This window comes from Synechococcus sp. BDU 130192, assembly GCF_963876085.1.
GTDB lineage: Bacteria > Cyanobacteriota > Cyanobacteriia > Cyanobacteriales > MRBY01 > MRBY01.
In genome coordinates this window covers 1-56,558 of sequence record NZ_CAWNNO010000060.1, presented here as the reverse complement: position 1 = coordinate 56,558, position 56,558 = coordinate 1, and the positions used below count along the sequence as shown (strand labels likewise).

Below are 56,558 nucleotides of genomic sequence, written 5' to 3'. Positions count from 1 at the left end.
CGTATTTTTCGCAGACCTGATCGCCGATAAATTGTACCCAGGGTTTGAAGACGGGAATTAGTTCTGCCCGACTCGCTGTTAAACAAGGAAAAGGGCGATCGCCATAATTTTTGCCGATTTCTAAAGGAAACATCGGGTTTGGTTCTAGGGATTCAATGGCTCCTCCAGCCGCCTGGATAATCGCCCACACCGCCGCAATATCCCAAATTTTCGACGTCGCTTCCACGCCCCCTAGGGCCGCCCCCGAAGCCACGATTAAAACGTTATAGCTGGCAACCCCCATCAAGCGGATCTTACAGGGAAAATTCGGTTGGGCTGCCACCGCCGTACTGCGGGCACAGAGGTTAAAAATATGGTTTAGGCTCGGCTCGTCGTCGCTGGTCTGGAGCGGTTCGCCATTACAAAATGCCCCGGTCGGCCCCGTTAAACCGGAGTCTCCGTACCAATAGCCATGGAAGGATTGACGCAACCAAGGGAAATGCACATAGCCAAAAACAGGGGTGCCTTTGTAGAGTAGCCCCAGGGAAATGCCCCAGATCGGAATGCCCCGCGTAAAATTCGTTGTGCCGTCAATGGGATCAATCACCCAACACCAATCATTTCCAGGCAAAATATGCGTTTTTTCTTCGCTGAGAATGCCATGGTCAGGGAAGGCTGTGGCGATCGCCTGACAAATTTCTCGATCAGACCACCGATCTGCTTCCGTCACCAAGCTACCATCGGCCTTGCGAACTGCCGTGAGCTTCCCAAATTTTTCCGTTAATTCTGCGCCAATCCGGTGACTTGTGTCCGCCGCAAAGGTCAAAATGTCCGTCCAAAATAATGCATCAACCATCGGTGTGCTAGATCCAGAAACGTTATCCCAGTCCAAAAAAGGCGATCGCCACTGAGTCAATCAATACCTCGTCTGGCTAAACAACCATAGCCCAAAACCCTGCAATCTCGCTATCTCTAGACAAAAAAATCCTCCCTCTAAAAAAGAAGGAGGCCAATGATTTTCCCCTTGAGGGGAGTTAGAGGGGTGTCTCCTTGAGGGAGGTGCCGAAGGCGGAGGGAGGGTATTCTCCAAAAGGGTGTTAGCGGACAGTACCAGCCAGTTGATCAACGCGGATCGGCTTCATCAGATAAAGACTAATGAATTGGGTTGCGTTAGAGAGATAAGCAGGTAACTTCTTCAACAGCTTCACAGGCGCAGGCGCATCGCTGGCATCAATTTCCCGCAGTTTTTCGCCGTTCTTGACGCAGGTTTCTAAACGCTCGTAGAACTCAGGCTTTTCGACATCGAGAATGATCGGGAAAACCCGGCCAGCAGTGTTATTGGTTTCCCAAATCACTTCCTTGTCAAATTCCCGCGCATTCAAACCAATGGATTCGTAGAAACCATGGCGCTGGGTATCATTGAGGTACATCGTCGCAAAGACAGAGAGCAAGAAGAAACGGCACCACAACCGCGCTTTCCAGTCATTAAGGATATTGGGCTGGGTTTTCATCAGGGCATCAAAGAAATCCCCGTGGCGGTTTTCATCTTGGCACCAGTTTTCAAAAAACTTGAAGATCGGATAAATGCGGTCTTCGGGATTCTTTTCGAGGTGACGATAAATCTTGATGTAACGCCAGTACCCAATTTTTTCCGAAAGGTAGGTGGCGTAGAAAATAAACTTCGGCTTAAAGAAAGTATAGCTGCGGCTCTTGGTGAGGAAACCGAGGTCAAGGGACAGGTTAAAGTCCGTCATCGCCTTGTTGAGGAAACCAGCGTGGCGCGCTTCGTCCCGGGACATGAGGTTAAACCCTTCAGCCAACAGGGGATTCTTGTCCTTGAGGCGACGGCCTAATTCTTTGTAGAGCAAGAAGCCGGAAAATTCAGCCGTACAGGAGCGCTCCAGGAACTCGATGAAGAGTTGCCGGGTTTCCCCTTGGATATGGTCGAAGGAGATATCAAAAGACTCATCCCGAACAAAGTGGTGACGGTTGTAGTCCACGCGGAATTCTTCGATGATCGCTTCCATCTCTTCTTCGTTGACAGAAAGATCCATCTTCGCCATTTCATCGAAGTCGGTGGTGTAAAAGCGGGGAGTCAGGATAGTTTCCTTCGCCGGAACTTTCACGCCGGGGCGCAATTCCTCTACGCCAGCAGATTTGTTAACAGTGCTTACCATATCTGTAATGTTTATTGCTTCCGTTTTTTATGGGGATCAGTCTCTTTTTTGCCAAATATAACCGCGTGAGACTTGGGGTTTTGATTAGGTTACAGTCTAACAAGCTCTACACCAGGGTTTAAACCCTTTTTTGTGAATAGTTGATACACATTGTTACAAAATATTGCAAGATGAATCGCAAAATAAAGGCGATCGCCTTCTGGGATCGATGACCCAATGAGTACAATTAAATTGTAGAATTTGCGCCCTTAAAAGTTGTGATAAAGCCAAAATCACAGGATATCTGCCAAGTCCGCTGTGTTAATACGGATTTGGTGGCCCAAGCCAGTGAACAATTACCAGAGGGTGATTTACTCGAAGAAGCTCAGATTCTCTTTAACGCTTTAGCCGACAAATCCCGTCTCAAGATCCTGGCCGCTCTCAGTACAAGTGAAGAACTCTGCGTGTGTGACATTGCGGCTTTACTCAACATCAAAATTGCCACGACTTCCCATCACTTACGAAAATTACGCGATCTCAAAATCCTGAAATATCGGAATGAAGGGAAACTAGCCTATTACTCCCTCCGAGATCAACGGGTTGCTGAAATCCTGAGCCACGCCCTTAACAAACTTGCACAATAAAACAAATCAACTTCAACTCGATCTGCACTTATCGGCAAAAACATTCTAATATTAATTTGAATATCGAAATGTAAAACCAAGTCATGGATGATAATTGCTGTCAAGCTAAAGCTTGTGCGTTGTCGAAACTAAAGCAACAACAAGCAAAAGTACTTTGGGTCGTGTTGTTTATCAACGCAGCAATGTTTCTGGTCGAGTTTGGGGCTGGGATTCGAGCGGGTTCCCTCTCTTTAACTGGAGATTCTTTGGATATGTTGGGAGATGCCTTGGTCTATGCCAGCAGCTTGTATGTCATTAACAAGAGTGTGCAGGCCCAGGCTGGAGCCGCATTCCTTAAGGGAGTCATTATGTTTTTGTTTGCGGTTGCAGTGTTTGCAAGGGCAAGCTACCAATTGTTCGCAGGCGTTAGCCCGGAAGCTTCCATCATGGGCATGATTGGTATTGTCGCGTTATTCGCGAATTTACTCTGTCTACTGCTTTTGACACGTCATCGCAACGATAATCTCAATATGTCTTCTGTTTGGTTGTGTTCCCGCAATGACATCATTGCCAATACATCTGTGTTAATTGCTGCCGGATTTGTCTTTCTCACAAATTCCAAGCTGCCGGATTTGTTGGTGGGTTTTCTCCTGACCTTTGTCTTTGCCAAATCAGCCAGTAAAATTTTGTCGCAATCGTGGCGAGAAATGCAACAACAATAACTAGAAACAAAAAACTGATCCCATTTGTGCATAGGATCAGTCGTTCTATTAAAAGCTCGAATAGTTCAGTCGGTCAGCGAAAATTTAGCGTTTTGCCATTTTCTTCGTTTCCACTTTACGAAGACGAATCGATTCGGGCGTAACCTCTACGAGTTCTCCAGGGCCAATGTATTCGAGGGCGCGCTCTAGGTTCATTTCCATGGGGGCTTGTAGCTGAACTAGTTCATCACCACTGGCAGCCCGATGGTTCGTGAGCTGCTTCGCCTTACAAACGTTTAGCTCTAGATCTTGGGGACGGTTGTGCTCCCCGACAATCATGCCTTTGTAAACCTTAGTGCCTGGGGTAATGAAAAATTGACCGCGATCCTCAGCGTTCTTGAGGGCATAGAAGGTTGCTGTGCCTTCTTCAAAGGCAGTGATGACGCCGTTATAGCGAGTGTCGAAGTCGCCACAGAGGGGCCGATATTCCAGGAAACTATGGTTCATAATGCCAGCACCGCGCGTGATCCGGATAAATTCACCCCGGAAACCAATCAAACCACGGGCGGGTACCACAAATTCGAGTTGAGTCCGTCCACCTGCGCCAGCTTGCATATCTTGCATTTCCCCTTTGCGCTGACCGAGTCGTTCGATACAGCTACCCACCGCTTCTTCCGGGACATCGAGCACGAGGTATTCAAAGGGTTCACAGGGTTTGCCATTCACTTCGCGGTAAATCACCTTGGGCTGAGCCACTTGGAATTCATAACCTTCCCGACGCATGGTTTCAATCAAAATACCCAGGTGCAGTTCACCCCGACCGGACACAGCAAAGCTATCGGCGGACTCGCCATCTTCGACCCGCAGGGCCACATTGGTTTCGAGTTCTCTTTCGAGGCGATCGCGGATTTGGCGTGAGGTCACAAAAGAACCTTCCTGGCCCGCAAAGGGGGAATTATTCACAGAGAAGGTCATCTGTAATGTAGGCTCATCCACCTTGATCAGCGGTAAAGCTTGGGGATCTTCAGGAGACGTTACTGTTTCCCCAATATTGGCATCGGCAAACCCAGCAACAGCGACGATCATCCCGGCGGTTGCTTCCTCGAGTTCAACGCGATTTAAGCCTTCAAAGCCCATCAGCTTGGCCACTTTTGCCTTGGCAATGGTGCCATCTTCCTTGACCAGGGCTGCCTGTTGTCCCGCTTTAATCGTGCCGTTGTGGAGACGACCGATGACAATCCGGCCCAGGTAATCGGAGTAATCAAGGGTCGTAACCTGCAACTGGAGGGGCTTGTTAACATCTCCGGCTGGCGGGGGAACGTGCTGCAGAATCGCTTGGAAGAGGGGTTCCATATCCTCGTTGGTATCGTCGAGGGATTCCCGGGCGAAACCAGATAAACCAGAGGCATAGAGAGTGGTGAAGTCACATTGATCGTCATCGGCACCGAGTTCAACGAACAGATCAAAGACTTTATCAACGGCAGTTTCAGGATTGACGTTGGGGCGGTCGATTTTATTAACGACAACGATCGGGCGTAGACCTTTTTCGAGGGCTTTTTTCAAGACGAAACGGGTCTGGGGCATTGGACCTTCGTTGGCATCGACGATCAAAATGCAACCGTCTACCATGCCGAGGACACGCTCTACCTCACCACCAAAGTCAGCGTGGCCAGGGGTATCAACAATATTGATCAGAATGTCGTTGTAACGGACGGCGGTATTTTTGGAAAGAATCGTAATACCCCGTTCCCGTTCGAGGTCATTGGAGTCCATCACGCAATCGGGGATGTCTTCGCCTTCTCGGAAAATGCCGGATTGATGTAAGAGAGCATCAACAAGGGTCGTTTTACCGTGGTCAACGTGGGCAATAATCGCGACGTTACGAATGGGAAGAGACATAAATTTTACGGATGGTTCCTAAGACCTGTAAATTTTTTTGACAATTTCTGCCCAATTGTAGCCTAATTATCATCTTTCTTAATATTTAAGTTGTGAAGTTTCGGCTACTAGGCGGGCGAGAAATCCAGGGTAGCACCGTCACGGCCAAGATTTACGAGATAAATGTGCGGAAATGTTGAAGGGCGCCAGGCAATACTGGCCAACAGAGATAAAACTTTACCGCTGCCGTAATTCTTGGGGAACTTTGCTACCGTGAAATCAGCTTTTTGTCACGGTTATGGAAAATAGTCTGTTTTTTAAGGCTCCCTGGAGTCAAACTTTAATCACCATTACAACTCTTGTTTGCGTAGTGTTGTTGGCCATGGTGCTGCTGTTTTTGATTTTAGGACTCCAACAACAGAATCCTTATTTTTTGCTGTGGATTATTTTGCCCATCGGCATTGTGGTAATGACGGCGTTATTTATGGTGCGAGGCTATCATCTGGACGGCGATCGCCTTTATGTTGAACGCTTGGGGTGGCGCACAGAGATCGCTTTAGAAAATCTAGAAAGTGCCACCTACGATCCCACCGCCATGGATGGTTCGTTACGGCTGTTTGGTAATGGTGGTCTATTTGCCTTTACCGGAAAATTTTGGAATAAAAAGTTGGGTCACTACAATGCCTATGCCACAGCGGTTCGTTTAGCGGTCGTTTTGAAATGGCCTAACCAGACCATTGTCGTCACCCCAGAGAAGCCTGAACAGTTTGTCGCAGCAATTCTTCGTCGTTAAATGCCGCCCACAAAACGCTGGGGACTTAGGATATTTTGGGGATCGAATTGCTGTTTAATGTTGCGCATCAATGGCAGGGCGTTACCTGGATAGCCCCAGGGTTCAAATTGCTGCTTGAGGCGATAGGGGGCATCTAAAATTGTGAAAAAACCGTGGTGAGCCTGACAAAAATCCCGGATGGCTCGGAATTGCCGGAGAAATTGGTCATGGGGAAACGCAATGATACCTAGACCACTTTTGCAATGGATCCGGGCGATCGCCTGACCATTGGTTAGGGTCTCAATGTGTTGCAGCAAAGCCATACTTTGATGGGATAGAATGCCGACCTTGGCGACGACCATTTCCCCAAATAAAGCTTCCCGTAGCTGTGCCCACAGATCCAGGTGCTCCGGTTGGCTGACTAAATCCAGGTGCTGCCTGATAGCCTCTAACTCCTGCAGTTGTGCCGTAATACTCTCACGGATCGCCTCAAAACGCAGCAGCAAACCCCAGTCTTCTCCAGTTCCCCTTTGTAACCGTTGTAATAGTCGAGGTGAAAGCAGATCTGCCGCTGCTGGCGTGAGGACAGAATTTAAAATTTGGCTCTGGGCCTGGCGTATTTGCGCGGACGACCCAAGCATTAAGATCGTTTGGGACTGCTCTTGAATCGGATAGAGGCGAAACGTTAATTCGGTAATCGTCGCCAAACTGCCATGGGAACCTGTGAGGAGCTTCATCAAATCATAGCCCGCCACATTTTTAACCACTTTTCCCCCGGCTTTTGCCAAGGTGCCATCGGCCCGGATCATGGTGATCCCCAGGAGTAAATCCCGCACACCACCGTAGCGTTGACGCAAGCTGCCGGTATCTGCCGTGGCTACAATCCCCCCTAGGGTTGCTTGGTTGGGGAAACTAGGATCGAGGGGGAGATACTGTTTATGGGGCCTGAGATGGTTTTGTAGTTCAGCAAAGGTGATCCCTGCTTCCACCGTAATAGTTAGATCATTAACGGCGTGATCCACGATGCGATTTAACTGCCGGGTGCTCACCAACCAATCTACTTTCGGAGTGAGTCCACCCCAGGCGAGCTTTGTGCCGTTACCGCAGGGGATAATCGTAATTTTTTCCCGGTGGGCTGTGCGGAGGATTTCCGTTAGGGCTGCGCGGGAGTGGGGCACAAGCAGAGCTTCGGGGCTTTGACGGCTGATCCGTTCCATCTGCCGATGCCAATGGGGATGACAATATTGCCACGCTTTTAGATCGATATTCTGGGTACCGGGATCAACCACCAAAGCCATGATTTTAGTCTTCTGGAGTTAAGGCGATCGCCTCAACTTTTGCCGTATTTTCTTCAACTTCAGTGATTGCCCACCGGAGCACATCACCCCGCTTTTCGAGCTCTGCTTCAATTTCCTTGGGCAAATCTGCTGGATTTTCCTGGAGATCAATTTCTGCGGTAATGAAGTGGGTTGTCATCGGCCCGTTCCTTAGTGAAAATTCTGTGTTCATTATCATACCAAGCAAAGGAAACGCCCCGTCTAGTCTCCCAACATATGCAAACGGTAGAGGCTGGCATACAACCCATTTTGGGCGAGGAGTTGATCGTGGTTCCCTGTTTCGAGGATTTCTCCTTGCTTTAGGACAATGATTTTATCCACATCCCGGATGGTCGAGAGACGGTGAGCAATGATAATTGCCGTGCGGTCTTCGAGGAGTTGTTCTAGGGCCGACTGAATTAGCGCCTCTGTGCCCACATCAAGACTTGCCGTAGCTTCATCGAGTACCAGAATTTTCGGATCCCGGATTGCAACCCGGGCAAAGGCCAACAGTTGTTTTTGGCCCCCAGAAAGATTTGTACCCCGCTCCCGGAGGGCTGTGCGATACCCCTGGGGCAGTTCCTCAATGAGTTGATCGACGTTGGTCAGTACTGCGGCCTGCTTTACCGCCTCAAAGGGATACTCTTCCCCCAGGGTAATGTTGCGCTGGACATCTCCAGCAAAAAGAAAGCTTTCTTGGAGGATGACGCCAATGTGCCGCCGCAGATCTTCTTGGGGCAGATCACGAATATCAATGCCATCGACGAGAATCCGTCCTTCACTCGGATCATACAGGCGACAGAGTAAACGGATGATCGAGCTTTTTCCGGCCCCCGTTGGCCCCACAAGGGCGATTTTTTCACCGGGTTTGATCTTAAAATTCAGGTTTTTCAGGACATATTCCCCAGGTTTATAGCCGAAGGAAACGTTGTCAAAAATAATTTCACCGGAGGCCGAATCCGAGAGATTTAAAGAAGTCGTTAAATGCTGTTGTTTATCTTGGATCTCGATGGGCTCCGACATCAATTCTGTCACCCGTTCGATGGCCGTTAGTCCCGATTGGAACATGGTGAATTTGTCGGCAAATTGGCGCAGGGGGTTAAATAACCGCTGGGAATAGAGAATAAAGGCAGACAGCACCCCAAAGCTCAGGGCATCCTGGAAAATCAGCCAGCCTCCCAACCAAAGTACTCCGGCGATCGCCACCAGGGAAATCCACTCTAGGGTGGCAGAAACAGCCGAGTCATGGAAGATTGTTTTGTTAACGGACAGACGATAGCGGTCATTAACCGTCCGGAATAACTCGGCATTCAAGGCCTCCCGACGGAATAATTGCACGATATTAATCCCCGCAACGTTTTCCTGGAGCATCGCGTTCAGTTGGGACAGTTCTTCCCGGGCTTGGTAGTTGGCCTTGCGGTATTGCCCCTGAAAATAAATGATCAAAAAGGTGACGGGCAACAACATCAAAATGAGGAGCGTCGCTAGCTGCCATTGCAACAGAAAAATCGAAACAATAATCACGGCCAGGGAAATGACATCATTAATGATGCCGATCGCCCCGCTGGCAAAAACATCCCCCAGGGCTTCCACGTCATTGGTTAAGCGGGTGACGAGTTTGCCGACGGGCATCCGGTCAAAGAAGCGAGAAGAAAGGGATGTGACGTGATCGAATAAATCCTGGCGGATGCCTGCGGTAATTTCCTGGCCTACTTTTTGGACGAGGTACCCTTGGATCGATGTGAAGGCCAAGCGAATCACAATGGTGGCTAACAGAATCCAGATTAAACGGTTAATCCCTTCTGGAATGCTGAGATCGGCGAGGATGCCCCACACGGTTTCGCCCCGCAATAGGGAAACTGCCTGACCGACAACTAGGGGCTGAACCGCACCGGCGATCGCCAAAGGAATTAGCAAAACAATCGACACAACAAGGGTAATGAGATTTTTCTTGGCGTAGGGAAGGAGCTTCCCGGCCAGTTGCCAATCATTTTTCGGAACAGAAGAGGATGCGATCGCCATGGAAATTTTTCAAGAAATGCAGACATCTAGTATATCGATTGCTCACCATAGAGGTGGTTGATTTGGGCCTCACTGACCATTGTGGTGGGCTGATCGAACAGAATTTTGCCGCCCTTGAGACCAATTAGGCGATCGCAGTGGCTCCGGGCAAATTCTAGGGAGTGGAGGCTAACAACGAGGGTTTTTCCTTGGGTTTCACAAAGCTGCACTAGCAAATCCATCATTTCCCGACTTAGTTGAGGATCAAGGCTAGAAATCGGTTCGTCTGCGAGGATCACCGCCGGATTTTGCACCAAGACCCGCGCCAAAGCGACCCGTTGCTTTTGTCCCCCCGATAGGTCACTGGTTTTGGCAAAGAGTTTTTCGGGAATGCCCACCTGTTTCAAAACAGCTTCGGCCAAGGGACGCTCCTGGGGAAAGATCAGGGAAAACATTGCTTGAAGGAACGACCAACGCCCCAGATGACCCGCGTTGACATTGTGAATGACGGCCAGACTTTCGACCAAATGAAGTTGTTGGTAAATGGTACCAAGCTGCCGTTGGATACGCCGCCGTCCCTTTGGGGAGAGGGTTGCGATCGCTTCCCCCCAGATGAGCAATTCCCCCTGGGTTGGTTGTTGTTGACCATTGAGGAGACTAAGGAGCGTACTTTTACCTGCGCCACTGGCCCCAATCAGACCCACCTTCTCGCCGGGATAAATTTCAAAGTTGAGTTCCGTCAGGGCCGCAACACCCCGGAAGTGACAAGAGAGCGATCGCCCCACAAAAATTGGTTCTGTCATCTGTTTTAATTACCCGTGGCAGAGGGCACGCTTGGTTTCGAGCCAGGTAATCCCCTGCTGGATCGTGGCCATTCCCACGGCGGCGAGGTTATGGTGGTCGGCCCCAGGCACAGCTTGAAATTGCTTGGGTTCATTGGCGATCGCCCACAGTTGCGCCCCCATGGTACTGGGGACTGTTTCATCCAATTCCCCGTGGCAAAAGAAAATCGGTAGCTGGAGTTGGGTGATTTTAGCTGCTGAATTAAACCGCTGGTGTAAAAGGAAAGAGACGGGAAAAATCCGATAGAGGGGTTTGGTGGTAGACATGGCGAACATCGAGGTAAAGGTGCCCTCCAGAAATAAGCCACCCACCGGGTACCGCTGGGCCAATTCAATGGCGATCGCCCCGCCGAGGGAATGACCATGGATCGTCAACTGCTGGGCTGGGATCCCCTTCGTTTCGGTGAGAAATCTATAGGCCGCCGCTGCATCTTCGTACACCTGGGATTCTTGGGGGAAGCCGGGACTGCTCTGGCCATAGCCCCGATAGTTAAAGGCCAAGATTGAATAGCCCGCTTGGTACCAGAGGGCGATCGCCTGGAAATTGTAAGCCGTTAACCCGCCATTCCCATGGAGAAATAGTAGCGTTTTGTCTCCCTTGTTCTGGGGTAGCCACCAGCCCGTTAATTGTTGCGTTGAAGTGACGGGGATCGTGATCGTTTCGTAGGGTAGAGCAAAATCCGATGGCACTGGATGCAAGGGTTGGGCTTGGGGTTCAAAAATAATCCGCCGCTGCCCAAAAAAGAGATAACCACAGCCCCCCAGATAGAGTAATACCAGTCCAATTAATAGCCAGCCAACCATTATTCTCCTTGCCATACGCCACCTTTAAATCATAGGCAGATTCCCTGGGGGAGCCAAGGATTTAAGGACAGTTTTTCAATTGTCTGGGCACCTTACCAGGAACCAACGGCCCCTATGCCACAATGGAAAAGGATTTTTTTAACTTTATCCCTTAACCCAATCACAGGCGATCGCCCCTTTCCCTCGTAACCCATGCCCCAAGACGTACTCCTCGGCAAAAGTCTCCCGGAACTGACCCACTGGATCGAAACCACTGGTCAACCCGCCTACCGTGGCAAACAGCTCTACAATTGGCTCTACCAAAAAGGGATCCATGACCTGAGTGAAATCACCGTCTTTCCGAAGGTTTGGCGCGAGCAAATGGGCACCTATCCCGTGGGGCGATCGCAGATCCACCACCAACGCACCGCCCTCGATGGCACCCGCAAATATCTCCTCCAACTCCACGATGGCTTAATTATTGAAACGGTCGGTATCCCCACCGAAAAACGCCTCACCGTCTGTGTTTCTTCCCAGGTGGGCTGTGCCATGGCCTGTGATTTTTGCGCCACTGGTAAAAGTGGTTTTACCCGGCATCTCCAGGCCCATGAAATCGTTGATCAAGTGCTCACTGTCCAAGAAGATTTCCAGCAACGGGTCAGCCATGTGGTGTTTATGGGGATGGGGGAACCCCTCGCCAACCTCGAACAGGTGCTTAAATCGATCCAAAGCCTGAACCAAGACATCGGCATTGGCCAGCGATCGCTGACAGTTTCTACCGTGGGGGTACCCGATCAGATCCGCACCCTGGCCCAGCAGAATCTGCAAATCACCCTAGCAGTAAGCCTCCACGCCCCGAACCAAGCCCTCCGGGAATCGATTATTCCCACCGCTGTCCACTATCCCATTGAGGATCTGTTGGACGAATGCCGCGAGTACGTCGCCATCACCCGTCGCCGCCTCAGTTTTGAATACATTTTGCTGGCGGGGGTGAATGATCTGCCCGACCATGCCGCTGAATTAGCCAAAAAACTGAAGGGGTTCCAAAGCCATGTGAATTTAATTCCTTACAATCCCATTACCGAAGTGCCTTTCCAGCGTCCGGGGAAAAAACGGATCAATGTTTTTAAGCAAATCCTCCAGGATCACAAGATCGCGGTGAGCGTGCGTTATTCTAAGGGCTTGGAGGCGGATGCGGCCTGCGGTCAACTGCGATCAAACCTCCGACGATCTGCCCCGGCAACGGTAAAATAAAACAGCAAAAATCCACCCTTAACCCCCAGAATCTATGAATATTTTCGGGATTGGCCTGCCAGAAATGGCCCTCATTTTTATTATTGCTCTGTTAATCTTTGGCCCGAAAAAGTTGCCAGAGATTGGCCGGAGCCTTGGGAAAACAATCCGCAGTTTCCAGGATGCCTCCAACGAGTTCCAGGAAGAATTTAAGAAAGAAGCCGAAAAAATTGAAAAAACTGTTTCGATGCAGGCCCGCCTAGAGGAAGGGAACGGCGAAAAAGTCGAGGCCACGGAAGCGAAACCGGAAACCTCTGATCAAGAAACAAAAGCTGATATCCCATCTAGTTAGGGATTAACCGGGTTTGTCCTTGGTATCTTGTTCAAGCCCACTGACTGCCTGGGGTTTGACGGGGGCGATCGCCTAATAATTGTTGTTGAACGGCCTGTTGCAGATCCTGGCGGCGAATTTCAAGGCTACCCTGGGCCTCAGTGAGGATCAAGCTATCAACGGCGGCCAGCGAAAATAGCTGAAACAATAGGTGGGTGACGGGCAGTGGCACAGCAATTAGGGACGGATCGGCATTGCTGCCCTGGTGCTGTTGGGCGAGGGCGAGGCTTGAGAAGCCGTAAATAACGGTTTTGGTCTGCTGGGGATCGCTCTGTTGGGCAAGGGTCGTGATGAGCCAGTCCCCCTCTAAAGATTGACAAACATAGTATTCGAGGGATTGTAATTTTTGGGCGAAGGCTTTGAGGACTGGGGCGATCGCCTGGGCCATCACCTGGGGCATCTTGCCATCCTGGGGGGCTTGGTCAATGAGGATTTGCAGTTGTTGGTCTAAATTCATAGAACAATATCAAGGTGATCGCCAAAAAATACATTGGTCTCCCCATGATAAACCTTGGCCAACAGTAAACCTTTTAGGGAAAACTTTGCACTGGAGCCGGATGGGGGGCAGATGCCGCCGTGGGACAGAGTTCTTGGTAAGTTTGTTCGAGCTGACTAATGTTGTTCTGCAAGGTGTAACGTTCTAACACCCGCTGCCTCGCTTTGTGACCCAGGATTGTAACTAATTCTGGTTGTTCGCGGAACAAGGGTAAAAGGGTTTTCAGTTGTCCGGTGACCCCCTGGGTATCGAGGACAACCCCGGCTCCTTGGTTGAGTACTTCCCCATCGGCGCCGGCATCCGTGGCAATGCAGGCCAAACCGCAGGCCATTGCTTCGAGGAGTGATAAAGACAATCCTTCCACCAAAGAGGGCAACACAAACACATCCGCCGCCCGGAGGAGATCAATCCGCTGGGTTTCATCGCCGACGAACCCAAGCCAGCGGACCCCTTGATCTTCGGTGTAAAGCAATTCTAGGGAAGCCTTGAGGGGGCCATCGCCGACCATTAACAGCACACAATCTTCTCCCATATTGGCCAGTCGCCAAGCCTTGAGGAGGGCTTCTACATTTTTTTCGGGGGCAATGCGGCCTTGGTAAATGAATACCCGTTTCGCTTGGAAGGTGTGGCGGTAGGCACTGAGGGCCGGGGCATATTTTTGTTCATCGACGCCATTGGGAATGATGCGCACCGTATCCCGTGGTACTCCCAGTTTGACGAGCATTTCCTTTTGGATTTCTGAGAAGACGATCACCCGGTCATAGTTGGCTAGACAGGGGGCATAGAGCTGGTAGGTGAGGTATTGGGTACTGGATTTGAGGTTGCGTAGTTTGCTGTCAAAGGGAGGGTGAAAGGTAGCCACTAGGGGCAAATCGAGTTCGCGGCAGATGTCGGGCAGCCGAAAATCTAGGGGCGAGAGGGTCAGGGAGGCATGGACGAGGTCTGGCTGAAATTTTTGAAGCGATCGCATCAGCACTTGACTCGATTTCGGACTGGGGATCGTGTAAATTTGTGACTTGTAGAGGAAGGGTAAAAAAACCTCTGGGCAGTCCCGCCATTTCTGATCGCATTCTTCCTGCTGGGCAAAGTGGAGAAAGCTCACTTGATAGCCCCGATCGAGGAGGTGATTGGTCACTTCACGGCCATAGGTGACATTGCCACAAAAAGGAGATTTTTTACCGAGCCAAGCAACATGCATTGAGGGGGATCCTGTGGTGTGCGTTAGGATTTGATTGAAATATACCAGTTCAATACCCCACCGGCGATCGCCAATCCCGAAAGACCTAGAAGCACTGGTTGCAGGCCAAAAAAGGTTTCTGCCACCCCAGCCAGGGCCAGAGGTAAAGATAGAGCAATATTAACAGCATTATTCTGTAAACCGAAAACCTTCCCCCGGAGGATCGCCGGGGTTTCGCGCTGGATCGTCGTCTGCATCGGCACTCCCACCAGGGCCGCAAAAAAGCCAAGACAGGTAGTACTTAAGAGGGCAAAAACCAAATTGTGGATCGAAAAAGAAAGGGCAATTAAGGCGATCGCCGTGCCGATAGAACCCCAAAGGCTGAGGGTACGGTAGGGCAACTGATTCCCCCAGTGCCCCAAAAAGAAAGCACCAATCCCCAAACCAACGCCGCCTGCGGCCAACAAAAAGCCAAACTGCTCCGCCTTTAACCCCGGAATTTGAGCCGCCAGACTCACCGCCAACACCGCCAGGGCCGCAAATACAGAAAACAAAATCACCAATTGGATCAGTGCATTGCGCACCCGGTGATTTTGATTCAAATAACTGAGGCCGTCTTTAATATCCTCCCAAACATGGGGCTGTTCCCGTTGGCGATCCGTTTCCGTTTCATTGGTCTTCAGGGCCAACAAAATCAAACCGGCGATCGCATAGCCTCCCCCAACCACGAATTCTTTCCCCCAAGTCCCCGTAATCCCGAAAGATTCAACTAGCTGATCCGCCAGGCCCAACAAGGGTTCTCCCACCGCAAAGCCCACAATTAACAGGGCCATCATCGTGGTGGTGTAGAGGGAATTGGCCGCCAATAAATGTTTATTCTTCACAATGAGCGGTAAAGTCGCCTGTTCCGCCGGCGCAAAAAATTGTGTCAAGGTAGAAACAGCAAAGGTGATCCCCAATAAAAAGACAAATCCAGGGGGAAGCTCCCACCAATTGGGTTGATCTTGCACGAGCCAGAGTAAGAGGGGGATGCAAAAAACAAAGACGCCCCGCAACAAATTCGAAATAATCAGCACCCCTTTTTTAGACCAGCGATCCACATAAACCCCCGCAACGGAACCAAACAAAATCGCAGGCACCGTAAAGGCAATCATGATCGCTGAGACCCAAGCACTAATGCTCTGATCCGCCGTTTGAAAGTGACTGGCAATCAAAGCAATCATTAGCACGAGATAAATCTTGTCGGCCAGTTGTGAAAAGATTTGACCAAGCCAAAGGACAAGGAATTTCGGGTTGCGCAACACAGGCCCAAAACCATCTACACTCTGGGACGGGGCCACGCCCATCTCGGTTGGGGAAGTATCTTTAGGGGAGAGGGTCGGTAGATCCGTTTCCGTTGACATGGGTGCTCGGCAACCAAAAAGTTGATAAGGGAATCACTCTTAAGTATAAATCCTGCGATCGCCTTATGTTGGGGAGTTACCGCCCAGGATTCGCCCGGATTATACGCTTAGTGATGATGGCCATAGGCTCCATCTTCCGGAAAAAAGGGCAACATTTCCTGTTTCAGTTGCAACCCCAGTCGGGTGAGCATATCTTCGAGCACATGGTCAGGGGAAAAGCGGAGATACTGGGGATGAACCTCTAGGGGTACATGGCGGTTACCAAGGTGATAGGCCGCCCTGAGTAGCTCCAAAGGGGTCGAGGCCGTGACCGTAACCACGGGTTCAGGTTTTGCCTTAACCTGTACGAGAGTAGAACCAGTCGCGTCTTGAAAGTAGTCATCGGGATGGATATGGCTGCCACGGGATAAGTTGAAGTGAATCGCTTGGCCATTGTCTAACTCTAGGCGTTGGCGGCTCTTTTGACGTTCGGCAGCAGTGAGGAACAACTCCAGATCTACTTGGATCGGTGCCTGGGGTTGATATTTTTGGGTCAAGATTAAGTCAGCGTTAGCCATCGTCTTTAGCGATATGGAAGTACAAGAAAACCGGCAATCCTCAAGGAATAAGCATTAGTTTAGTCTAAATCGCTTCATAAAGTTCTATGGGAAAGTAACAAAAAGAATGTTACGGGAAAAGTATTCGTATAATAGTCACAAAAAGGTAATCAATGAAAATTTGGGATCAAGATAAATATCAAAAAGCATGGAATTTCGCTTCAAATGCACACAATGGTCAGAAATTACCAGGCAGTGATATTCCTTACATCAATCATCTTGGACTGGTTGCCATGGAAGCAACAGCAACGGTGGCTCATGAGAGGATTGACAATCCAAACCTTCTTGTTTTGTGTGCATTGTTGCATGATGTCATTGAAGATACTTCTACTACATTTGAGGATGTAAAACGTGATTTTGGGATTGAAATCGCCGATGGGGTTTTAGCACTGACTAAAAATACAGAGCTGCCTTCAAAATTTGAGCAAATGAAAGATAGTATCAACAGAATTCAATTGCAACCTAAGGAAGTGTGGATGGTTAAATTGTGCGATCGCATTACTAACTTACAACCACCGCCAATGCATTGGGATAAAGTCAAAATAGCTGCATACCAGAGTGAAGCACGGTTTATCTTAGAACAACTCGGTGAGGCCAGTCCGTTTCTTACACAGCGATTAATCGTCAAAATATCCGATTACGATCAATATCTATAGGAAATATGCCTCAATTATTAATTTACGAAAACTTTGAGATTTTTAGCGATTTTTAGCGATCGCCAACCGGGAAGGTTAGCCTGGAGGGGTCTCGTCGTAAACCCGATCAAACCGATGAATACTAAGACCCTTACACCAGTCGCTCAACCGACTAAAAATGTAGGATTTTTATTTGGGCGGCTGCCTCGAAAAGATATTTCCCCAAACCACCCCGTAAACGGCAAAGGAAAATGCACCCATAGCGGTTGTAGTTGCCCCTCATTCGTTGATCCACCCGGAGGTTTTGACTGCGCCCGCTGCGGCCACCCAATGTCCGAACATTGGTAGAACGTCCATCACCGACAAAATCTGAGTTCCCAAAACTGTAAAGCTGATTTTGGTCAGTCCACTACCTTCACAACACCCGATTTCTGGTGGCTGTGGAGGTTTTGGTGTCAATTCCCCTTTGTCATTTCCGAGAATCCTGAAGCCTGTATAAAGATTAGAGTGTTGCCAAATCGAGGACGCAATAATGGGATCAGTATTCGGGGAGTCTCAAAAATGCCCAAGCGATTCAAGCCATGGCAGCCAAAGGAAGAAATTAACAAGGGGTGGACAATGGGGGCGATCGCCTTGCCAGTTGTGCTCTGGATGACGGGGTGGTTATGGTGGCTCCCTGGCCAAAGACAGCAAACCAATTATCCTCATGTATCCCAAAACGAAAACGTTACCTTAGTTGACTCCCATCGCGATCGCGAAATTTTAGCCAGCGACCGCCGGGCGATCGCCGCAATTGTTGGCGGCATTTTCCTATTCTTCAGTTTCCGCAGGGCCACAAAAAAGACGGAAACCACTGGCTTCTGCGGTGCGGATCTCAATGATGTTAATTTCTGTGGTGCTGATCTCAATGGTGTTGACTTTTGCGGTGCGAGCCTAATTGATGCCAACTTTAGTGGTGCCAATCTCAGCAATGCTAATTTTAACGGGGCGAACCTCAGCCGCGCCAATCTCAACGGGGCTAACCTCAGTGGTGCGGCGCTCCAGTATGCGAATCTCAGCCGCGTGAATCTTAGATACGCCAACCTCAGCGGCGCTGACTTCAGGTATGCCAATCTCAGTGATGCTGATCTCAACTGTACCCTCCTGAGTGATGCCAACCTCAGCGAGGCGAATCTCAGTGGTGCCCTGCTCTTTTTTATCAATTCACGGGACGTGCTTAACCTTGAACCCATTCAACTCAAGGCAGAGCCCTCGCCCTTTCTTTGTAACGTTGCTCTCCCTACCTATGCCCAGCATCCAAAAATGAATCCCAACCGTGACTGCAACCGTATTCCGCGATTATTGAGCGATCGCTATGATATTTCCCTTGAAGAAGCTCAGGGGATCGTCGAAGAAGCGCGACAACATCATTGGGATTAATTATCTAAGGATTTCTAACAGGCGATCGCCGACCCGGAGGGCGTTGGCAATGACCGTCAACATCGGGCTAGTGGCACTGCTAGACGGGAAAAAGCTACTGTCCACCACGTAGAGATTTTCCAGATCATGCATTTTGCAATGGAGATCAAGGACGGAAGTGGCGGGATCTTCCCCAAAGCGACAGGTGCCGCATTGATGGGCGACGACGGAGATGGGCATCCGGGCGTAGGGATGGGTGCCTTTAAATTCCTTATCCACTGCTTTAAGAATCTGTTGCCAACGGTACAACAGGCGATCGTGGGCTTCGAGGTTATTCTCGGTGTAGTTGAGGTGAACTTTATTATTTTTGAGCCACACGCGATTTTCGGGATTCGGTAAATCCTCCGTTTGTAGCCACCAACCCAGGGAGCGGGTCGCCAACTGTTTCAGCCCAAATTTTGGTAAGAACTTCGCTGCCACGGATATTAAAGGAGGCGACTCAGAGAAAATAACATCTTGCAAAATGCCGCCGGAATCCTGCACATGACCCATGGGATAGGGAAAATCCTTGTCCCCCCAATAGAAATCATTCACGTAGAGCGATCGCTGGAATAGCCCATCCTTAAGGGTGGGTTCCTGTTCAACGATGACGGTCATCAGTTGCTTCATGAGATTGCGACCGACCAGCCCGGAACTATTGCCTAAACCGTTTTCATGTTTGGCGTTCGCTGATTTGAGGAGTAATGCCGCTGAGTTAATCGCGCCGCACGCTAAAACCACGATGTCCCCCACAAACAAAAAGGCTTGGTTTTGGATGACCGCCTGCACCCCCTTCACGAGTTTACCGGAGGGGTCGGTGTGGATGGAGGTGACCTGCGCCCCTGTTTTCAAAGTCAGGCGATCGCCGGCGCGGATAGCGGGACTAATGCCTGTATCCTCCGAGTCCGTACGCCCTTCCTGCCCGATGCCGATGGGGAGATAGTTCGGGTGCAAACCATAATCTTTAAAACGCTGATTAATTGCATCGAGTTGGGGCAACCTTTCGACCGGGGGAAAGCCATAATCCTGACTCCGAGAGGGTTCCGTGGCATCATCCCCGACTTGCCCATGTACCTGATATAACTTTTCTGCTTCGGTGTAATAGGGTTCAAAATCGGCGTACTTTAACCCCCACTCTGGGGAAATTCCATCCTTATGTTCCACCGCTTCAAAATCCTTTTCCCGGAGCCGCATCAACACCCCGCTATAGATTTTGGTGTTGCCGCCAACGCAATAACTGGTTTGGGGATGAAATGGCTCACCGTGCTGGTCGTACCACTGTTCCAGGGCGTGGTATTGCTCTTTTTTAAAAACTTCGACTTCGGTTAATTCGGAGCTTTCCTTCTCGGAAAATTGCCCCTGCTCTAGCACCAAAACTTTTTTGCCTGCATTCGCCAATTTTCGGGCGATCGTGCCACCGCCTGCCCCAGTTCCAACAACGATTACGTCATAAATTTGGTCATCAATAATCATTACTTACACACCACTATGTCTAAATTTTATGTCTCAAATTTTCGTAGGGAAAAAAGAGCGGCGATCGCTCCAATTATTGCCAGAGATAAATCAGCCCGAAAAGAATAATCCAAATCACATCCACAAAGTGCCAAAACCATGACGTTGCCTCCACGCCATACTGTCCACCAGCATAGTTATTCGGCAGAAAAGAACGTCCCAGCATCACCCCTTGTAGCAAGACCCCCGTTAGGACATGCAACCCGTGAAACCCCGTCAACAGATAGAAAATTCCGCCATAGACCCCAGACGTAAACCCAAACTCTAAACTCTGCCATTCCACCGCCTGACCATAGAGAAAATAACTCCCCATTGCCATTGTGAGCAACCAGAAAAAACGGAAGCCCCAGAGATTTTCTTTGTGCAGAAACCGTTCCGCCAGATAAATCACGCCACTGCTCGAAACCAACACCACTGTATTAATCGCCGGATCATGGATTTCTAAACCCTCAACCCCCGGCGGTAACCAATCTGTTGCCGAGAATTTGTAGACGATATAGCCCACAAAAAAGCTGATAAAAATCACACTTTCTGAGAGCAAAAAGACAATAAATCCAAACAGACGATGATCCTCTTCTCCATGTCCGTGGCTTGTTGCCGAGATCGGGGTTTCATTGATGGCAGTCATAACAATAATCGCAGTGTTAAAAAAACTGAATTTCTAGGTAGGAGGGGTGCTCGGCGGGGACGGTAAGGGCAGTTCGCGAACTGCCCCTACGAATGGTGGTGGGGCAACAACAAAAAAATCATTTAACCCCCCAGATTTTCCGTGAGGGGTTCCGACTTTCCGTAGCCATAGGGTTCTGTGATGACGATGGGTAACTCCTCAAAATTTTCATGTTCCGGGGGAGAAGGAACCAGCCATTCCAAACCGATCGCCCGCCAGGGGTTTGCGGGAGCGCGATCGCCGTTAATCCAGGACGCAATCATATTGAGCAAAAAAGGAATCGTGGACATGCCGAGGATAAAACCGCCGATACTGGCAATCACATTCCAGAAGGCAAACTCCGGATCATAAGACGCAACCCGCCGGGGCATCCCCATCAACCCCACCGGGTGCATCGGCAGAAAGTTCAAGGTTGTGCCGATCATCGTTAACCAAAAATGCAGTTTCCCCAGACCCTCGTAGTACATCTTGCCCGTCATCTTCGGGAACCAGTGGTACACCGCCCCATAGATCCCAAAGACGATCGCCCCGTAGATCACATAGTGAAAATGCCCCACCACAAAATAGGTATTGTTCACATGGATATCCACCGGAACCGATGCCAACATAATCCCCGTGATCCCCGCGAAAACGAAGTTAATCAAACCCCCCATCGCAAAAAGCATCGGTGTATCCAGGCGCAATTTCCCCCCCCAGAGGGTCGCCACCCAGGCAAAGACCTTAATCCCTGTCGGCACAGAGATCAACATCGTTGAAAACATAAACAACATCCGCATCCAGGGGGGCGTCCCACTCGCAAACATATGGTGAACCCAGACCACCGCACTAAGGACAACAATAATCATCGAGGAAACGACGACCACCTTGTAGCCAAACAAGGGCTTACGGGCATAGACGGGGAACAGTTCCGAGAAAAAGCCAAACACCGGCAAAATCATCACATACACCGCCGGGTGGGAATAGAACCAGAAAAAGTGCTGGTACAGAACCGGGCTTCCCCCCTGGGAGGCATCGAAAAAGGTTGTGCCCACCGTGAGATCGAAGAGTAACATCACCGCCCCAGCAGTTAAAGCGGGTAACCCAAAAAGCTGAATAATTTGTGCCGCTAACACCGTCCAGACAAATGCCGGCGTTTTAAACCAGCCCATCCCTGGACAACGCATCCGCACAATGGTCGTAACAATATTCACCGCCCCCAGGATCGAGGAAATTCCCGATAGCGCCACGGAAACCAACCAAAGAAATTCGCCATTGAGCAACACTCCCGCTGGATTCTGGATACTCACCGGGGGATAAGACCACCAACCCGATTGGGCGGGTCCCCCCGGAGCCAGGAAACTCAGGATTAGCAACGACCCAAACACCGGAACCATCCAAAAGGCGATCGCATTTAGTCGGGGGAATGCCATATCTCGTGCCCCAATCATCAGGGGAACCAGATAATTTGCGAAGCCCGCCAACACCGGAAATGTCCAGCCAAACAGCATAATGCTGCCGTGCATCGTAAACAGGGCATTGTAAACGGTGCGATCCACGAGATCCGGTTCTGGGGTGATTAGTTCCCCCCGCATGATCATCGCGAAAATTCCGGCGACGAGGAAAAAGAAAAAGGACGTGACAATGTATTGCAGTCCGATGACTTTGTGGTCGGTACTAAAGGAAAAAAAGGTACGCCAATTGGGCAGGTTGGTGAGGGGTTGTCCCTCGTTGGTCAGGGCTTCTGGGGGAGCTTGGGTCATGGTTTGTGAGCGATTACGGAATTACAGAAAATTTATGGAAGACTGACAAAAAAATTCAGAGGAAAAAGGTCAATAAACAAAATCAGGGATGATAATTCACCACGGGCGGCGGCGCAGGGGGCACGGTTTTCCAGGCGGCGCGGTCTTCTTTCTGTTGACGGCGGGCGTATTCACTGACGGCTTGGTTAGGGGCAGGGGTGGGGGTTTGGCGGGCTGCTTGGTTTAACCAGGTTTGGTAGTCTTCCTGGGATTCCACCACCACATCGGCTTGCATCGCTGCGAAATAAGTGCCACTAAATTGGGAATCACGAATGCGATATTTCCCTGTTTTGATCGGTGTAAATTCAAAGTCCGTATCTTCAAAGGGGATCACGTCCTGCTTCACCCGGAAGGCGGGGATAAAAAAGCCATGGATCACATCGGGCGATCGCAGAATGAAGTGGGCGCGTTGGTTCACCGGGAGATGGAGTTCGGTGCTGGTGACATTTTTTTCGGGGTAATGGAAAATCCAGGCCCATTGCTTGGCGGTTACTTCCACGTTGGTGACGGGAATAGCCATGGTGGTTTTCCCTGTAGAAACATTGGTCACTAAAGCCTCTTGGTGCATATGTCCCGGAGCTTGGATATTCATCTCGCGGTAGGTTTGATAGCTGAAATAGGCCAGATAAACCACGATCAAGAAGGGGATCGTTGTCCAGATAATTTCTAATTTGACGTTGCCTTCGATGGGGGGGCCATCACTGGTGTCATAGCGTCCTGCCCGGTGGAAGAGGATCGAGTAGGTCATCGTGCCGGCAACGCCGAACAGGATAAATGTACCGATCGCCACTAGGGTGCTAAAGAGCCGATCCACCAGTTGGGATTCTACGGAAGCCTGGGGCGGTAGCCAACTGTAAGACCATTGCCCGACGTTGTAGCTAAATATCCCTAAAATTAGGGCGATCGCCGAAAGTGAAATAATCGTTTTTAACTTCATAGCCTAATGTTCCTCACCCCTACCGCAACAGCACATTGGGATCTTCACCGAGTCGGAGCAGATGACCCGCCGTATTGTGCGCGCCAAATTCCGCCGCTAACTGAGCGCCTAATGTGCCGTGGACATACATCACAAACATAATCACCAGTCCCGCCAACAGATACCACCACTGCACCTGGCGACTGCGATCACCGCGCCAGACATACCGCTGAAAGCCTCGCCAAACCGTCATGCCAACGATTAATGCCAGCAACAGCACGCCGCCAATGCCGTGCCAAATCATCGTATCTATCGCAGTAAAATTCCAGGCACTTTTTACCTCAGACGGGGCATCCATCAACAGCATTTCGTAGAAACCTGCCGCCACCGTAAAAAAGGTAATGATTGACGCCGCCACCATGTTGTACCAGCCCACATCAAAGAAATTAGAACGGGTAGCCGGGATCGCCAGATATTTAAAAATGGGACGCTCAAAAGTAAAAAATACACCGACAATATCGAAAGCAATGCCAATGATGAACAGCCCCAGGGTCAGATGCACCAGATTCGGGTGAATGGGAATGCTGTAGGGTAAGCCGTTTGCCCCCAAATCGAGTTGATGGATCAGATCAGAATACATCGCTTATAAAAGTCCCTCTTTCGCTGCTTGGACAATCTCTGTGGTGTGGAGCCCGTAAACCCAGACCAATTTATCGCCGAGATAAACCTGGAAAAAGACAATTCCCGTCAAAATTGCTCCCATACCCAGATAGGACATCGGCAAGGTTTCCGGGTTTTTAGAGCGAATCACGTAGCGCCAGCCCGTCAAGGCCGCGATAATCCCCGACAAAGACCAACCAATGATCGTGTGGAGATTCAGCACGGGTTCAACGGCATCGTAGGCGATCGCCAAACCTGCTTCGATTTGTCCAAAGATAATGGCAATAAAAATCGAAACCGTGGCGACGAACATATTCCACCAGCTCACTTCATAGAGTTTGCTGTTGCGGCTGAAATAGCCAAGCACATCACAGAAAAAAGCAAATAACACCATCGCAATCACAAAATGCACCACAATCGGGTGAATTGTGTCGGGATAGGGCAGATTATGCTCGTTGAGGGGGGGAAGAAGATTATCAAACATGAGAATTGCGTGGAGAGGATGCGACCCAGTCCCCAAGAATTCTGAAGCCTTAGCAACTTTTAAGTTACTAATTTTCCAAAAAGGGAGTCTTTTGGGTTTGGTAGGTTTGGGTCATAGTAGATCAACACCAGAACCAGAAAATAAACTAAAAATCTGAGTTGAGTGAGTCCGGCAACTAGAACACGAGACGGCAATGAAGAATACTGATACCCAAAATTTTTTAGGTATTTTGACTTGCAAACCATACTAGCTCAGATCAAAAAAGGAGGGGTGGCGATCGCCTCTAAATGTCAACTCTCCCGCATCGGAAAATGGGTCAAAAATCCACACCATCCCCGCAGAGTTAGAGTCACAGGGTTGCCACAGGTAAAGGCACAGAGGGATAAGGCGATCGCCGCAACAGACCATACTCAATACCCTCGACCACAGCCCGATAGGATGCCTCAAGAATATTGGCTGATACGCCCACCGTCGTCCACCGTTCCAGGCCATCACTTGATTCCACCAAAACCCTGGTTTTTGCACCAGTGCCCGCTGCCCCATCCAAAATTCGCACTTTATAATCCGTCAATTGAAACTCGGCAATTTCTGGGTAAAATTTCGTCAACACCTTCCGCAGAGCCTGATCCAAGGCCGAAACGGGGCCATTCCCCTCTGCTGCCTCGAGCAAATTTTTCCCGTTCACTTCTAACTTGATCGTGGCGATCGCCGTACTTTGAGTTTCTCCCACATCACAATTCACATGGAATCCCCGCAGCTTGAAAAATTCCTGCCGATGCCCCAATGCCGAGCGGATTAACAACTGAAAACTCGCCTCTGCCGCCTCAAATTGGTAGCCTTCATGTTCCAAATCCTTTAATTTTTGCAGGATCGTTCGACTAGCCAGATCCGTTTTCTCTAGGGCAATGCCGAAGCTTTTCGCTTTAGCCAAAATATTGCTTAATCCCGCCTGTTCTGACACAACAATACGCCGCTCATTTCCCACCGTTTGCGGATCGATGTGTTCATAGGTGAGGGCATTTTTTTGCACTGCTGAGACATGAATTCCTCCCTTATGGGCAAAAGCCGAACGGCCCACATAGGGCGCATGGTCATCGGGAGCTAGATTGACAATTTCGCTGATTAAGCGGCTTGTACTGGTGAGCTGTTGTAGTTTTTCCGGTGCGAGACAAGGCTGATTTAACTTCAGTTGCAGGGTGGGAATTAACGTGCATAAATTGGCATTACCACACCGTTCGCCATAGCCATTGATGGTGCCCTGGACCATGGTGGCCCCGGCTTGCACGGCCATTACTGCATTGGCCACCGCCATCCCCGAATCGTTGTGGGTGTGGATGCCGAGGGGAATCTTGAGATCCGGAAATGCCCGTTGAATATCCTGGAGACTGGTCATAATTCCTTGGGGCAATGTGCCGCCGTTGGTATCGCACAAAACTAGATATTCAGCTCCCCCTTGGATCGCTGCTTCGAGGGTCTTGAGGGCATATTCGGGGTTTTGTTGGTAGCCATCAAACCAATGTTCGGCATCATAGATTACCCGCCGATTTTGGGATTTTAGATAGGCGAGGCTCTCCCGGATCATCGCGCAATTTTCTGCCAAAGTAGTGCCTAAACCAAGGGTGACATGGAGATCCCAGGATTTGCCAAATAGAGTAATCCAGTGAGTTTGCGCCCGGAGGGATGCTTGGAGTAGAGAGTCCGTTTCGACGGCGGAATGGGGACGTCGTGTTGAACAAAAAGCAACAATTTTCGCTTGCTGGAGTGGATATTCCCGGAGATGTAGAAAAAATTGTTCATCTTTTGGATTTGCCCCTGGCCAGCCCCCTTCAATAAAGGGAATGCCGAGGCGGTCGAGGTGTTGGGCGATGCGGACTTTATCTTCGAGGGAGAGGGCAAGCCCTTCTCGCTGACAACCATCGCGGAGGGTGGTGTCGTAGATCTGAACTGGGTTTTGGGGAGAAACCATAGGGGAACCGTCGGCTAGAAATGCTGCTTTTGATCCTAGCAAGGGAGTTTCTGGCTAAGGCGGGCCTCGATACGATTCCACAAACTTAGACAATCTTGTTGATATTTCGGGGTCAGCACATCGCTAAATTTTCTAGACATTTCTTTGGAAACATTGATCACTGGCCCCAAGATTTTTGAAGCTTCTGGGGAATCGAGTACACTGGAGATACTTTTTTGATTTTGTGATGCGTTTATAAGCTTGTGTTGTCTATGGCGATCGCCTTCAAAGTTAGTCGGTGGTGTCTTAGCGGCTTCATCGCAGTAAATTTAATCGGCTGTACTCCTTGGACAGTCTTATCTCAACAGGAAAACCTGGGTACAACCAGGCAGCCCATCGCCAGTCTTGGGGCTGTGTCACCGGGGGCTGAGGTCTATGTCCAGGGAACTGTAACCCAGCGGGTGCCTCTCCTCGATCAAGGTGCTTACGAATTGCAGGACAGCACCGGGCGCATTTGGGTGATTACGGAAACTCCGCTGCCGGAGCCTGGGGCAGAATTGGCGATCGCCGGGCAATTACAATTCCATGAGTTGCAACTCCAGCAACAAAATTTTGGGGAATTTTTTATCCAAGAACAGGCGATTATCGACACCGTAGAAGAGGGAACGATTTCACCGCCACAATTACCCATTAAAGAACACCTTGATCTGCAGTTTTTGCCCCACAAAGGCAATCAAAAATCCTGAGGATCAAGGTGTTAGTAAATAACATTTAAGAATCAAGGTTGCGCACAAGTAATCCTAAGCATCGGAGCCGGATTCGCTGGTTTCTTTTTGTTCGTCGTTGGTTTCAGTCGCTACGGTGGCTTCTGCTGTTTTGGCATTCGCCTCTGCTTCCGCCTTTTCCCGACGTTGCCGTTCTACGGCGAGGGCATCTTCTAAAACCTCTAGGACTTGATTCATTTTTTCGAGATTGCTGCGATAAAGATCTAAGTCTTTTTTCATTTTCTCCTCAGGGAGATTCAGACCTGCGGTGACTGTAGTCAGCATTTCGTCGCGCTTCTCTGTGTCCTCAAGGAGTTGCGGCTCTGACTCACCCAAAAAAGTATAGACGCCAATGGCAAACAACCGACTATATTTGAAGTGATCATTTTTGGCGATCGCCTCAATTTTTTCCCATAATTCCTGGGCACCTTCGGGGGGAACATCTTGCCGGAAGCACTCAATCAGTTGTGTCCCAGAACAACGTTTTGCCAGTTCAACCAGGGCCATTGCATCTTCTTTGTAACGGTTGGCGTCGCCCCCAATCGCTTGGCACATGCTTTGGAAAATAGAAACTTTATCCGCCTCTGGGCGATAGCCTTGCATAAAGCGCTCAAAGGAAGTGACGACGCCCAACGCATAGAAAGGATCGTAGCGAAAATCGGCGTTCACCGACAGTAAATGCATTTCAACCAAAAGTTCTTCGACGACGCGCCGAAAAATCGAATTAATTGGCCGAGTATGATGTGTATAAAAATCACGCTTCGTATCGGAAACGGTGCGAACTTGACTCACAAATGGAACCCACAATTGACATTTCAATATTCTATTTTGACGTTTCCAGAGGCGTTTGCCAAGGTGATGGGTCTGGGGCGGATTCTTGACGGCTCAATATTTCAATTAAAATTCACCCCCAAAAATCTCCTTTGGTCAGTAAATTGATCCCCTCTAAAAACTCCTTAAAACTCTTTGGCGATCGCCTCCCTAGGCCACTATAAAAAAAGAGTGACATGGTTATGCCACCCTTTCATGTTATTAAAGCCGTCCTCAAGTAACCGTTAGCGTTAGTGACGGTAATGGGAATGACTTGTTCGTCTTTTAGAGTGCATTTGCACCGGCGACCACTTCCAATAGCTCCTGGGTAATCGCTGCCTGACGGGCCTTGTTATAGGACAACGTCAAGGTTTTCATCAGTTCAGAAGCATTGTCACTGGCATTGTTCATCGCCGTCATCCGCGCCGCCAACTCACTGGCTGCCCCTTCCTGGAGCGCCCGTAGTAGTTGGTTGCTGAGATATAGCGGCAACAAAGCATTCAAAATGTCCTTCGGATCCTGCTCGAAGATCATATCTGCGGGCAGTTCTTTAACTTCAGTTGCCACCTTTTCCCGTTCGACCTGGAACTTACCACCCCGGGTAATCAGGTTGAAAGTTTCGTCGTCGGGATTAGTGAGCGCTTCAGGCACCAAAGGCAACAGCGTTTGCACAACGGGCTGAGAACTAATCAAAGACACAAAGCGTGTGTAAATCAGTTCAATTTTGTCCACTTCTTCCGAGAGGAACAAAGAGAGCAGTTCATCGGCAATGTCCGACGCTTCTGCTGCCGAAGGAATTTGTTCTAAACCAGCATAGGTTTTAGCAACGGGAGCTTGGCGATTCTGGAAATATTGCACCGCTTTACGGCCCACCAGCACAAACTTGTAGCTGATACCAGCCGCTGCTAATTCTTTTGCTCTTTGTTCGGCTTTGCGGATGATGTTGGCGTTGTAGCCCCCACAAAGGCCGCGATCGCCAGTGATGACCAACAGACCGACGCACTTTACTTCCCGTTGCTTGAGGAGGGGCAAATCTGCTTCTTCAAGGCGGAGACGACTCTTGAGGCTATAGAGTACCTGCAAGAGGGTGTTAGCAAAGGGACGGGTGGAAGTCACCTGTTCTTGGGCGCGACGTACTTTGGCCGCGGCCACCAGACGCATCGCTTCGGTAATTTTCTTGGTATTTTTGACGGATTGAATCCGGTCACGAATCCCCTTTAGGTTTGGCATGAGTAATATCCCTTAGTTCGATTCTGGGTCGCCTGCAACCCCTGGTGATGCTAGCCATCGGCCACAGGCGACGTGATCATCTGCTTAGGCCGCAGCGGCGAAACTTTGCTTGTGCTCGGCGATCGCCTCTTTGAGCAGGTTCTCCGCTTCTTCAGAGAGCACTTTATCGTTGGCAATGATTTCACCATAACGGGCTTTGCTGGTGGCAAGGTACTGACGGAGACCAGCAGCAAACTCAACCACTTTATCTACAGGAACATCATCAAGATAGCCATTCAAGCCAGCGTAAACAATCGCCACCTGCTCAGCAACGGAGAGGGGAGAGTTTTGGGGCTGTTTGAGGATCTGACGCAGGCGCTGACCCCGGGCCAACTGGTTTTGGGTTGCTGCATCCAAGTCAGACGCAAACTGGGCAAAGGCTTCGAGTTCTGCGAACTGGGCCAATTCCAACTTCAGCTTACCGGCAACTTTTTTCATCGCTTTGGTTTGAGCCGCAGAACCAACCCGGGATACGGAAATACCCGCGTTGATCGCCGGACGGAAACCTGCGTTGAATAGGTCAGAGGACAAGAAGATCTGACCGTCGGTAATGGAAATAACGTTGGTGGGAATGTAAGCGGAAACGTCACCGGCTTGGGTTTCGATGATCGGTAGAGCGGTCATGCTACCGCCGCCGAGTTCATCACTAAGTTTCGCTGCCCGTTCTAACAGACGAGAGTGCAAGTAGAAAACGTCACCGGGATAAGCTTCACGTCCGGGGGGACGACGGAGCAGCAGGGACATTTGGCGATAGGCCTGGGCTTGCTTGGAAAGGTCATCGTAGACAACGAGGGTCGCCTTACCTTGGTACATGAAGTGCTCGGCGATCGCCGCACCAGTGTAGGGAGCAAGGTACTGAAGAGTTGCCGGATCGTTAGCATTCGCAGCAACAACGACGGTGTAATCTAAAGCGCCCTTAGATTCGAGGGTCGAAACAACTTGAGCAACGGTGGACGCCTTTTGACCAACGGCCACGTACACACAAATTACATCTTCACCCTTCTGGTTGATGATTGTGTCAACCGCAACGGCAGTTTTACCAGTTTGACGGTCACCAATGATCAATTCCCGCTGACCCCGACCGACGGGAATCATCGCGTCAATTGCGGTAATCCCAGTCTGCATCGGTTCATGGACAGAGCGACGGGCAATAATCCCAGGGGCCATGAATTCGATGAGGCGGGTATCGGTAGCGTCAATGTCGCCTTTCCCATCGATGGGACGGGCAAGGGCATCAACAACACGGCCAACGGTCGCGTCGCCAACGGGGATTTCTGCAATCCGGCCAGTGGACTTCACACTACTGCCTTCTTGGATGTCACGACCGTCGCCCATCAATACGGCACCGACGTTGTCTTCTTCAAGGTTGAGGGCGATCCCTACGGTGCCATCTTCAAACTCAAGCAATTCACCGGCCATGGCCTGCTCAAGACCATAGATCCGAGCAATCCCATCACCGACTTGAAGTACGGTGCCGACGTTATCGACTTGAACTTTTTGGTCGTAGGACTCAATTTGTTGACGAATAATGCTACTAATTTCGTCGGGTCTGATACTAATCATGTCTGTACTGTTAAATAAGGTTAATTCTAGGGACAGTCTATTGAGACACTTTTAAAGTTAAGTGGCCGGTGTTAAAACAGGTCCAAAAAATTGGCACCAGCTTAGTTTGAGCCTAATAGATCCATGCTGATCCGCCGGAGTTGGCCCCGCAAGCTAGCGTCAAAGACCTTGGAACCGACTTTGATCACGACACCACCAATCAAATCGGCATCGGTGCTAATGTTCAATTCGACGGCATCGGCCCCGGTCATTTGTTTGACTTGATCGGCGATCGCCGCTTCTTGGTCAGTGGTCAACGGTTGCGCACTCGTGACATCAGCGAGAACAATATTATTCAGTTTTCGCTGGAGGGCGACGAATTCCTGGCAAATGCCTTCGAGGAAAACAATACGCCGACGATCCACAAGCAAAAACAAAAAGTTGAGGAAGTAGGCATCTACATCCTGGCCACAAACCCCTTGCAGAACACCTTTTTTATCCTCTGCTTTGACCAAAGGATTCATCACAAAAGACCGGAACTCCGCAGACTCTTGGAAGAGTGACAGTAAAGCCCGACAATTTTCTGCAAATGCCTCGACTTTATTGGTCTCTTGCGCAAGGGTCATCAGGGCACCAGCATAGGGCTCAACGACCTGAGCAATCATTGTGTTGCCTTTCATGCGCCACCTCCCAGTTGTGCAATGCTGCGATCAACTAACTTGGCTTGAGCAGACTCATCCAAATCAGACCGCAATTGAGCTTCCACTTTTGCCAGAGCAAGTTCTGCAACCCGTCGCTTCAGCTCGGTGATTACTTTCGCTTGTTCTGTGCTTAATTCTTTAACCGCAGAGGCCTTGAGTTTTTCAACTTCATCGCGACCTTTGGCCAAGATGTCTTGTTTGGTTTTTTCTGCGGCAACCTTAGCGTCTTCCCGAATTTTGGCAGCCTGGGCCTGGGCCTGTTCGAGATCTTTCTGGGCTTTTGTCAGTGCTTCTTGGGCTTTTTTCGCGCGGTTTTCAGCGTCTTCTAGATCGGCGACAATTTTGCTTTTGCGCGTCTCTAAAATATTGCCAATAAACTTGCTCCCATAGACGTACAGAACCCCAATGATGATCGCAAGGTTGATAATGTTTGTTTCTAAAATGTCGAAGTTTAAATGAAAACCACCCTCCGATGCGGTGGCAAGGTAGGAAATAATTCCCATGATATCGATCTACCCCAGCGCTATTTGCTTATGGTGTATACATCTAAAAATGGATAACTCTTTTTCTTAAAGATATAAAAGCTTGAAATCTTCAAGAGTTCCCATCTAGGCAGCGAAAACCGCACTACCCTAAAGCTTTGCCCCAACTAATTTAGAGGCGATCGCCTGGCTCAGAGAATCAACTTGCTGTTCAAGGGATTTGAACGCAGATTCCCGTTGTGCCTCGATTTCCAGAGCTGCTTTTTCCCGCTCCGCCAAAGCTTCAGCCTGGGCAGACTTCACTTCATCTGCTACGACCTTTTGAGCTTCAGCCTGAGCTTTTGCAATTACATCCTGGGCTTCACGACGCACATCACGGAGTTCTTGCTCATATTGAGCGGCTAAGTCCTCCGCCTTTTGCTGACGTTCTTTCGCGTCCACTAAGTTGGTGCGAATGTAATCGGAACGGTCGTCAATCGCTTGACCAATAGGCTTATAAAAAAGCTTATTTAACAACGCCGCCAAGACCAAAAACTGAATGGCCATCACGGGGAGCGTTGCGTCAAAATCAAAAAGACCACCCTCAGCGGTTTTCTCGACTGCTTCAGTTGCTAAAACAATTGTCCAGTGTGTCATTTATCAATTGACCCCACCGTGTTTGGGTCTTATAGAGTTTATACATCTAGGGGGTTACCCCATTGTCCCATGGAAAAACGGGGCCTAGGTCATCCAGTTAAGCTGCCTTTAAATCAGCCTCGAATGACCTAAACCCAGTCCGGTATCTTTTTATGCAAAGGGGTTTGCAAACAAAAGAACGAGGGCAACAACAAGACCGTAGATGGTTAAAGCTTCCATAAAAGCCAAGCTGAGGAGGAGAGTACCGCGGATTTTGCCTTCCGCTTCGGGTTGACGGGCAATCCCTTCGGCTGCACTACCCGCAGCATTACCTTGACCAATACCAGGGCCGATCGCCGCAAGACCAACAGCAAGAGCAGCAGCAATAACAGAAGCAGCAGCAGTTAAAGAATCCATAATTTTTTCCTTTCGATGTTATTGAAGTGGGTATAAACAGGTCTCTAAAACAGATCCCCGTCAAAAAAATTAACAGAAAAAGTGACCAGAAACACAAATCAAGTTGAAATTTCTAGCTAGCCTTCGGGCTTTTATCAATAATCCTGAAGTCAAACCTTCCCCTAGTGATGACCTTCCATCGCTTCAGCAATGTAGGCTGCGGCGAGGGTCGCAAAAATCAACGCTTGGATCGCACTGGCGAATAAACCGAGTGCCATCAAGGGTAAAGGAATAATCAGGGGAACCAAGAAAACCAGTACACCAACCACCAGTTCGTCCGCGAGGATGTTTCCGAAAAGACGGAAGCTCAGGGAGAGGGGCTTGGTGAAATCTTCCAGAATGTTAATTGGAAGAAGGATAGGGGTTGGTTCCAAATATTTTTTCAGGTAACCAATTCCACGCTTTTTGAACCCGGCATAAAAGTATGCCAAGGAAGTCAACAGAGCTAGGGCTACGGTGGTGTTAATGTCGTTAGTGGGAGCGGCCAATTCACCTTCGGGTAAACCAATGATTTTCCAAGGCACAAGGGCACCGGACCAGTTGGCAATGAAGATGAAGAGGAACAATGTTCCAATGAAGGGCACCCAAGGACGATATTCTTTTTCGCCTAGCTGGTTTTTAGCCAGATCCCGAATAAATTCGAGGGCGTATTCCATGAAGTTTTGAAAACCACCAGGGACACGCTGAACATTACGGGTTGCTAGGATCGAAGCAAGCACGAGTACAGCAATAACGAACCAAGAGGTCATTAGTACCTGTCCGTGAACTTTTAAGCCACCGAGTTCCCAATAAAAATGTTTGCCGACTTCGAGTTCAGCAAGGGGAAATAAACTAAATGTAGTTAAACTATTAAGCATTTCCATTTGATGATCTTTCCCCGGTTCTTTCTCTCGACAATCAAGGGCTAGGGCGGAATTCTAATTTGTTTTGTCTGCGGTAAGTAAACTATTCGGCAGCACATAAACAATGATGGCAAGTTTATAGGTAATGAACCCTAAAAAAGCGGGGAGAATTTCCAGTTGCTCCAGTTGGGTTGCGATGACGATCAAGCCGATAAAAAGGGCTAGGCGACCGGAACCGGTTCTGGGATTAGTGCTACTGATTTTTTCTACGCTTTTTGCCAACTGTCTCAAATAAATTATTCCAACGCCAGCACCAATGAGATAACTCACCGCTGTTTGGGCAGAATAAAAGTACCAGACCAACAGGGCGATCGCCCCACTGATGGCAAGAGTCACAAAAAAAATGGACTGTTTGAGCTGATAGTACTCGTCCATTGGGGTGTTACTTGCCGAATCCCCATTGTTTTCTAAGGTTGAGTTAGAAGGGTTGGGAATGTCTGATTGGCTTTGAGACTCAGATGAATTCACGCTCAGCAGGTTTAGAAGATCAAGGGTTTTGATCAGTTTATTTGACTGTCTATATTGCTTTGTACAAGGGAAACAGTACAAACCACGTGCAATCATATCACGCCATTGTCACAATCCTTAAAAAGTTCCCCATGACCCAGGGCGAAGGCTGTAAAAGGGCTAAAGATGGGGATTTGTGGGTTGTGTCTGGGGAGATTCAAGTTATTTTTATAGGGCGCAAACCTGCTTTGGTGGGAGAATGAATCGTTCTAGGAGGATTATGGCGATGGAGACTGCGGTGTTAGATTGGGTGGCGATCGCCGGTTATTTTGGCGTTACCCTACTGGTTTGCTGGCAAATTTTCAGTCGGCGCTAATCAGCTTTTCCTGACTTTTTCTCAGTATTTCACTCCATTCAAACTGATGTTATGCGCGAGCAACTTATTCTCCCCACCATGGGCTGTGGCACCTGGGCCTGGGGCAATCGCCTGCTATGGGGGTACCAACCCAGCATGGATCAAGAACTACAACAGGTGTTTGATTTCTGTGTGACCAGCGGCATTACCCTCTTTGATACGGGAGATTCCTATGGAACCGGACGTTTAAGCGGTCGTAGTGAAAGCCTTTTGGGGCAATTTTCCCAAGCCTACACTGGCCGTCACCAACAGGAAATCGTTCTGGCGACTAAACTGGCTCCTTATCCTTGGCGGCTCACCGCTGGCTCCATGAAGCGGGCTGGGGCCGCCTCCGCGAAACGTTTACAGCGGCCAATTGATTTAGTGCAAATGCATTGGTCAACGGCAAATTATGCCCCTTGGCAAGAAAAACGATTATTGTGGGGTTTGGCAGAACTGTACGAAACGGGTCAGGTGAAAGGCGTAGGGTTATCCAACTATGGTGGTCAGCGACTCCGGGAAATGCACCGTTGGTTTCAGGATTGGGGCGTACCGATTCGGACATTGCAGGTGCAGTATTCTTTGCTTTCAACGGATCCAGTGCTGAAATATGACGTCAAAGCCGTATGCGATGAATTGGGGATTCAGTTAATCGCCTATAGTCCCCTGGCCCTTGGTCTGTTGACCGGAAAATATAGCTTGGATCAACCGCTGCCCAAAGGTTTACGACGGCGGGTTTTCAAGCAAGTTTTGCCGAACATGGCCCCGTTGCAGAGCTGTTTACGGGAGCTGATGGCGCTGCACCAAAAAACCATGGCCCAGGTCGCTTTAAACTGGTGTATTTGTAAAGGGACAATGCCGATTCCGGGGGCAAAAAATCTCACCCAAGCCCAGGAAAATGCCGGGACATTGGGTTGGCACCTAAGCGCCGCTGAAGTAGAAGCCCTCGATCAAGCGGCAGCCCAAGTCACAAAAACCATGGTGCAAAATCCGTTCCAATCCCGTTAAATTTTGAAAATTGCCATGACCACTGCTCCTCATCCCGTCCCTGTAATTGAATCTCCCGAACAATTGGCGGAATGTCTCACCCAAGCCCAAACCTGGGCAGAAATTGAACTGCTCACCCAAGCCTACCCCGACTTTAAGGCGATCGCCTGGAAACAATTATCGGCAGATCAGCAAGGCCGCATTCTCAAGCTCAGGGATTTGAAAGATAAGGCGATCGCCCAAGAATTTCCCCTTGGTTGCCTTGTGCAACGCCGGGCAGATCCAGAGCAAAAACAGGGCAAAGTAGTGGACTATTGGGACGCCTACGGGGTTGATTACGTCGTGTTTACCGTTGATGGCTTTACCGATTGGTGCCCCGGTTCTATGCTCGAACGACTCAAGTAAAACAGTAAGCATTTTCCTTGAAAATCAACATATATTGCCGCGCCTTAACTCCGGCAGAAGAGCATGCTATGAGAAAAGATATGCTCTTTTAGACTCGATCAACCTTCGGCCCATGCGTGATACCTCCGAAATTCGTTTCCAGCTGCACCACGAGCTTAACCAGTGTTACCAAAAGCTCTTTGATTCCCTCGCTACCATGCAGATCAAAGAAGGGGATGCAGCCACCGTTGCCCAACTGCTGCTGAATTCCCGCCTGGATGCCCTAAAGCACCTCGTCAGTGAAGCAGAACGTCCCGCCTACGATGCCCGTTACCCCGAAGACGCGGAAGACTAGCAGGAACAAAAACAAACCGTAGAACGTTCCTATGATTGACAGTCTGAATATCAAGGATTCGGCTCTGCATCAATCGGTTCATTCTTTGATACGAGAAAAAACCCAGGGGATGAATTGATATCGCCTGGGTGACAAATGATTGAGAGAATTTCTGTCAAAAACTATTGGGGCGGATCAACCCAGCGACCATCAGCTTTAATAAGGTTAATCAGTTCTTCAACCCCTTGGGCTTCCGGGACTTTGCGGATTTCTTCCCGACCACGGTATAGGGAAATTACACCGGGCGTTTTCCCCACATAGCCATAATCCGCATCGGCCATTTCACCGGGGCCATTCACGATACAACCCATTACGGCAATATCTAGACCCGTGAGGTGATTTGTCGCTTCGCGCACCTTATGAAGCACTTCTTCGAGGTTAAAGAGCGTCCGGCCACAGGAAGGGCAGGCGACGTATTCCACCATGGTTTTCCGTAGGCCTAGGGCTTGGAGGATGCTATAGCAGACGGGAATTTCCTTTTCAGGTGCTTCCGTGAGGGAAACACGGATTGTGTCGCCAATGCCTTCCGCCAGGAGCGTCCCAATGCCTGCAGTAGATTTAATGCGGCCATATTCTCCATCTCCAGCTTCGGTTACGCCCAGGTGGAGGGGATAGTCCATACCGAGTTCATCCATCCGTTTAGCCATGAGGCGATAGGCGGCCAACATCACCGGGACACGGGATGCCTTCATGGAAATGATCAGGTTATGGAAATCGAGGGACTGACAAATCCGAATAAATTCTAGGGCTGATTCGACCATGCCTTCGGGAGTATCCCCGTAGGTGAAGAGCATCCGCTCGGCGAGGGAACCATGGTTGACGCCGATGCGCATGGCTTTGCCTTGATCCCGCAGGGAAACCACCAAGGGTTCGAGGGTTTCACGAATCTTTTCACCAATGGCCGCAAATTCTGCTTCGGTATAACCGGTGCGATCGCCACTGGCCTGTTCAAAAACATAAAGACCGGGATTGATGCGCACTTTATCCACGTGTTTGGCAACTTCCAGAGCAATTTTCATGCCGTTATGGTGGACATCCGCCACAATTGGCACTGCCTGGTAGGTCTCGGCGAGCTTCGCTTTGATCTGAGCCAGGGAACGGGCGTGGGCCATACTCGGAACAGTTACCCGGACGATTTCACAGCCAATTTCATGAAGTCGGCGGATTGCCGCGACGGAGCCCTCTATGTCAAGGGTATCTTCGTTGATCATCGACTGGACAACCACAGGATAATCACTGCCGATGGTGACATTGCCCACCTTGACAGCTCTGGTTTTCCGGCGATGGATAGTGGTATCCACAAGGGAATCGGTCGTTTGCACAGGACGCTCTACAGCTTGCATGGAACTTGAGGATAGGAAATTACAAAAAGTCGCTGGTATCTAGGATCTAAGCATAAGCGTTGGCAAAGGTTCTAGGCAACGGGAAAGGGCATCTGGGCTAAGAAACGCTCGAAGTCAAAATGCTTTTGGAATAGGGTCTGGGCCACTTCTACTTTAATCGGCTCCTGGAGGCGCACATGGTTAAAGGCTTGGTCGATGATTTCGACGGTGGTCAGGGTGTCATAGTCCACCGACAGAATTGGGATTTCTAGGTCTTCGGCGCGGTTGAGAATAATTTCTTGGGGGGCGACATGGCCTGTCAGGATCAGACATTGGGTGGAGGTTTCTAGGGCTGCCAGTTGCAGATCAGTGCGATCGCCCCCAGTGACCACCGCCATATTTTGTCGTTGCCGGAAATATTTCAAGGCAGAGTTAACGTTCATCGCGCCAATGGTGAGACTTTCGACCATCAGATCTAGGCGATTAGCCCGACAAAGAACTTCCGCATTGAGGCGTTTCACCAATTCCCGCACCGTTACACTCCGGAGGATCCGGTCGGCGGGGACAAGGCCATAGACATCAATGCCCCGCTGGGCCAAGAAGGGCTTAATTTGGGTTTCGGCGGTTTCGAGGGCTTCGGGGGGAATTTTGTTAATCACCACTCCCATAAGGCGATCGCCCAGGAACCGATAAATTGTCAACAAACTATCAACTAAAAGCTTGTGGTGGTAGGGGATGACCAAGAGGATTTTGGCCCCTAGGGTCGCCGCAATTTCTCCGGCAGAGAGGTTAAATAAACTCCCTTCCCAGAGACTTTTGGGGGCTTCGATAAAGGTAATGTCACTGGCGATCGCCCCTAGATCATCCTTGAGTTTTTGAGGATAATCGGTTTGGTCTTGACCCGTAAGTCGCTGGGCCACCGTTGCCTCATCCAGAAAAAGTACCGGCGATCGCACTTCCGTTTCCTTAAGACCAAAGGCTTCCCCAAGGAACCGGAGATCATCTTCGATGCGGGTGAAACGCCCATTCTGCTCGTCATGCCAAACTGTACCGATGGGCTTACTGTAGGCCACAGAGATGCCTTTTTGCTTAAGGCTCTGTACCAACCCAAGTAGCACAGCAGATTTCCCACTGTAGGGTTCGGTAGAAGCAACGACGATATGTTGGGTTGAATTGGTCACACCCACTACTCCTTTAGAAGCTCACATTCTTTAGCCTCCACAATAACGGAATTTCGCGACTGAGCAAACCAGGACGCTATTCTTTTTTTAGGCCCAGAAGCTCCCGATAAAAATCCTTAGGAAAGTCAATGGCCCCGTCACGACCAAAGCCAATTAAGAGATCAATGAGGTAATCTACGAACTGGTGGTTTGGTAATGTCACGCTGTAACTGAGATCCGCCTGGGCCGCAAATTGAAGGCGACAACTGGTCATTTCCGACGGTAATTTAGAGACATACCAACTGGCCACAAAGGGGATACTTTCTCCTTTTTCGATCACCCGTTTCCCCTCAACGGAGCCGATCTGGTATAGTCCGAGGGCTTTGGGCAGTGTTTTTTGTTTATTTTTTGGATAGTAGGGAGCATAAACCATCACTTCTCCCTTTCCTGCAGATTGGATATCGTCAAAAACAGCCATGGGGCATTGCTCTAAAGAAATCAGTTAGCGTTGAGAATACATCGCATTGTAGCCTGTTGGCTGGTTTCTGTTTTGTTCTAGGATTGGCTGAAATTTCCGTTGAATATTTCTTCATCCGTTTTGGTTTATGTCGCAGAGGATCAATACCGTGGTTTGTCCCCATTTGTTAAGTGTAGCGCCGATGATGGATCGCACCGATCGCCATTTTCGTTACTTGATGCGCCAGATTACCCGACGGACATTACTCTACACAGAGATGATTACCACCCAGGCGATTATCCATGGCGATCGCCCCAAGCTTTTAGATTTTGAGGCGGCGGAACATCCCATTTCCCTCCAGTTGGGAGGTGATAACCCAAAGGAACTAGCTGAATGTGCCAAGGTGGGCGAAGACTGGGGTTACGACGAAATTAATCTCAATGTGGGCTGTCCCAGTCCGCGGGTGCAACAGGGCAATTTTGGGGCTTGTTTAATGACCCAGCCGGAGTTGGTGGCCGATTGTGTAGCGGCGATGCAGGGGGCAGTCAATATTCCCGTTACAGTAAAACATCGCATTGGCGTCGATGAACAGGATAGTTACGCAGACCTCTGCCGCTTTATCGAGATTGTCTCGGCAACCGGATGCGATCGCTTTTCCGTTCATGCCCGCAAAGCCTGGCTACAGGGTTTAAGCCCAAAGGAAAACCGCACGGTACCACCTTTACGTTATGCAGATGTTTATCGGTTAAAACAAGACTTTCCTCACCTCTGGATCGAGATCAATGGCGGCATTACGACGCTAGAACAAATTCAAACCCATTTAACCCAAGTGGATGCGGTCATGGTGGGGCGGGCAGCCTATGACAACCCCTATCTGTTTGCGACGGTGGACCGCGATATCTACGGGGAAGCGGTACAGCCCAAAAGCCGCCATGAAATTGTTGAGGAGATGTTGCCTTACATTGAACGTGCCACAAAAGCCGGGGTGAAACTCCACAGCATTAGTCGTCACATGTTGTCGCTGTTTTTAGGCCAGCCCGGCACCAAAGCCTGGAAACGGTTTATCACGGAGGAGGGTCGAGGAACGACGGTGGGACGAGAAATTATTGAGCAAGCCTTGGCCCTGGTGCCCCAGACAAACGCGATCGCCGATCCGGTCTCCATGGTTTCTGGGAGAAAGTGACCATGACAGCAAAAATTATTGTGCTTGATGATGACCCGACGGGCTCCCAAACGGTGCATAGTTGTCCATTACTATTGCGTTGGGATGTGGACACGCTGCGGTTGGGTTTACGGAATACTGCCCCCATTATTTTTATTTTGGCGAATACCCGCGCTTTGACAGAACCAGAGGCGATCGCCACCACCACAGCAGTTTGTCGGAATCTCAAAATTGCCCTGACCCAGGAAAATATCCAGGAATATCTGATCGTCAGTCGCTCGGATTCCACCTTGAGGGGCCATTTCCCGGCAGAAACTGAGGCGATCGCCAACGTATTAGGGCCGTTTGATGCTTGTTTTTTTGCCCCAGCATTTTTTGAGGGGGGCCGCATTACCCGCAACGGCATTCACTATGTCCAGGAAAATGAACGCTTGATCCCCGTGGCTGAGACAGAATTTGCGGGCGATCGCCTCTTTGGTTTTCAGGACAGTTTTTTACCTGATTTTATTGCGACGAAAACCCAGGGCGCAGTGACAGCGAATCAAGTGGATTGCCTGAGTCCAGAGAAGCTCCCAGGAAATCTCCAGAACTATTTTTGTAGTTTACAGAATGGAAAATACGTTGTCCTCGACGGTGAAGAACAAGCCGATTTTGATCGTCTAGTTCCGGCGCTATTTCACGCGATTCACCAGGGTAAAAAGTTTCTCTTTCGCAGTGCCGCCAGTTTGCTGACTTCCCTCGCCGATCTTGGCCCCCAACCGATTCCCCCAGAAGAAAGTTTTACCGTGCGGCGATCGCCCCAACCCGGCCTGATTATCGTCGGCTCCCATACGCAAAAAACCACTGTACAACTCGCGGAATTGCTGCAATTAGCAGGCGTTGTCGGCGTTGAAATCGACGTAGAGCTGTGCCAAACATCCCCAGGTCGTGATCAACTAGCAGTGACAAGTCTGGAGCAGATCCAAAAAATTCGTCAGGCCGGACAAACCCCCGTACTCTTTACCAGTCGGCAAGTGGCGGCCAGCGACCAAGCCCAACATAACCTTGGATTTGGTAAAAATATCACGGCTCTATTCCTTAAAATTTTTGCCCAGTTGCCCGCAGATCTCGGCTTTGTGATTAGTAAAGGAGGTAACACCACCAATGCGCTACTCCAAAAAGGTTTGCGGGTTCCGGCGATTCAGTTGCTCGGCCAAATTATCCCTGGTTGTTGCCTCGTGCAAACGGAGCATGATCACCCGCAATTTCCCCAGTTACCTGTGGTACTGTTTCCTGGCAATGTGGGCGATCGCCACAGTCTCGTCACCGCTTACCAACGCCTCCAAATTCCCCGTTGATCCCAATCTAGGCTTTATTTTTTCTTGAAACCATGAACGACATCGAAGCCCTATTTCGCGACCTATGCCAGCGCTATGCCGATCCTCACCTTTGGCAACCCGATTCCTCCCACTATCCGGCCCTTGCTGCCCTTTACCACGGCATTTGCGACGGCAACCAGCGGCTGAATCTGACCCGAATCACGTCTCCGGAAGACTTTTGGGAAAAACATTTGTGGGATTCCTACGCCGCTTTGAAACTAGACGTATTGGCGGAGCGTTTAACCCAGCCCCAAAAAGTCATCGATGTGGGCACTGGGGGCGGCTTTCCCGGCATTCCCTTGGCGATCGCCTTTCCTGAGTGGCAAATTACCCTGCTCGATGCCACCCGCAAAAAAATTAATTTCCTCGTTGAACTGAGCCAAACCCTCCAACTGAACACCCTTGGCATCGCTGACCGGGCTGAAACCCTGGGTCAAGACCCAAAATACCGGGAAAGCTATGACATCGCGACGATCCGCGCCGTGGGTAAAGCCTCCCTCTGTGTGGAATATCTCTTGCCCCTACTCAAAATTGGCGGCCTCGCGGTTCTCTATCGGGGTCAATGGTCTGAGGCCGAAACAGAACAACTCCAAGGGGCGATCGCCCAATGTGGTGGTCAACTCCTAGCCGTACAGCAATTTACAACCCCAATCACCCAGGGCCAGCGCACCTGTCTCTACATCGAGAAAAAACAGGCCACAGCCCCCCAATTCCCTAGGGCGATCGGCCTGCCGAAACAATCCCCCCTCGCCCCGGTTTAAGCCTTATAGATCAAGCTCCCTGGCCCTCTGTCGAATCTTGTTTACTTGATCCCAAGAGATGGTACCCTGAGTATGGCAAATTTTTACATTTGGTTAAAACTTTAGGAACAAAGCCAGCATTTGGCCTAGAGCGAAACCAATCGATAATAGAGAAGCATGGTAGCTACACAAGAAAAAACTTTAGGTAAAATCACTCAGATCATTGGCCCTGTCATTGACGCAGAGTTCCCCAGTGGCAAAATGCCTCGGATTTATAACGCTCTAAAAATCCAAGGCAAAAACCCCTACGGCCAAGAAATCAACCTCACCTGTGAAGTTCAACAGTTGCTCGGCGACAACCAAGTCCGGGCCGTTGCCATGAGCTCCACCGACGGTCTCGTTCGCGGCATGGATATCCTCGACACTGGTGCCCCCATCAGCGTTCCTGTAGGGAAGAAAACCCTCGGTCGGATTTTCAACGTCCTCGGTGAACCCGTAGACGAAAAAGGCGAAGTTGGCGCAGAAGAAACCTCCCCGATCCACCGCCCTGCTCCTAAGCTGACCGAACTCGACACGGCTCCTTCTGTGTTTGAAACGGGCATTAAAGTTGTTGACCTTCTTACTCCCTACCGTCGTGGTGGGAAAATTGGTCTCTTTGGTGGTGCTGGTGTTGGTAAAACCGTCATCATGATGGAGCTGATCAACAACATCGCCACCAACCACGGTGGTGTGTCTGTATTCGCCGGTGTAGGGGAACGGACCCGTGAAGGGAATGACCTCTACAACGAAATGATTGAATCTGGCGTTATCAACCCCGATAACCTCAACGATTCCAAGATCGCCCTTGTGTACGGTCAGATGAACGAGCCCCCCGGAGCCCGGATGCGGGTTGGTCTGTCTGGTTTGACCATGGCGGAATATTTCCGTGATGTAAACAAGCAGGACGTACTTCTCTTCGTTGACAACATCTTCCGCTTTGTCCAGGCTGGTTCTGAAGTATCGGCACTGCTCGGTCGGATGCCTTCTGCGGTAGGTTATCAGCCCACCCTCGGTACTGACGTTGGGGATCTCCAAGAGCGCATTACCTCCACCAAGGAAGGTTCTATCACCTCGATCCAGGCAGTTTATGTCCCTGCGGATGACTTGACTGACCCTGCTCCGGCAACCACCTTCGCTCACCTCGACGGTACTACTGTACTTTCCCGTGCTTTGGCGTCTAAAGGGATTTATCCTGCTGTGGACCCCCTCGATTCCACCAGTACAATGCTTCAGCCCAGCATCGTGGGCGAAGACCACTACAACACGGCGCGTGCGGTACAGTCTACCCTCCAGCGCTATAAGGAACTCCAGGACATCATCGCAATTCTTGGTTTGGACGAACTTTCTGAAGAAGACCGTCTGACCGTAGACCGGGCCCGGAAGATTGAGCGTTTCTTGTCTCAGCCTTTCTTCGTGGCAGAAGTATTTACCGGTTCTCCTGGTAAGTATGTGACCCTCGAAGAAACCATTGAAGGCTTCAAGCGCATCCTCTCTGGTGAATTAGATGATCTACCTGAGCAGGCGTTCTACCTCGTTGGCAACATCGAAGAGGCGATCGCCAAAGGTAAGAAGCTCAAAGAGCAAGGCTAAACCCTGCTTCGCCTAAGACATCAGGTCAGTGCTACCGTTCTGCGGGGTGCTGACCTTGAACGTCAGAATTTTCCTTATTTTTTGAATTAGATTTAAGCAAATGGCTTTAAAAGTACGAGTGATCACCCCAGACCGGACGGTACTGGATGACAGTGTCGAAGAAGTCATCCTCCCCAGTAGTTCTGGTCAAATCGGTATTTTGTCGGGCCACGCGCCCCTCCTCACAGCCCTCGAATCCGGCGTCATTCGCGTCCGGACCAGTGGTTGGGAGAACATCGCAATTACCGATGGCTTTGCTGAGGTAGAAGCTAATGAAGTGAAGGTGCTGGTTAACACTGCAGCCAAAGGTCAAGACATCGATCTTGAAGAAGCCCGCAAGGCCTTTGAAAGTGCAAAGGCACAACTTGATCAAGTCAATGCGGCAGATCGTAAAGCAATCCTTGATGCCCGCAAAGAACTCAAGCGGACCCGGGCCCGCTACATGGCGGCTGGTGGCATGGCATAGGCAATGTGTCGCCCCAGGGCCAAAAAATTTTGCAATAAAAAGGCAGCTCTAGGGCTGCCCATTTTTTTATAGAAATTAATTACAAAATAACAATCGTAAAAACTTAGATAGTGATTACATTTAAGACAAGTACAGGGGCAATTGACTTTAGTTACTGCCGCTAAAGGCCACTTCAGGGAATTTTGCCTGGGCTTCAGCCATACTGGTCTTTTTGCCATGTTCTTGCCAGTAATTGATAACTTCTGTGGCTTGGTTGAGCACTTCGATGCGCTCTGCCTCAGAAATCCAGTGCTTCGCTTCTAGTTCGTCTTTTAATTGTTGCCAAGCGTCGTTACGGGGCCAAAAGAAATAGGCGGTCAAAGGACTGGTGCCTTTCCCAACAACTTGATCCACGGCGATCGCCACGTCTTTATCTAACCAAAGTACCTTTAAAAGAAATCTTTCTACCAAAGAAGCCTCCAAACCCAAATTTACACAAGTGGTTTCAAAAATTTACAGTCTATTATTTTACATTGAAGCGGGAGATTTGGATGCCCCCTAGAAAATCTCCTGACGAATTGGGGAAACAAATCCAGAGAAATAAACACTTGTTACCGGGGGCGATCGCCCCAAGCTATGTCATTGTGACGGGCGAATGTTAGACTATTTGGAGATAGATGAAAATTTTTTTATCTATACCACCCCGATCAAAAAATCCTGAAGTGGGCCTGACCCGCTTTTTTTGTTGTCTAGATTTCCCCATGGCTCATCCCCTCGTACCCCGAATCGTAACCTGTGCCGAACCCATTGCTGCAGAGTTGGGCTTGGAAGTGGTGGATGTGGTGTTCCAGACGAATAAAAAACCACCAGTCCTCAGAATTGATGTGCGGAATCTCTCCCAAGACACTGGCCTGGAAGATTGCGAGCGCTTTAGTCGCCTGCTCGATCCCCAACTGGAAGCCCAAAATATTATCCCCGGAGCCTATGTGTTGGAAGTTTCTAGCCCTGGCACTGACCGTAACCTCACCACGGATCGGGAATTTATTGCCTTCCGGGGCTTTCCTGTCCGGGTGAAAACCTATGCTCCCTACAAGGATCAAAAAGAATGGTCTGGCACCCTGAAAGAACGGGATGAAACCGCCATTCACCTCAATCTCAAAGGTAAGGTGATCGCCATTCCCCGGGAACTAGTCGCCAAAGTACAACTAGATGACCAACCCTAGTTGCCCTACAAACTGCCCCTAGCTTTGTTCATTTATCGATTTTTTCTATCCGTAAATTTCTATGTCCCTTGTTAGTCTCACTGGTTTAAGCGCCCTCGTTGAAGAAATCAGCGATCGCCACAATTTACCCCAAAGTGCCGTCCATGAAGCCCTCCGAGAAGCCCTGCTCAAAGGTTATGAGCGCTATCGTCGTTCCCTAACGCTCAACCAAGCTACCCCCTTCGCCGAAGACTACTTCGATAACTTTGAAGTCGAACTAGACCTCGAAGACGAAGGCTTTCGGGTATTAGCCACCAAGGTGATTGTCGAAGAAGTGGAAAACTCCGATCATCAAATTGCCCTACAAGAAGTCCAAGAAGTCGCCAATGAAGCCCAACTTGGTGATTCCGTAATCCTAGACGTCACCCCCGAACAGAGTGATTTTGGGCGAATGGCCGCGATTCAAACCAAGCAAGTGCTGCTCCAAAAATTACGGGATCAGCAACGAAAGCTCGTCCAAGAAGAATTCCAAGAACTAGAAGGAGAAGTCCTCCAGGCCCGTGTCCTCCGTTTTGAGCGGAACTTTGTGGTGATGGCGGTTACTAGCGCCTTTGGTCAACCAGAAACCGAAGCCGAATTACCCAGACGGGAGCAGCTCCCCAACGATAATTACCGAGCCAATACCACCTATAAAGTCTATTTAAAGCACGTCAAAGAAGGCTCCCACCGTGGCCCCCAGTTGGTCGTTTCCCGCGCCGCCGCAGATTTAGTGGTATATCTATTTGCCAACGAAGTCCCAGAAATTGAAGAAGAAATTGTGCGGATTGTGGCCGTTGCCCGGGAGGCGAATCCCCCTGGTCGTTATGTTGGCCCCCGCACAAAAATTGCCGTGGATACCCTAGAGCGCGATGTTGACCCTGTCGGTGCTTGTATTGGGGCACGGGGATCACGTATCCAAGCCGTGGTGAATGAACTGCGGGGCGAAAAAATTGATGTGATCCGTTGGTCACCGGATCCAGCGACTTACATTGCCAATGCCCTGAGCCCAGCACGGGTCGATGGGGTAATCTTGGTTGATGCGGAAGAGCGACAGGCCACGGTATTAGTTCCCGAAAACCAACTGAGCCTTGCCATTGGTAAGGAGGGACAAAATGTGCGTTTGGCCGCACGCTTGACGGGCTGGAAAATTGATATTAAAGATAGTGCTAAGTACGAGGCAGAACAGGCTGCCCTCGCTGAACAAGAGACAGTCCCCCCCAGTGAAATGGCGTCGGAAACTGCTGTGCTGCCGGATCAAGCTGAAACAGAACCTTTAGAAGAAGAGGCCACGCCAACGGACGCTTAGATTCCGGGGGGAATTTTGATGTAAAAGGCGATCGCCATTTCAACCATTGCCATGGAGCCAAATCTACGCCGCTGTGTTGCCTGCCGCAAACTTGCCCCAAAACAATCTCTTTGGCGGGTGGTTCGAGTCTATCCATCCCAGCAGGTACAATTAGATCGGGGCATGGGGCGTTCCGCCTATCTCTGTCAATGTCACCATTGTCTAGAAATGGCCCAGCGCAAAGATCGGCTCGGGCGATCGCTCAAAAAGAACGTCTCCCCTGAGATTTATCAAACCCTAAAAGAACGCTTAAATTCTCTCAATTAAAGCTCTAACAATCGCCACTCCTCAAGCCATTATGGACGCGCGATGCTATTTAAAATCATCCCTGAAATTACTCAGATTAAACCTTCTTTTTATTGTTGAACTCTAGCAAGCCCGGAGGCCTTTCCATTCATCATTGCCGCTAATCCCCGTTGGATTTAGATCCCACAATCCACATTAAACCCACCTATCCCTCACTCACCCTCAATTTGTACGACTAGTAGTTAAGGACATTATTGGATGAATAACGAAAAAGTTAGAATTTACGAACTTTCAAAGGAACTAGATCTCGAAAACAAAGACATTTTAGAATTCTGTGGCCAGCTCTCCATTGATGTGAAGAGTCACAGTAGCACCATCACGACAGAAGAAGCTGATAAAATCCGGGCGATCGCCACACAAAAGCGCCCCCAAGCCCCCAAGGCCCAGCGGCCCCAGAGAAAGAAAAAACAAGAAATTCTCTCCGTCCAGCACCAGCCCCAGGGCGCAAAACCCCAGGCTAGTAAATCAGAATCAGCCGACGCAAATCAACCAACCCCAACAGCCAAAAAGCTTGAACGTCCGAAATTGCAGTCTCCTCCGAGTCGAGGAAAAGAGACACCTGCACAACCAGAAGAGTCTCCGACCAACAATGGAGCCAAAGCCGAGCCAGTGGCCAAGACAACTTCCCCCAAAGCAGAACCAGCAGCCCCCGCTGCCCCGAAACCCAAGCTCATGGGGCCGCCGCCTCGGCCAACCCCCAAATCATCTGCTCCCAAGACGCCCGATGCCAGTCCTGCAACGGCAGAAACAAACAGTGGGGCAACCCAAGCCGATGTGAGGGCCAAATCCCTCTCGAAAAATACCGCCGAAGCCCCGGCCAAAGCACCAAAATTACGGCCAAAACCGCAAATTGTTGGCACCGTCAGTAAAAAGCCCGCCCCCGTTCAAGCGATTGAACCTGAGCTTGACGAAGAACCCGATACCAACAATGTCGAAGGGGATGATGACGCAACCCCAGAAGTCCTTCTTGCTCCTCCTAAGCGCCCCGCCGCAAAACCCAAAAAAGCCATTGGCCCGAAACCCAGCAAACGTAAAGTCTGGGAAGATGAGGAAGAGGACGAATCCGAAAGCAAGAAGACAAAAACCAGCAAACTCAAGCGTCGCCCCGTTGTCATTGATGACGATGACGATGACTTTGGCACAACCACAAACAACAATGCCGAAGTGCCTTCTGTCAGCTTGTCCATTGCCCGTCCCCCCAAACCGAAGAGTGCTTCATCATCTCCTTCCCCAAGCAAGCCATCACCTTCAAAACCGAAGAAACCAGCGGCGAAACGATCTGGCAGTGGTGGCAGTGGTCAATCTCAGAAAGAACAACGGCGCGATCGCCCTGATGTGAAAACACCACCAGCGGAGATCACCCTCACAGAAACCATGACCCTCCGGGAAATGGCAGATATCCTCTGCATCGCTGAAACAGACATTATCCGTCGCCTCTTCAGTAAGGGGATCGCGATCAACATCACCCAAACCCTAGACTATGACACCGCCCAGATGGTGGCCGAGGAATTTGACGTGAAAGTCATTGCCCCAGAGGTGAAATCAGCGGCTGAAAAATCCACAGAAATGCTGGATGTGGCCGACCTCGAACACCTCCAACATCGTCCTCCGGTTGTCACCATCATGGGTCACGTTGACCACGGTAAAACTACCCTCCTGGACTCCATCCGCGAGACTAAGGTGGCCCAAGGGGAAGCCGGGGGAATTACCCAGCACATTGGTGCTTACCACGTGGACATCGAACACAACGGGAAACCCGGTCAAATTGTTTTCCTCGATACTCCTGGTCACGAAGCCTTTACGGCCATGCGGGCCCGGGGTGCAAAGGTGACAGATATTGCTATCCTCGTTGTCGCCGCTGATGACGGTGTCCGTCCCCAGACCCTAGAGGCAATCCGCCACGCCCAAGCGGCCAAAGTGCCCATCGTTGTGGCGATCAACAAAATGGATAAACTCGGCGCAGAACCGGATCGCGTCAAGCAGGAACTCTCAGAACAGGGCTTAGTGCCTGAGGAGTGGGGCGGCGAAACCATTATGGTGCCCGTCAGTGCCCTGAAGGGAGAAAACCTAGATACTCTCCTGGAAATGATTCTGCTCGTCTCTGAGATTGAAGAACTCTCGGCGAACCCAGATCGTCTGGCGAGAGGCACAATCATTGAAGCCCACTTGGATCGCGCTCGCGGCCCGGTAGCGACTCTGTTAGTACAGAACGGAACCCTACGGGTTGGTGACATCATTGTGGCGGGATCGGTGATGGGTAAAATCCGCGCCATGATTAGCGATCGCGGTGAAAAAGTCACGGATGCAACACCGTCTTTTGCAGTGGAAATCCTTGGTTTAAGTGAGGTACCAGCGGCTGGGGATGAATTTGAAGTCTACTCCAGTGAAAAAGAAGCCCGGGCGATCGCCGACGAACGGGCCGAAGGGAAGCGTCAATCTCGGCTCCAACAGGCCATGTCTTCCCGACGGGTCAGCCTTAGCAGTCTCTCGGCCCAAGCCCAAGAAGGGGAACTTAAGGAACTCAACTTGGTGCTCAAGGCTGATGTCCAGGGTTCCGTCGAGGCGATTCTCGGCTCCCTCCAACAACTGCCCCAGGACGAAGTCCAAATTCGTGTCTTGCTGTCTGCTCCCGGTGAAATCAGCGAAACAGATGTTGATCTTGCCGCCGCCAGTGGGGCGATCATTATCGGCTTTAACACGACCTTGGCTCCCGGTGCGCGACAGGCCGCCGAACAAGAAGGGGTTGATATCCGCGAATATAACGTGATCTACCGTTTCCTCGAAGAAATCCAAGGGGCGATGGAAGGTCTCCTGGATCCAGAGGAAGTCGAAGAACCCCTAGGTCGGGCCGAAGTGCGGGCCGTCTTCCCCGTCGGGCGTGGCTCCGTTGCGGGCTGTTATGTCCAGTCGGGTAAGGTCGTTCGTAACCGGATGATCCGCGTGCGTCGGGGTGATGTCGTCGTCTATGACGGTTCCCTCGATTCCCTCAAGCGTGTCCGCGAGGATGTCCGGGAAGTCAATTCTGGCTATGAATGCGGGATTGGCGTCGATAAATTTAGCACCTGGAAAGAAGGGGACATTATCGAAGCCTACGAAATGGTCTTCAAACGCCGCACCTTGGCGGGCCGCACCAGTTAAGTGACGCACGTTGTTTAACTGGCGATAATCCTTTAATTCAAAACCTCCTGGACAACTGGGAGGTTTTTTTGGAGATCGCCAATTTAGCCTTGAATTTCACCCTGGGGATTCAGGGAGTCACGTTTCGGTAGGTTTCAAGACAGGATAAGATATGGGATGATCACTCTTTAGTAATTTCAAGGCGTTATTAAAAATGGATGTTCTTTCTCTAGGTTGGGGCGCGCTATTGGCCCTGTTCACTTGGTCGATCGCCATGGTTGTTTGGGCACGTAACGGTTTCTAGGATCGTGGAAACAATTTTTTTAAATTCTCTTTTTTTGGGAGCCCTTGCCTTGCTGCTATTGGTCAGCGGTGGGATCTCCTACCTCACCTTTGTGGAATGGCGCGATCGCCGTCGTCAAGACCGAGATAAACGGGGCAAGTAACCCTCAAACGAACTTGCGCGGCCTTGGTGCCTTTCCCGAACTATCTTGCTTGATTAATCTCCTGTGATGGCAGGGGATTTTTTTGTGGATGTTGTGCCTAGACAATTTCTACAGACGCCCCAGAAGCCGAACAATTTCTGCCACAATCAAAGGAAGTACCATTTCCAAAAACCATGGCGATTCCCGCAAACGAAATTGATTTAGCCCGGTATCTCGAACATTCTCTGTTGCACCCAGCAGCCACCGCAGCCCAGGTCAAAGAATGCTGTGAGGCGGCAGTCCAATTTGATTTTCCGGCGGTCTGTCTCTACCCAACGGCGATAAAAACAGCCCGGGATTACTTACACCAGCGACCGATTCAGATTTGTTCTGTCGTCGGTTTTCCCGCAGGGGCCCATACGACCGCAACCAAACTCTACGAAGCCCAGGAAGCGGTAGAAAATGGCGCCACGGAATTAGATGTGATGCTTAATTTGGCCTTGGTGAAAATGGGGGAATCGGAGAAGCTCTATCAGGAAGTGGCGCAAATCGTCGAACTAACTAAGGTTCCCATCAAAGGCATTTTAGAAACGGCTCTCCTAACCGATACCGAAAAACGCCTTGCCGCAGAAATTTGCCTCGATGCAGGGGTTAGTTATCTCAAAACCTCAACGGGCTGGTTCGGGGGTGCAACGGTGGCTGATGTAAAGTTGCTCCATGGGATCACCAAAGGGCGCATTGGGATCAAGGCAGCAGGAGGGATCAAAACGGTTGACCAGGCGATCGCCTTAATCCAGGCAGGCGCAACTCGCCTTGGCACCTCCCGGAGTATCAAGATTATGCAGGAAAGGGAACAAGCGAGCGACAATCCAACTTGGTAAATACGGTATGTCTTTTAAAGTCACAGGCATCATTCTCAAAGGCAGCCCCCTCGGTGAAGCGGATCGGCTGGTAACGATCCTATCGCCGGAACAAGGGTTGGTAAAAGCCGTAGCCCCAGGGGCGCGTCAACACCGTTCTGCCCTGCGGGGACGCACCGAATTACTGGTGGTCAATGAATTTGTTTTGACCAGGGGGCGATCGCTAGACCGGATTCAGCAGGCGGATATGCTCACCTCCTATTCTGGCCTCAGACATGACTTTGCCAAATTAGCCGTGGGTCAATACCTCGCAGAAGTAACCCATTACCTCGCAGTGAGCCACACCCCCCAGCCGGAATTATATGAATTGCTCCGGGAACATCTGCGCCGCATCGAAGCTTTAGAATTTCAGCCCAGCGCCAGGGTGACCCAGATCATCGCCCACCTAACCCAAGCTCTATTTCATCTGTTGGCGATCGCCGGTTTTGCCCCCCAAGTTCAACATTGCCAGGGCAGTCAAACCCTTATTTCTCCCAACTTTGTTGATCCCCGGTGGCGCATTGGCTTTAGTCACGATCTGGGGGGGATTATGGTGCTGGGCCAGGGAAACATTCGTCCCGATCAACGGCTGACGGCTTTGGAACTAGATATTTTACAAATGCTGCCCAACCGTAATTTGCCGGAGCTGCAACGGTGGCCCCAAGCCCAGGAAACAGTATTTTCCCTAGAAACAGCCTGGCTCCGGGTTGAACATCTGTTACGGCAGTACCTTGAGCATCACATTGGCAAAACCCTCAAGGCGGCCCCGCTCATCGATACCCTTGCTCCCCTAGCTTTTTAAGGGGCGATCGCTAATTGCTCGCTGCAGCCGGGGCTGAGGATTCTTGGGCCTGGAGTTGTTGCACCCGTTGTTCCACAGCTTCTAAATTTTGTTGGTAACTGGCCCGTTTCGCCTGGGCAAAATCGTAATAAAAATCCTCTGCTGGAATTGCGTCTAAGGTGGCGATCGCCGTTTGCCACTGTTCAATAATCTCTTGCCATTGGGCCACAGAAGAGGGCGGATTTTCAGCCATTTGGGCTGCCGTTGCTCCCTGGGATAAGCCTGTGATTAGATCACCAAGGCTACCATTGAGGGACTGGTAATCGGCGATTTGGGTCTGTACTTCCCCATACCGGGGCGACCAACGGGGCACGGTTTCTAAAGTGGCGATCGCCTCTTCTAAATTAGCCTGGGCCTGGAGAATCGCTTGGCCAGAGGGATTTTCACCAGCAGCAAACAGCGATCGGGCTGGATCAGCCAGTTGTGTGGCGGTGGTCAGGGGCGCACAGGCACCAATCACACAGGGACGACTCAAACCATAGCCCGCTACCCCCACAAGGACTAACAACAAACTCGCACCGAGGATTAGGGGGCCTTTTTTGCGAGGGCGATTAGAGGATTCGGTAAACTCTTCTAGCCCCCCGTCAGCAGTGGTAAACCCTTCAAAATCGCCGCTGGAATCCGTCGGCTCTTCTTCTGGGACGGCGGTATCAAACGAGTCTTCTTCTAACTCATTGCCCACGGACGGAAAAGGATCATCCGTAGCTTCGAGGTCAATATCTTCCGGAAATTCAGGTTGTTCAGGGGAGTCCAGTTCACTTTCTGGAGGTTCTCCATCGGAAACAGGCTCGACTTCAGACTGGGTGAGGGCGTGGAAAGCATAGGGTTCGTTGGCCCCAGTAATCCGCAAATAAATGAGGGTTTGATGCCCTTGGACGCGGGGATCACCCTGGAGGCGATCGCGGATCAGCCGGAAAAGGGGCGGGAGCTCTGCCGGGGCCGGAGCTTGATGTTGTACCAGGACAAGCAACAGACCTTCCTTAAAGAGACAACGCACCTGAATCGGGTCTGTGGGGAAATATTCTGCTTCAAGTTGAGTTTGGAGATCCGCTTGCAGATCCTGGAGATTTAACGGGGCAACATCGGACATAACCGCAAGAACAGCCTATGGACTTGAAATGTCATTGTAAGTAAAGCTCAAAAAAAAAGTCTTGTCAAAAGACCCCGGCGATCGCCAAAGCAAGTTTATTTAACGGGGCTGTTGTCGTAAAAAGCCACTAAAACTATCAACTCCCCAAGTAAGCAAGAGGAAACAAAGCAAGGTCAGACTGACGCCACCATAATTAAAACTGCTCAATTGTTCCATCAGAAGTCGTCCGAGGCCGCCCGCCCCCACGAGGCCGACAATGACCGTTTCCCGCAGACAGACTTCCCAACGATAAAAACTGTAGGCAATAAAATTAGGCAGCGTTAAAGGCACCGTACCGTAGAGCCAAACATTGCCTTCGCTACTGCCTAGGTTCCGGAGAGCATTGAGGGGCGCAGGGGGAACATTTTCAATTACTTCGCCCATTAATCTGCCTAAAATGCCCAGGTTATGAATCCCCAGGGCGATCGCCCCCGGCAAAGTCCCCGGAAACATCACGAATACCACTACCAATGCCCAGATGGGAGCCGGAATACTGCGACAGACCAAAAGCACCAAATGACTTAAGAGCCGTTGTCCCCAGAAAATGGGCCGCTGATTTTTCGCTGCCAAAAAGGCCAGAAAGAATCCGCCCACCCCAGCTAAGGCGATCGCCAAAATAGACATCTCCAGAGTCTGTAGACCCAGGATCGCTAACTGTTTTCCCTGGGCGAAATCGAAACTGACGGTCTGGAGTTGAGTTATAACTTCCCCCAAAAAGTCTTGGCCCCGGCCAGACCAGAGTCGCGACCAATCGGGCTGAATATACCCAAATCCCCAAGCCACTAAACCACTACCGAAAAGCATCGTACCGAAGAGCCAATCCCGCCGCTGTCCCCCCAATTTGTAACGGTGGCTGTTGAGGTCAAACCGACTGGTGCAATCCAGCCGTTGCCGCAAAAAATGACTCCCCCAATCCACCACCCCATTCAACGCAATCAGGGCATAAAACAACGTCCAAAGCTGTTCGTAGCGGAGGGATTGTAGGCTTAAATAAATCTCATAGCCCAGGCCCCCAGCACCAATAATGCCCAACACAGCCGCCGAACGCAGGGAACATTCAAAGCGATAAAAACTGTAGGACAACAAATTAAACAAAGCCTGGGGCAAAATCCCATAGAGAAAAGCTTGGGCCGTGGGGGCACCGCTATAAATTAAGGCTTCAAAGGCGGCCCGGGGAGTCTCATCAATGATTTCGGCAAAAATTTTCGCCACAATCGCCCCAAAGGGAATGGCGATCGCCCCCAAGGCCACCACCGGATCTAGACCCCAAATATTAATCAAAATCAGACCCCACACCACCTCATGGATCGAACGGGGTACAGCCAAGAGCAATCGGATGCCACCCCCCAACTGCTTGCCTTGGGGAAAAATCGTCTCCCAGAGTAACCTGGCACTGAGTAGCCCGCCGATAGTACCCACCACCAAACTCAAAAAGGTGCCGCAGATCGCATAGGCAAAGGTGGTCAGGCTTGCCTGGCAGGTCAGGAGGAGAAAGTCTACTGTTAAATTTGGCTGAAAAGCGGCCCCCACAAATCGCCCAAGGGTGCCTAAACCCTGGCCATTAAATAGGGCTCCACCCCGAACGGTAACGTCGATCAAACTGAAGGCGATCGCCAGGCCAAAAAGACCAAATCCCCAAGCCTTGGGCTGAACATTTCGGGGCAGCGGCAGGGAGATTCTAAACATCAATGGCAAGATTCGGCGGAGAGTATGGCAAAATTATCAACAAATAATTATTAAACACATTAAGGAAACCCTCATTATGACTCCCTCTTTGGCAAACTTTTTCTATAGCCTCTTGGCTGGCACCTTAGTTGTGGTCATTCCTGCCACCGCATTTTTGATTTTCATCAGTCAGCAGGACAAAATTAAGCGCTAGATATTCCCTTCCAAAACACGAAACTGCGAGGTGGGCATTTTGTAACATTGCCCACCTCTGTTTTCATCTGAGATATCTTATAGTCTGGAAACGGAAGTCGTTAGCTAAATCATGAGGAAGCCCGACGCTGAATTAAAATTACAGCGTCGGGATAAGAAGCGGTAAGTCATAGCAACGCGGAGACAAACAACAAATCTTAGGGAAATCAACAAGCTCCCTAGAACCTGATAGAATAACCTGATGCTTAACCTCACTTACGAGTACAGAGCCTATCCAACGGCCAATCAATCTTCCACAATGGAGGAGTGGCTGGCAACGTGCAAACGCGTCTATAACTACGCCTTGGCGGAGCGTCGTGACTGGATTCAGTCCCGTAAGTGCCCAGTTAATGCTTGCAGTATTCAGCGGGAATTTATTTACCCAATGGATTCAGAAAAGCCGACCTATTACAGTCAAAAGCGCAATTTGACCGCCGCAAGGAAAACTAATTCTTTTCTGCAAGCGGTGCATTCTCAAGTGCTTCAGGATGTGATGGG

Annotated in this window: 60 protein-coding genes (1 of these 60 running past the window's edge); 26 read left to right on the top strand and 34 right to left on the bottom strand. The window is 50.2% G+C overall.

Annotated elements, in window-relative coordinates; all coding sequences use genetic code 11:
• Both AACT35_RS13825 and acsF read right to left on the bottom strand, forming a co-directional pair.
• Window positions 1–835 carry the 5' portion of an inositol monophosphatase family protein gene (locus AACT35_RS13825; RefSeq protein WP_099237874.1) on the bottom strand. 8 nt of this gene lie to the left of the window's left edge, so the window shows 835 of its 843 coding nt (coding positions 1–835); it begins with the start codon at window positions 833–835; its stop codon lies off the left edge, out of view.
• A gap of 241 nt (window positions 836–1,076) precedes the next feature.
• On the bottom strand, window positions 1,077–2,156 hold the full coding sequence (acsF, locus tag AACT35_RS13820; RefSeq protein ID WP_012306336.1) for a magnesium-protoporphyrin IX monomethyl ester (oxidative) cyclase: 1,080 nt from the start codon (window positions 2,154–2,156) through the stop codon (window positions 1,077–1,079).
• Between the two features lie 257 nt (window positions 2,157–2,413).
• On the opposite strand from acsF, the gene AACT35_RS13815 reads away from it, so the two are divergent.
• Together AACT35_RS13815 and AACT35_RS13810 are read left to right on the top strand one after the other, a co-directional pair.
• Window positions 2,414–2,779 carry an ArsR/SmtB family transcription factor gene (locus AACT35_RS13815; protein WP_030005943.1) on the top strand — a complete coding sequence of 122 codons (366 nt, stop codon included), beginning with the start codon at window positions 2,414–2,416 and terminating at the stop codon, window positions 2,777–2,779.
• A gap of 83 nt (window positions 2,780–2,862) precedes the next feature.
• Entirely contained in the window at window positions 2,863–3,480 is a 618-nt protein-coding gene (locus AACT35_RS13810) for a cation transporter (protein ID WP_099237872.1), read from the top strand.
• A gap of 84 nt (window positions 3,481–3,564) precedes the next feature.
• Here AACT35_RS13810 and typA read toward each other — a convergent pair whose 3' ends face one another.
• Window positions 3,565–5,358, bottom strand: coding sequence for a translational GTPase TypA (gene typA, locus AACT35_RS13805; protein WP_030005945.1), 1,794 nt, complete (start codon window positions 5,356–5,358; stop codon window positions 3,565–3,567).
• Between the two features lie 277 nt (window positions 5,359–5,635).
• Between typA and AACT35_RS13800 the strand changes: the two genes are divergently transcribed.
• Window positions 5,636–6,130: a PH domain-containing protein gene (locus AACT35_RS13800; RefSeq protein ID WP_012306338.1), complete on the top strand. Its 495-nt coding sequence runs from the start codon at window positions 5,636–5,638 to the stop codon at window positions 6,128–6,130.
• Here the strand turns inward: AACT35_RS13800 and AACT35_RS13795 are convergent.
• The 5 genes from AACT35_RS13795 to AACT35_RS13775 all read right to left on the bottom strand — a co-directional run bounded on the left by AACT35_RS13795 (window position 6,127) and on the right by AACT35_RS13775 (window position 11,072).
• Window positions 6,127–7,407 (bottom strand): FAD-binding oxidoreductase, encoded by a 1,281-nt coding sequence (locus AACT35_RS13795; RefSeq protein WP_099237870.1) that lies wholly within the window; start codon window positions 7,405–7,407, stop codon window positions 6,127–6,129. The two genes, AACT35_RS13800 and AACT35_RS13795, sit on opposite strands and share 4 nt — an antisense overlap.
• A gap of 4 nt (window positions 7,408–7,411) precedes the next feature.
• Window positions 7,412–7,585, bottom strand: coding sequence for a hypothetical protein (locus AACT35_RS13790; RefSeq protein ID WP_012306340.1), 174 nt, complete (start codon window positions 7,583–7,585; stop codon window positions 7,412–7,414).
• A gap of 62 nt (window positions 7,586–7,647) precedes the next feature.
• Complete coding sequence (locus tag AACT35_RS13785; RefSeq protein WP_099237868.1) at window positions 7,648–9,447, bottom strand: ABC transporter ATP-binding protein; 1,800 nt, start codon at window positions 9,445–9,447, stop codon at window positions 7,648–7,650.
• Window positions 9,448–9,473: 26 nt separating this feature from the next.
• Window positions 9,474–10,229 (bottom strand): phosphonate ABC transporter ATP-binding protein, encoded by a 756-nt coding sequence (locus tag AACT35_RS13780; RefSeq protein WP_099237866.1) that lies wholly within the window; start codon window positions 10,227–10,229, stop codon window positions 9,474–9,476.
• Between the two features lie 9 nt (window positions 10,230–10,238).
• Window positions 10,239–11,072 (bottom strand): alpha/beta hydrolase, encoded by an 834-nt coding sequence (locus tag AACT35_RS13775; RefSeq protein WP_158227948.1) that lies wholly within the window; start codon window positions 11,070–11,072, stop codon window positions 10,239–10,241.
• A 192-nt stretch (window positions 11,073–11,264) separates the two neighbouring features.
• Here AACT35_RS13775 and rlmN point away from each other — a divergent pair, with 192 nt between their 5' ends.
• Together rlmN and AACT35_RS13765 are read left to right on the top strand one after the other, a co-directional pair.
• Window positions 11,265–12,305: a 23S rRNA (adenine(2503)-C(2))-methyltransferase RlmN gene (gene rlmN / locus AACT35_RS13770; protein ID WP_099237862.1), complete on the top strand. Its 1,041-nt coding sequence runs from the start codon at window positions 11,265–11,267 to the stop codon at window positions 12,303–12,305.
• Window positions 12,306–12,339: 34 nt separating this feature from the next.
• Window positions 12,340–12,636, top strand: a complete 297-nt coding sequence (locus AACT35_RS13765; protein ID WP_099237860.1) for a TatA/E family twin arginine-targeting protein translocase — start codon at window positions 12,340–12,342, stop codon at window positions 12,634–12,636.
• A gap of 31 nt (window positions 12,637–12,667) precedes the next feature.
• On the opposite strand, the gene AACT35_RS13760 is transcribed toward AACT35_RS13765, so the two are convergent.
• The 4 genes from AACT35_RS13760 to ureE all read right to left on the bottom strand — a co-directional run bounded on the left by AACT35_RS13760 (window position 12,668) and on the right by ureE (window position 16,308).
• Window positions 12,668–13,132, bottom strand: a complete 465-nt coding sequence (locus tag AACT35_RS13760) for a hypothetical protein (RefSeq protein WP_030005952.1) — start codon at window positions 13,130–13,132, stop codon at window positions 12,668–12,670.
• A gap of 73 nt (window positions 13,133–13,205) precedes the next feature.
• Complete coding sequence (locus AACT35_RS13755; protein ID WP_030005953.1) at window positions 13,206–14,369, bottom strand: glycosyltransferase family 4 protein; 1,164 nt, start codon at window positions 14,367–14,369, stop codon at window positions 13,206–13,208.
• Window positions 14,370–14,392: 23 nt separating this feature from the next.
• Window positions 14,393–15,751, bottom strand: a complete 1,359-nt coding sequence (locus AACT35_RS13750) for an MFS transporter (RefSeq protein ID WP_099237858.1) — start codon at window positions 15,749–15,751, stop codon at window positions 14,393–14,395.
• Window positions 15,752–15,858: 107 nt separating this feature from the next.
• Complete coding sequence (gene ureE, locus AACT35_RS13745) at window positions 15,859–16,308, bottom strand: urease accessory protein UreE (RefSeq protein WP_012306349.1); 450 nt, start codon at window positions 16,306–16,308, stop codon at window positions 15,859–15,861.
• A gap of 152 nt (window positions 16,309–16,460) precedes the next feature.
• Between ureE and AACT35_RS13740 the strand changes: the two genes are divergently transcribed.
• The gene (locus AACT35_RS13740; RefSeq protein WP_099237856.1) at window positions 16,461–17,003 is read left to right on the top strand and encodes an HD domain-containing protein; all 543 of its coding nucleotides are present in this window, start codon (window positions 16,461–16,463) and stop codon (window positions 17,001–17,003) included.
• A 540-nt stretch (window positions 17,004–17,543) separates the two neighbouring features.
• Entirely contained in the window at window positions 17,544–18,401 is an 858-nt protein-coding gene (locus AACT35_RS13735; protein ID WP_099237854.1) for a pentapeptide repeat-containing protein, read from the top strand.
• On the opposite strand, the gene AACT35_RS13730 is transcribed toward AACT35_RS13735, so the two are convergent.
• The 7 genes from AACT35_RS13730 to cimA form a co-directional block, all read right to left on the bottom strand.
• The gene (locus AACT35_RS13730; protein ID WP_099237852.1) at window positions 18,402–19,892 is read right to left on the bottom strand and encodes a GMC oxidoreductase; all 1,491 of its coding nucleotides are present in this window, start codon (window positions 19,890–19,892) and stop codon (window positions 18,402–18,404) included.
• 73 nt (window positions 19,893–19,965) lie between these two features.
• Window positions 19,966–20,559 carry a cytochrome c oxidase subunit 3 gene (locus tag AACT35_RS13725; protein WP_099237850.1) on the bottom strand — a complete coding sequence of 198 codons (594 nt, stop codon included), beginning with the start codon at window positions 20,557–20,559 and terminating at the stop codon, window positions 19,966–19,968.
• A gap of 122 nt (window positions 20,560–20,681) precedes the next feature.
• On the bottom strand, window positions 20,682–22,337 hold the full coding sequence (gene ctaD, locus AACT35_RS13720; protein ID WP_099237848.1) for a cytochrome c oxidase subunit I: 1,656 nt from the start codon (window positions 22,335–22,337) through the stop codon (window positions 20,682–20,684).
• An 82-nt stretch (window positions 22,338–22,419) separates the two neighbouring features.
• Window positions 22,420–23,313 carry a cytochrome c oxidase subunit II gene (locus AACT35_RS13715; protein ID WP_099237846.1) on the bottom strand — a complete coding sequence of 298 codons (894 nt, stop codon included), beginning with the start codon at window positions 23,311–23,313 and terminating at the stop codon, window positions 22,420–22,422.
• A 19-nt stretch (window positions 23,314–23,332) separates the two neighbouring features.
• Window positions 23,333–23,932, bottom strand: coding sequence for a DUF2231 domain-containing protein (locus AACT35_RS13710; RefSeq protein ID WP_065710231.1), 600 nt, complete (start codon window positions 23,930–23,932; stop codon window positions 23,333–23,335).
• Between the two features lie 3 nt (window positions 23,933–23,935).
• A complete protein-coding gene (locus tag AACT35_RS13705) occupies window positions 23,936–24,436 on the bottom strand; it encodes a DUF2231 domain-containing protein (RefSeq protein WP_012306358.1) in 501 nt (166 codons plus the stop codon).
• Between the two features lie 349 nt (window positions 24,437–24,785).
• Window positions 24,786–26,402 (bottom strand): citramalate synthase, encoded by a 1,617-nt coding sequence (cimA, locus tag AACT35_RS13700; RefSeq protein ID WP_099237844.1) that lies wholly within the window; start codon window positions 26,400–26,402, stop codon window positions 24,786–24,788.
• 251 nt (window positions 26,403–26,653) lie between these two features.
• Between cimA and AACT35_RS13695 the strand changes: the two genes are divergently transcribed.
• Window positions 26,654–27,127, top strand: coding sequence for a hypothetical protein (locus tag AACT35_RS13695; protein WP_049761560.1), 474 nt, complete (start codon window positions 26,654–26,656; stop codon window positions 27,125–27,127).
• A 54-nt stretch (window positions 27,128–27,181) separates the two neighbouring features.
• Here AACT35_RS13695 and psb29 read toward each other — a convergent pair whose 3' ends face one another.
• The 9 genes from psb29 to AACT35_RS13650 form a co-directional block, all read right to left on the bottom strand.
• The gene (gene psb29 / locus AACT35_RS13690; RefSeq protein WP_099238023.1) at window positions 27,182–27,937 is read right to left on the bottom strand and encodes a photosystem II biogenesis protein Psp29; all 756 of its coding nucleotides are present in this window, start codon (window positions 27,935–27,937) and stop codon (window positions 27,182–27,184) included.
• 303 nt (window positions 27,938–28,240) lie between these two features.
• Window positions 28,241–29,185 carry a F0F1 ATP synthase subunit gamma gene (locus AACT35_RS13685; RefSeq protein ID WP_030005967.1) on the bottom strand — a complete coding sequence of 315 codons (945 nt, stop codon included), beginning with the start codon at window positions 29,183–29,185 and terminating at the stop codon, window positions 28,241–28,243.
• A gap of 84 nt (window positions 29,186–29,269) precedes the next feature.
• Complete coding sequence (gene atpA / locus AACT35_RS13680; protein WP_030005968.1) at window positions 29,270–30,787, bottom strand: F0F1 ATP synthase subunit alpha; 1,518 nt, start codon at window positions 30,785–30,787, stop codon at window positions 29,270–29,272.
• 101 nt (window positions 30,788–30,888) lie between these two features.
• Window positions 30,889–31,446 (bottom strand): ATP synthase F1 subunit delta, encoded by a 558-nt coding sequence (atpH, locus tag AACT35_RS13675; protein ID WP_099237842.1) that lies wholly within the window; start codon window positions 31,444–31,446, stop codon window positions 30,889–30,891.
• On the bottom strand, window positions 31,443–31,970 hold the full coding sequence (locus AACT35_RS13670; RefSeq protein WP_012306365.1) for a F0F1 ATP synthase subunit B: 528 nt from the start codon (window positions 31,968–31,970) through the stop codon (window positions 31,443–31,445). The genes atpH and AACT35_RS13670 overlap by 4 nt, the downstream gene beginning before the upstream one ends.
• A gap of 129 nt (window positions 31,971–32,099) precedes the next feature.
• Window positions 32,100–32,585 carry a F0F1 ATP synthase subunit B' gene (locus tag AACT35_RS13665; protein ID WP_012306366.1) on the bottom strand — a complete coding sequence of 162 codons (486 nt, stop codon included), beginning with the start codon at window positions 32,583–32,585 and terminating at the stop codon, window positions 32,100–32,102.
• A 150-nt stretch (window positions 32,586–32,735) separates the two neighbouring features.
• The gene (atpE, locus tag AACT35_RS13660; protein WP_012306367.1) at window positions 32,736–32,981 is read right to left on the bottom strand and encodes an ATP synthase F0 subunit C; all 246 of its coding nucleotides are present in this window, start codon (window positions 32,979–32,981) and stop codon (window positions 32,736–32,738) included.
• A 161-nt stretch (window positions 32,982–33,142) separates the two neighbouring features.
• The gene (gene atpB, locus AACT35_RS13655) at window positions 33,143–33,883 is read right to left on the bottom strand and encodes a F0F1 ATP synthase subunit A (RefSeq protein ID WP_173867214.1); all 741 of its coding nucleotides are present in this window, start codon (window positions 33,881–33,883) and stop codon (window positions 33,143–33,145) included.
• A gap of 54 nt (window positions 33,884–33,937) precedes the next feature.
• On the bottom strand, window positions 33,938–34,297 hold the full coding sequence (locus AACT35_RS13650) for an ATP synthase subunit I (RefSeq protein ID WP_030005970.1): 360 nt from the start codon (window positions 34,295–34,297) through the stop codon (window positions 33,938–33,940).
• Window positions 34,298–34,796: 499 nt separating this feature from the next.
• On the opposite strand from AACT35_RS13650, the gene AACT35_RS13645 reads away from it, so the two are divergent.
• From AACT35_RS13645 to AACT35_RS13635, 3 genes are all read left to right on the top strand, one after another.
• Window positions 34,797–35,771 carry an aldo/keto reductase gene (locus tag AACT35_RS13645; RefSeq protein ID WP_099237840.1) on the top strand — a complete coding sequence of 325 codons (975 nt, stop codon included), beginning with the start codon at window positions 34,797–34,799 and terminating at the stop codon, window positions 35,769–35,771.
• 15 nt (window positions 35,772–35,786) lie between these two features.
• The gene (locus AACT35_RS13640; RefSeq protein ID WP_254047944.1) at window positions 35,787–36,155 is read left to right on the top strand and encodes a hypothetical protein; all 369 of its coding nucleotides are present in this window, start codon (window positions 35,787–35,789) and stop codon (window positions 36,153–36,155) included.
• Between the two features lie 112 nt (window positions 36,156–36,267).
• Entirely contained in the window at window positions 36,268–36,489 is a 222-nt protein-coding gene (locus tag AACT35_RS13635; protein WP_030005973.1) for a hypothetical protein, read from the top strand.
• A gap of 161 nt (window positions 36,490–36,650) precedes the next feature.
• Here AACT35_RS13635 and ispG read toward each other — a convergent pair whose 3' ends face one another.
• From ispG to ebsA, 3 genes are all read right to left on the bottom strand, one after another.
• A complete protein-coding gene (ispG, locus tag AACT35_RS13630) occupies window positions 36,651–37,871 on the bottom strand; it encodes a (E)-4-hydroxy-3-methylbut-2-enyl-diphosphate synthase (RefSeq protein WP_012306372.1) in 1,221 nt (406 codons plus the stop codon).
• Window positions 37,872–37,942: 71 nt separating this feature from the next.
• Window positions 37,943–39,031 (bottom strand): phosphotransacetylase family protein, encoded by a 1,089-nt coding sequence (locus AACT35_RS13625; RefSeq protein ID WP_012306373.1) that lies wholly within the window; start codon window positions 39,029–39,031, stop codon window positions 37,943–37,945.
• Window positions 39,032–39,107: 76 nt separating this feature from the next.
• Window positions 39,108–39,488 carry a type IV pilus biogenesis protein EbsA gene (gene ebsA / locus AACT35_RS13620; protein WP_012306374.1) on the bottom strand — a complete coding sequence of 127 codons (381 nt, stop codon included), beginning with the start codon at window positions 39,486–39,488 and terminating at the stop codon, window positions 39,108–39,110.
• A 127-nt stretch (window positions 39,489–39,615) separates the two neighbouring features.
• On the opposite strand from ebsA, the gene dusA reads away from it, so the two are divergent.
• From dusA to atpC, 5 genes are all read left to right on the top strand, one after another.
• Window positions 39,616–40,650: a tRNA dihydrouridine(20/20a) synthase DusA gene (dusA, locus tag AACT35_RS13615; RefSeq protein WP_099237836.1), complete on the top strand. Its 1,035-nt coding sequence runs from the start codon at window positions 39,616–39,618 to the stop codon at window positions 40,648–40,650.
• Window positions 40,651–40,652: 2 nt separating this feature from the next.
• On the top strand, window positions 40,653–41,966 hold the full coding sequence (locus AACT35_RS13610) for a four-carbon acid sugar kinase family protein (RefSeq protein ID WP_099237834.1): 1,314 nt from the start codon (window positions 40,653–40,655) through the stop codon (window positions 41,964–41,966).
• A gap of 32 nt (window positions 41,967–41,998) precedes the next feature.
• Entirely contained in the window at window positions 41,999–42,748 is a 750-nt protein-coding gene (gene rsmG / locus AACT35_RS13605; RefSeq protein WP_099237832.1) for a 16S rRNA (guanine(527)-N(7))-methyltransferase RsmG, read from the top strand.
• Between the two features lie 156 nt (window positions 42,749–42,904).
• Window positions 42,905–44,356 (top strand): F0F1 ATP synthase subunit beta, encoded by a 1,452-nt coding sequence (gene atpD / locus AACT35_RS13600; protein ID WP_012306378.1) that lies wholly within the window; start codon window positions 42,905–42,907, stop codon window positions 44,354–44,356.
• A gap of 100 nt (window positions 44,357–44,456) precedes the next feature.
• Window positions 44,457–44,861, top strand: a complete 405-nt coding sequence (gene atpC, locus AACT35_RS13595; RefSeq protein ID WP_012306379.1) for an ATP synthase F1 subunit epsilon — start codon at window positions 44,457–44,459, stop codon at window positions 44,859–44,861.
• Between the two features lie 147 nt (window positions 44,862–45,008).
• On the opposite strand, the gene AACT35_RS13590 is transcribed toward atpC, so the two are convergent.
• Entirely contained in the window at window positions 45,009–45,311 is a 303-nt protein-coding gene (locus tag AACT35_RS13590) for a 30S ribosomal protein PSRP-3 (RefSeq protein ID WP_012306380.1), read from the bottom strand.
• A gap of 290 nt (window positions 45,312–45,601) precedes the next feature.
• On the opposite strand from AACT35_RS13590, the gene rimP reads away from it, so the two are divergent.
• From rimP to recO, 8 genes are all read left to right on the top strand, one after another.
• Window positions 45,602–46,063 (top strand): ribosome maturation factor RimP, encoded by a 462-nt coding sequence (gene rimP, locus AACT35_RS13585; RefSeq protein WP_099238021.1) that lies wholly within the window; start codon window positions 45,602–45,604, stop codon window positions 46,061–46,063.
• A 61-nt stretch (window positions 46,064–46,124) separates the two neighbouring features.
• On the top strand, window positions 46,125–47,387 hold the full coding sequence (gene nusA / locus AACT35_RS13580; protein ID WP_099237830.1) for a transcription termination factor NusA: 1,263 nt from the start codon (window positions 46,125–46,127) through the stop codon (window positions 47,385–47,387).
• A 51-nt stretch (window positions 47,388–47,438) separates the two neighbouring features.
• The gene (locus AACT35_RS13575; protein WP_012306383.1) at window positions 47,439–47,693 is read left to right on the top strand and encodes a YlxR family protein; all 255 of its coding nucleotides are present in this window, start codon (window positions 47,439–47,441) and stop codon (window positions 47,691–47,693) included.
• A gap of 237 nt (window positions 47,694–47,930) precedes the next feature.
• Complete coding sequence (gene infB / locus AACT35_RS13570; protein ID WP_099237828.1) at window positions 47,931–50,870, top strand: translation initiation factor IF-2; 2,940 nt, start codon at window positions 47,931–47,933, stop codon at window positions 50,868–50,870.
• Window positions 50,871–51,063: 193 nt separating this feature from the next.
• Entirely contained in the window at window positions 51,064–51,153 is a 90-nt protein-coding gene (gene petN / locus AACT35_RS13565; protein WP_071819460.1) for a cytochrome b6-f complex subunit PetN, read from the top strand.
• Between the two features lie 4 nt (window positions 51,154–51,157).
• Complete coding sequence (locus AACT35_RS13560) at window positions 51,158–51,295, top strand: hypothetical protein (protein ID WP_168191133.1); 138 nt, start codon at window positions 51,158–51,160, stop codon at window positions 51,293–51,295.
• A 173-nt stretch (window positions 51,296–51,468) separates the two neighbouring features.
• Window positions 51,469–52,155 (top strand): deoxyribose-phosphate aldolase, encoded by a 687-nt coding sequence (gene deoC / locus AACT35_RS13555; RefSeq protein ID WP_065710244.1) that lies wholly within the window; start codon window positions 51,469–51,471, stop codon window positions 52,153–52,155.
• Between the two features lie 7 nt (window positions 52,156–52,162).
• A complete protein-coding gene (gene recO, locus AACT35_RS13550; protein ID WP_099237826.1) occupies window positions 52,163–52,975 on the top strand; it encodes a DNA repair protein RecO in 813 nt (270 codons plus the stop codon).
• A gap of 10 nt (window positions 52,976–52,985) precedes the next feature.
• Here recO and AACT35_RS13545 read toward each other — a convergent pair whose 3' ends face one another.
• Window positions 52,986–54,104 carry a hypothetical protein gene (locus AACT35_RS13545; RefSeq protein ID WP_099237824.1) on the bottom strand — a complete coding sequence of 373 codons (1,119 nt, stop codon included), beginning with the start codon at window positions 54,102–54,104 and terminating at the stop codon, window positions 52,986–52,988.
• A gap of 99 nt (window positions 54,105–54,203) precedes the next feature.
• Entirely contained in the window at window positions 54,204–55,829 is a 1,626-nt protein-coding gene (locus AACT35_RS13540) for a PhnE/PtxC family ABC transporter permease (protein ID WP_254047943.1), read from the bottom strand.
• Window positions 55,830–55,905: 76 nt separating this feature from the next.
• On the opposite strand from AACT35_RS13540, the gene psbX reads away from it, so the two are divergent.
• On the top strand, window positions 55,906–56,022 hold the full coding sequence (gene psbX / locus AACT35_RS13535; protein WP_030005983.1) for a photosystem II reaction center X protein: 117 nt from the start codon (window positions 55,906–55,908) through the stop codon (window positions 56,020–56,022).
• Between the two features lie 240 nt (window positions 56,023–56,262).
• Window positions 56,263–56,558, top strand: a 296-nt coding sequence (locus AACT35_RS13530) for a helix-turn-helix domain-containing protein (RefSeq protein WP_158227947.1), incomplete at its 3' end; no start/stop codon positions are given.

Coding starts and splice junctions, on each gene's coding strand:
- acsF (WP_012306336.1), bottom strand. CDS start 2,156: ATGGTAAGCACTGTTAACAAATCTGCTGGCGTAGAGGAATTGCGCCCC.
- AACT35_RS13810 (WP_099237872.1), top strand. CDS start 2,863: ATGGATGATAATTGCTGTCAAGCTAAAGCTTGTGCGTTGTCGAAACTA.
- typA (WP_030005945.1), bottom strand. CDS start 5,358: ATGTCTCTTCCCATTCGTAACGTCGCGATTATTGCCCACGTTGACCAC.
- AACT35_RS13800 (WP_012306338.1), top strand. CDS start 5,636: ATGGAAAATAGTCTGTTTTTTAAGGCTCCCTGGAGTCAAACTTTAATC.
- AACT35_RS13795 (WP_099237870.1), bottom strand. CDS start 7,407: ATGGCTTTGGTGGTTGATCCCGGTACCCAGAATATCGATCTAAAAGCG.
- AACT35_RS13790 (WP_012306340.1), bottom strand. CDS start 7,585: ATGACAACCCACTTCATTACCGCAGAAATTGATCTCCAGGAAAATCCA.
- AACT35_RS13785 (WP_099237868.1), bottom strand. CDS start 9,447: ATGGCGATCGCATCCTCTTCTGTTCCGAAAAATGATTGGCAACTGGCC.
- AACT35_RS13780 (WP_099237866.1), bottom strand. CDS start 10,229: ATGACAGAACCAATTTTTGTGGGGCGATCGCTCTCTTGTCACTTCCGG.
- AACT35_RS13775 (WP_158227948.1), bottom strand. CDS start 11,072: ATGGTTGGCTGGCTATTAATTGGACTGGTATTACTCTATCTGGGGGGC.
- rlmN (WP_099237862.1), top strand. CDS start 11,265: ATGCCCCAAGACGTACTCCTCGGCAAAAGTCTCCCGGAACTGACCCAC.
- AACT35_RS13765 (WP_099237860.1), top strand. CDS start 12,340: ATGAATATTTTCGGGATTGGCCTGCCAGAAATGGCCCTCATTTTTATT.
- AACT35_RS13760 (WP_030005952.1), bottom strand. CDS start 13,132: ATGAATTTAGACCAACAACTGCAAATCCTCATTGACCAAGCCCCCCAG.
- AACT35_RS13755 (WP_030005953.1), bottom strand. CDS start 14,369: ATGCATGTTGCTTGGCTCGGTAAAAAATCTCCTTTTTGTGGCAATGTC.
- AACT35_RS13750 (WP_099237858.1), bottom strand. CDS start 15,751: ATGTCAACGGAAACGGATCTACCGACCCTCTCCCCTAAAGATACTTCC.
- ureE (WP_012306349.1), bottom strand. CDS start 16,308: ATGGCTAACGCTGACTTAATCTTGACCCAAAAATATCAACCCCAGGCA.
- AACT35_RS13740 (WP_099237856.1), top strand. CDS start 16,461: ATGAAAATTTGGGATCAAGATAAATATCAAAAAGCATGGAATTTCGCT.
- AACT35_RS13735 (WP_099237854.1), top strand. CDS start 17,544: ATGCCCAAGCGATTCAAGCCATGGCAGCCAAAGGAAGAAATTAACAAG.
- AACT35_RS13730 (WP_099237852.1), bottom strand. CDS start 19,892: ATGATTATTGATGACCAAATTTATGACGTAATCGTTGTTGGAACTGGG.
- AACT35_RS13725 (WP_099237850.1), bottom strand. CDS start 20,559: ATGACTGCCATCAATGAAACCCCGATCTCGGCAACAAGCCACGGACAT.
- ctaD (WP_099237848.1), bottom strand. CDS start 22,337: ATGACCCAAGCTCCCCCAGAAGCCCTGACCAACGAGGGACAACCCCTC.
- AACT35_RS13715 (WP_099237846.1), bottom strand. CDS start 23,313: ATGAAGTTAAAAACGATTATTTCACTTTCGGCGATCGCCCTAATTTTA.
- AACT35_RS13710 (WP_065710231.1), bottom strand. CDS start 23,932: ATGTATTCTGATCTGATCCATCAACTCGATTTGGGGGCAAACGGCTTA.
- AACT35_RS13705 (WP_012306358.1), bottom strand. CDS start 24,436: ATGTTTGATAATCTTCTTCCCCCCCTCAACGAGCATAATCTGCCCTAT.
- cimA (WP_099237844.1), bottom strand. CDS start 26,402: ATGGTTTCTCCCCAAAACCCAGTTCAGATCTACGACACCACCCTCCGC.
- AACT35_RS13695 (WP_049761560.1), top strand. CDS start 26,654: ATGGCGATCGCCTTCAAAGTTAGTCGGTGGTGTCTTAGCGGCTTCATC.
- AACT35_RS13685 (WP_030005967.1), bottom strand. CDS start 29,185: ATGCCAAACCTAAAGGGGATTCGTGACCGGATTCAATCCGTCAAAAAT.
- atpA (WP_030005968.1), bottom strand. CDS start 30,787: ATGATTAGTATCAGACCCGACGAAATTAGTAGCATTATTCGTCAACAA.
- atpH (WP_099237842.1), bottom strand. CDS start 31,446: ATGAAAGGCAACACAATGATTGCTCAGGTCGTTGAGCCCTATGCTGGT.
- AACT35_RS13670 (WP_012306365.1), bottom strand. CDS start 31,970: ATGGGAATTATTTCCTACCTTGCCACCGCATCGGAGGGTGGTTTTCAT.
- AACT35_RS13665 (WP_012306366.1), bottom strand. CDS start 32,585: ATGACACACTGGACAATTGTTTTAGCAACTGAAGCAGTCGAGAAAACC.
- atpE (WP_012306367.1), bottom strand. CDS start 32,981: ATGGATTCTTTAACTGCTGCTGCTTCTGTTATTGCTGCTGCTCTTGCT.
- atpB (WP_173867214.1), bottom strand. CDS start 33,883: ATGGAAATGCTTAATAGTTTAACTACATTTAGTTTATTTCCCCTTGCT.
- AACT35_RS13650 (WP_030005970.1), bottom strand. CDS start 34,297: ATGGACGAGTACTATCAGCTCAAACAGTCCATTTTTTTTGTGACTCTT.
- AACT35_RS13645 (WP_099237840.1), top strand. CDS start 34,797: ATGCGCGAGCAACTTATTCTCCCCACCATGGGCTGTGGCACCTGGGCC.
- AACT35_RS13640 (WP_254047944.1), top strand. CDS start 35,787: ATGACCACTGCTCCTCATCCCGTCCCTGTAATTGAATCTCCCGAACAA.
- AACT35_RS13635 (WP_030005973.1), top strand. CDS start 36,268: ATGCGTGATACCTCCGAAATTCGTTTCCAGCTGCACCACGAGCTTAAC.
- ispG (WP_012306372.1), bottom strand. CDS start 37,871: ATGCAAGCTGTAGAGCGTCCTGTGCAAACGACCGATTCCCTTGTGGAT.
- ebsA (WP_012306374.1), bottom strand. CDS start 39,488: ATGGCTGTTTTTGACGATATCCAATCTGCAGGAAAGGGAGAAGTGATG.
- dusA (WP_099237836.1), top strand. CDS start 39,616: ATGTCGCAGAGGATCAATACCGTGGTTTGTCCCCATTTGTTAAGTGTA.
- AACT35_RS13610 (WP_099237834.1), top strand. CDS start 40,653: ATGACAGCAAAAATTATTGTGCTTGATGATGACCCGACGGGCTCCCAA.
- rsmG (WP_099237832.1), top strand. CDS start 41,999: ATGAACGACATCGAAGCCCTATTTCGCGACCTATGCCAGCGCTATGCC.
- atpD (WP_012306378.1), top strand. CDS start 42,905: ATGGTAGCTACACAAGAAAAAACTTTAGGTAAAATCACTCAGATCATT.
- atpC (WP_012306379.1), top strand. CDS start 44,457: ATGGCTTTAAAAGTACGAGTGATCACCCCAGACCGGACGGTACTGGAT.
- rimP (WP_099238021.1), top strand. CDS start 45,602: ATGGCTCATCCCCTCGTACCCCGAATCGTAACCTGTGCCGAACCCATT.
- nusA (WP_099237830.1), top strand. CDS start 46,125: ATGTCCCTTGTTAGTCTCACTGGTTTAAGCGCCCTCGTTGAAGAAATC.
- AACT35_RS13575 (WP_012306383.1), top strand. CDS start 47,439: ATGGAGCCAAATCTACGCCGCTGTGTTGCCTGCCGCAAACTTGCCCCA.
- infB (WP_099237828.1), top strand. CDS start 47,931: ATGAATAACGAAAAAGTTAGAATTTACGAACTTTCAAAGGAACTAGAT.
- petN (WP_071819460.1), top strand. CDS start 51,064: ATGGATGTTCTTTCTCTAGGTTGGGGCGCGCTATTGGCCCTGTTCACT.
- deoC (WP_065710244.1), top strand. CDS start 51,469: ATGGCGATTCCCGCAAACGAAATTGATTTAGCCCGGTATCTCGAACAT.
- recO (WP_099237826.1), top strand. CDS start 52,163: ATGTCTTTTAAAGTCACAGGCATCATTCTCAAAGGCAGCCCCCTCGGT.
- AACT35_RS13545 (WP_099237824.1), bottom strand. CDS start 54,104: ATGTCCGATGTTGCCCCGTTAAATCTCCAGGATCTGCAAGCGGATCTC.
- AACT35_RS13540 (WP_254047943.1), bottom strand. CDS start 55,829: ATGTTTAGAATCTCCCTGCCGCTGCCCCGAAATGTTCAGCCCAAGGCT.
- psbX (WP_030005983.1), top strand. CDS start 55,906: ATGACTCCCTCTTTGGCAAACTTTTTCTATAGCCTCTTGGCTGGCACC.